A 57,671-nucleotide genomic window follows, 5' to 3' on the forward strand; every position below is an offset into this window, starting at 1 on the left:
ATCCTGCGCGATGAACCGGCTACTCTGGCTTTGTTTGATGCCTGGAAGCAGAGCCATCCCGAGTTGCTGAATAATCAGGAAGCGGTACTCGATTTTATTTTTACGCATTGCGAGCGCTACAGAGAACCAGAATGGCGTTGTTATCCGGTGTTGCGCTTAATCTAATGTCGGTAACTTTTGCTTACATTTAAGATGAAACCGAATAGAATGTTTTCTTGGAAGTAATGTCATCAACTTTTACCTGAGAAACACTATGTCAAAACTGTTGGACTATCTGAATTATCTGGATCAAAACGCTGACGCACGTGAAGCGTTTGCAGCCAACCCTGTCGCTGCAATGGATAGTTTTGGTCTGAGTGAGGAAGAAAAAAATGCGCTGATTTCAGGCGATAAATCGAAGGTGGCCAATTTAATTGGGATTGACGAGGCGGACTTGCCGAAGCTTCAGTCTCTTGAGACCACTCACTGATTTGTTAAGAGCGTGCGCTTAATGACGATAAAGAATCCATGAGGCTTTTATTGTTATGCGCGTTGCTGCTCATCGTTATTCTGCCTCGGGAGGTGGATGCTGCAACAGATGCGAAAAATGATGTACTTTTTCAAAAAGTACGCCAGACTTTAAGCACTTCTCCCGATGCATCACTCAAAATACTAGACGAACTGGCGTCGCAGCAGACTACGTTTTCTACTGAACAAAAAAATAAATTTCTGCTTTTGCGTGCATCGGCGCTCGGTTTTCTTGGAAAACACCGCGAGCGTGTGCAATTTGTTCGGTCTGTTATCCAAGATATTTCTGATATCGACTATCGAGCCCGATTTTTATATCAACTATCGGATGGCTACATCAATTTGGGCGAATATGAAAATGCACTGAGTTATATGAATCAGAGCATAGTATTGCTCCCCAGTCTGAAAAACAAAAATGCCAAGATTGATGTTTTGCAATCAGCAATTGCTATTCTGAATTCATTGCGGGCGTATGACGAATCGATGATGTATGCGTTACGCTTGTCAGAACTGGATCGCGAAGAAAGTCCAGGTTTGGCGACCTGTCTAGGAATCGGTGATCAGATTGAAATCAGTTTTTTAAAGGGCAATCGTCAAAAAGCTAATGAACTGTTGAATAGTGCTATCAAGTCTTGTGATGAACAACAGTTTTTTATTATGTCTCTTTTGATTAAAACCATTGCCAATATTGATGTGATTGAATCCGGTAATTATGCTCTGGGTATCAAAGCCGGAATACCTTTGCTTGAAGAGTTAAAAAAAAATAGTCAGAGTTCTGATTACTTGATACAGCTGGAAACGGCACTTGCCAAAGCTTATCTAAAAACGGGAAACACACAGCAGGCTGAGTTATACGGTTTACACGCATATGCCCGGGCAAAAAAAGAAAATGTTGTTTTGTTGTTGGAAAAAGCCAGTGAAATCATGGTGGATATTAAGCGATCACAGGGGCAGTATTTCTCAGCGCTGGAGTATGCAGATACGGCGTTTGCTTTAAAAAATAAGCTGCTTGATCAACAGTTGCAGAAAAACCTGGCCTACCAGCGTGTTAAGTTCGAGATTCAGGATAAAGCCAATCAAATGGTTTTACTCGAACAAAAGAACAAAATTCTCGATGTTGAAAAAAAATTAGAGAAGAAGAGCAATCAGAATTTATTGCTGATCATCGCCTTGGTGCTGTGTTTTATTTGTGTGCTGGGCGTCTGGTTGTGGAAAGTTATCAGGCAGAAAAATATTTTCCAACGCCATGCAGAACTGGATGGGCTGACGCAGATCAGCAATCGTTCACACTTCATGAGTTCAGCAGAAGTCGGGGTTAAGCATCGTACTGCAGCGGTCAGCCTGATCCTGTTCGATATGGATTTTTTCAAAAATGTGAATGACAGTTTTGGCCACCCAACTGGTGACTGGGTATTGAAAAATGTGAGTCAGGCTGTTGCCGGTGTATTGCGTAAAGGTGATGTTTTTGGGCGTATTGGCGGCGAGGAGTTTGCTATTTTTTTGCCAGCGGCGGAACAGGAAATCGGTTTGCAACTTGCAGAACGTTGTCGGCATGCCATTACTATGATTGATGCCGAATCCCGTGGTATCCGTTGCCCTTTAAGTGCAAGCTTTGGCCTCGCGACAATGACGATGAACACTAGCGGCATTACTAATTTTCAGGAACTGATGCAAGCGGCTGATAAAGCGCTGTATCAATCCAAAGCAGATGGACGTAATCGCGTTTCCGTATTTTCATAGAATTCAATGTCAAATAAAAAAGCAGGAAAATTAGTTTGTGTCGGCACTGGTATGCGTATGGCGGGACAATTGACGCCGTTGGCAAAAAGCTATATCGAGTCATTTGACGTGGTGATCGCTGCCGTTCCTAACATGTTCACCCGCAAATGGTTGCAAGGTGTGGCGAAAGAGTATGTCTGTTTATTAGATCACTACGACGATACGAAAGTCGATGGCAAGACCCGGCGGGATACGTATCGTCGCATGGCTGACACGATCCTGCATGAAGTCAGGCAGGGTAAAAGAGTATGCGCGGCATTTTATGGGCATCCCGGTATTTTCGCCTGCATCTCACACATGGCAATTGCTGATGCGCGACAGGATGGCTTTGAAGCGCATATGGAGCCGGGAATTTCCGCGCTGGATTGTCTGGTCGCCGATCTGGGAATCGACCCCGGTACTTTCGGTATGCAGTCGATGGAAGCCACCCAATTCATGATTTATCAGCGCCAGATCGATCCGACCGCTTTGCTGGTTTTGTGGCAGATCGGTATTGCAGGTGATCTGACACTCAAACGTTTTGAGACAGAGCCAGCGCATTTGCAGATCATTGTGAATAAGCTCATGAAAACATATTCACCTGATCATGAGGTAATTTTGTATGAGGCTGTTACCCACCCGCTTGAGCAGACACGGGCGGATAAAATTCGTCTCTGTGAACTGCCGCAAGCGGCGCTGAAGCAGATCACCACACTGGTGATTCCCGCCGCAGACAAGATGCAAATTGATCAGGATGTCGTCGATCAGTTGCGAGCCTTGTCAGACACCATACTTGCCTGAGCTTTACCTGTATAGGTATTTATTGAATTAAAAAAAGCAGCACAAAGAAATTGCGCTGCTTTTTTGTTCTCCAGTTTTCAGTTTGTCTGCGCAGGCTGGCATGATATGAGTGGAACGGCGTTGACGAATATTGCGGCAACGTGAGCTGATCTGTCCTGAGTTGTTTATTTTGTCGACTGCCGTAAAGGATTCAGCAGTTCCCGCAGATTATTATGGTCAATCTCATACATCAGCTCCAATAATCGGCCTATCTCTCCTTTGGGAAAACCTTCACGCGCAAACCAGCCCAGATAATGCCCCGGCAAATCGGCGATGTATCTGCCTTCATATTTGCCGTAAGGCATTTTTAGTGTCAGCAATCGCTGCAAATCATCTGCTTGCATGGGTTTTTCAAATGGAAGCTTAGTTATCGGCATTCGACTTACTTATTTCTTTACCCGCCTGATCCGGCGCGGCTGATTGTTCAGCCGGCGGTGCCTTTACAGAAGCACTTTCTTTTTTTTCTGCATCGGGATCATTCGGCATTTGTACACTATCGAGATAGCGTTCAACCAGATCAAAAAACTGGTTGTAAAACTGCCCGGTTGGTATCGTTTCGCTGGCGACTTTAACGAGCGCATCATCCGTTGTGCCAAATGGTAAAGAGACGGAGCCGATAGCACTGACGCCGATACTGGCAGAGGTGTTGCTCTTTTTCAGTGAGTAACGATCGCGTACCGCATTCGCGAATATGGTGGTGCTGTTGCTGCCCAGACTGTTGGCGACACAGACGACATTAAACTCGATTTCCGCATGGACTTCGGCATCGTGCTGATATTTGCGGCGACCTTTCAGGATGGAAGGTTTCCAGTCGCTGATAACATATCCCTGGCTCAGCAATGCGCGTCGCGCTGCTTCGCAGGCGGATTGCTCCGTACCGGGAAAACTGCGCGTAAATACACCGCTGGCACCAAATTCCTCATGTTGTTGGGAGGGCGATTTGGTAGTGGAACAGGCACTGACCAGACTCAAAGAAAGTGCGACTGACAAGTACAAAAATAAACGGCGCATTTTTAATCTAAACTTCATGTGAGCAGAGGCTGGTTTTACTATGATCTATCCTCAAGCGAGCGCCTCTTTTGCTGCTTCTTCCGGACTTAAACCATCAAAAAATAAATCGGTGAACCACTCGATTTGTTCTTCTATATGATCCTGTGCCTGCGCGATGGTCGCCCCGCCGGCAACTAAAAAACCTTCAACTTCTGTGCACCATGCGATCAGCGCTTCGGTTTCCGGATCAAGCTCATTCTTTTTTGCCATGGTAATTTCCTTAATTCAGACTGCATTTTAACTGCTTGGCAGAATGAACGTTGTTACAAGACTGTTACCAAATCATGTCGTAACGTATCAGTCCGGTTGTTGCAACGTGTCAGAGCGGTTTTTCGATGACGTGCTCAGTTATTTTGTCATTAGAAACTGCCAGCAAACTGGTAGCGTTTCCCCGGGTGCCACATAGTCACAACGGTTGCGATTTTTCCCTTTGAGCGGGTCTTTCTGTGCAATACCAGACAAGTATCCTTAACGGCAATCTGCAGCATCGCGGCGATCTGTTTTGGCGGCATCATCGCTTCTATCCGGTAATCAACGCCTTGCAGCGGTGCTACTGCGACCAGATACTCATTCGGTGTCATGCTGCTGAAATCCTGTTGCAGATAGTCGGGTGTGACACTGGAATTGACCCAGCGGTCTTCTACCTGAATCGCGACATTATCTTCAAAGTGAACGATGACTGAGTGAAACAGACGATGCCCCGGTTTGACCATAAATTCTTGCGAAAGTTGCTCACTTGCAGGATGCTCCGCCAGCAGATGTAATTCACTTCTATGCACGTGCCCACGCGAACGGATTTCTTCGGCAATGCTTTTGATTTCCACCAGCGTTGCCTGGTATTTTTGTTGTGCAACGTAGGTGCCTGAACCTTGAATCCTGTGCAGAATCTGTTCGCTGGTCAGCTCGCGCACTGCGCGGTTGACCGTCATGCGCGAGACGTTGAATTGTTCTGCCAGCATCGCTTCAGATGGGATTGCATCGCCTTCTTTCCAGGTACCGGACTGAATCTCTTTCAGTAAATAATTTTTGATCGTCTGGAAAACGGGGGCATTAACTTGTACTTTTGGCACGGGATTCCTGCTGAAATAGTTGCGCTATTGTCTCACTAAAAATCCGCTTGCAAAAGTTGTATATACAACTTAAACTCAAAAAAAGCTGCTCTGAAGGGAACGTCAATATTCAGCGCTACCGGCCATCAAAATGCCCGGCTACATTTTCCCCGTAACACCTGAGATCAGGAGACACCGTATGTCCGATATTCTTCAAAACGATCCACGCTGGGATGCTAGCCGTGTTATTCACGCACCGCATGGTGCCGAGAAGGTTTGTAAAACCTGGGTGGCCGAGGCGGCCTATCGCATGATACAAAATAATCTGGATCCGGCCGTTGCTGAAAATCCTAAGCATCTGGTGGTGTATGGCGGTATAGGCCGCGCGGCGCGTAACTGGGAGTGCTATGACCAGATTCTGGCTTCGCTCAAGGCGCTCGAAGCCAATGAAACCCTGTTGATACAGTCAGGCAAACCGGTAGGTGTATTCCAGACGCATGAAGATGCGCCACGCGTACTGATCGCGAATTCCAATCTGGTGCCGAAATGGGCCAACTGGGAACACTTTAATGAACTCGACCGCAAAGGCTTGTTCATGTATGGTCAGATGACCGCAGGCAGCTGGATTTACATCGGCACTCAGGGCATCGTGCAGGGGACTTATGAAACCTTCGCCGAAGCCGGACGCCAGCATTACAACGGCGACTGGGGTGGACGCTGGATACTGACTGCCGGCCTCGGTGGCATGGGCGGTGCGCAGCCATTGGCGGCCAGCTTTGCCGGTGCGGTGTCGCTGAATATCGAATGCCAGCAAAGCAGTATCGACTTCCGTCTGCGTACCCGTTATGTCGATAAACAAGCGAAAGACCTGGACGATGCGCTGGCACTGATACAGCAGCATTGCGAACGTAAAGAAGCGGTTTCTATCGCCTTGCTCGGCAATGCCGCTGAAATCCTGCCTGAGCTGGTCAAGCGCGCCAAAGCGGGCGGCATGAAACCCGATCTGGTGACCGATCAGACCTCGGCACATGATCTGATCAATGGCTATCTGCCTGTAGGCTGGAGCGTGCAGCAGTGGAAGGCTGCCCAGCACGATTCGACACAACATGCAAAGCTGACTGCGGATGCGGCTCAGGCGTGTGCGGTGCATGTACAGGCGATGCTGGACTTCCATGCGATGGGCATTCCTACTGTTGACTATGGCAATAATATCCGTCAGGTTGCATTCGATACCGGCGTAAAAAATGCCTTCGATTTCCCCGGTTTCGTACCGGCCTATATCCGTCCGCTGTTCTGCGACGGCAAAGGTCCATTCCGCTGGGTGGCTTTGTCGGGTGATCCGGAAGATATCCGGAAAACCGATGCCAAAATCAAGGAATTATTCCCACACAACAAAGGCGTGCATAAATGGCTGGACATGGCGGGTGAACGTATCGCGTTTCAGGGCTTACCTGCACGTATTTGCTGGCTGGGTCTGGGCGAGCGTCATATCGCCGGGCTGGCCTTTAATGACATGGTCAAAAACGGCGAACTCAAAGCACCGGTCGTGATCGGTCGCGATCATCTCGATACCGGTTCGGTCGCCAGCCCGAATCGCGAAACAGAAGGCATGCGGGATGGTACCGATGCCGTCTCTGACTGGCCTTTGTTGAATGCCTTGCTGAATACCGCCGGTGGCGCCAGCTGGGTTTCTTTGCATCATGGCGGCGGCGTTGGTATGGGTTATTCCCAGCATTCCGGTATGGTGATTGTGGCCGATGGGACAGATGCCGCCGCTAAGCGTCTGGCGCGCGTACTGGTCAACGATTGCGGTTCAGGTGTGATGCGTCATGCCGATGCGGGCTACGAACAAGCCGTCGCCTGCGCCAAGCGCGAAGGCTTGAACTTGCCGATGATTAAATAAGCAGATCGTCTGAATTGACAAGAAAATGCCCGCGTATTACGGGCTTCCTGGCGCAAAAGTGCCTGAAGAGGCGCGCAGGCATTGAGACACCTTATTAGAAAGCAAAAAAATGAGTAAGCATCTTGAGATACATCCTGGCGAATTCACGCTGTCAGATTTGCGCCGCATCTGGATCAGTCCGGCACCATTAAAACTGGTCGCGTCTGCTTACCCGGCGATACACGCATCGTCAGAAATGATACAAAAGATCGTTGCCAAAGGCGATGCGGCTTACGGTATCAATACCGGCTTCGGCAAGCTGGCGAAAACCCGCATTCCGGATGATCAGCTTGAGCTCTTGCAACGCAATCTGATTTTGTCGCACTCCGTGGGCTCAGGCGAATTCATTGCCGATGAGGTCGTGCGACTGATTCTGGCGATGAAAATCGCCAGCCTGGCTCGTGGGGTATCCGGTATCCGAGCAGTGGTGATCGATACCATGATCGCGATGCTCAACGCTGGCATTATGCCAACCATCCCAGTCAAAGGCTCGGTCGGTGCCTCCGGCGATCTGGCGCCGTTATCGCACATGACACTGGCGCTGCTGGGCGAAGGTGATGTGCGCGTCAACGGTACACTGATACCGGCAAAACAGGCGCTGGCGAATGCTGGCATCACGCCTGTCGTCCTCGCCGCGAAAGAAGGCCTGGCATTGATCAATGGTACGCAGGTATCAACGGCGCTCGCTTTGCATGGCTTATTCATGGCGGAGCGTTTGTTGGAAGCGGCCACGATTACCGGCGCTTTATCGGTCGATGCCGCCAAAGGCAGTGACGCACCGTTTGATCCTCGCATACACAGCAGTCGTGGTCAGCCGGGGCAGATGGCAACGGCAGAAATTTATCGTAAGCTTCTGGTCGGTAGCGAAATCCGTCAATCCCATCTGGTCAACGATGAGCGCGTACAAGACCCATATTGCCTGCGCTGCCAGCCTCAGGTTATGGGTGCCTGCCTCGATATCATCAATAACGCAGCGCGCACTTTGCTGATCGAAGCGAATGCCGTCACCGATAATCCGCTGGTGTTTGTCGACACCGGCGAAGTCATTTCCGGGGGGAATTTTCACGCTGAGCCAGTCGCTTTTGCGGCGGATACGCTGGCACTCGCAATTGCCGAGATCGGTGCGATTTCCGAGCGCCGCATCGCCTTGCTGATTGATGCTTCGTTATCTGGTTTGCCGCCATTTCTGGTGCCATCGTCGGGCCTGAATTCCGGCTTCATGATCGCGCATGTGACAGCGGCAGCACTCGCTTCCGAAAACAAATCGCACGCGCATCCGTCCAGTGTGGATTCGATTCCGACCTCGGCCAATCAGGAAGATCATGTCAGTATGGCGACCTATGGCGCCCGTCGCCTGCATGAAATGGCACAAAATACAGCGACCATCGTCGGGATTGAATTGCTGGCGGCGGCGCAGGGCGTGGATTTCCATGCGCCACTGATGACCTCGCCTATGCTGGCGCAGGTGCATCAGACTTTGCGGAATAAGGTTGAGTTCTATGATAAAGACCGTTTCTTCGCACCCGATATCGAGGCCGCAAAAGAGTTGGTGGTCTCCGGCCGCATCAGTGCGGAATGCCAGCATCTGTATCAGCATTTATATCTGGCTTGACGGTGTATGTTGATGCGGCGTTGGTCGGTGAACGAATATCAGACGATGCCCTGGAAAAATGGCGGCGGCAGCACGACTGAGCTGGCGATTTTTCCGGCTGGCGCCAGTCTGGATAATTTCATCTGGCGCCTGAGTACGGCGCAGGTAGCGGTTGATGGACCGTTTTCCAGTTTCCCCGGCATAGACAGAACGCTTGCCGTGTTGCCTGGCGCAGGTTTGATTTTGCATACGAAGGCAGAGCAGGGAACTACACCATCGGGTGCGGTGCATCTGACGCAAGACAGTGCGCCGTATTGCTTTGCAGGTGAGCTTGCGGTAACGGCTGAATTATCAGCGGGCAGCGTGTCGGATCTGAACATGATGACGCGCCGCGATATCTGCACCCATACCATGCAAAAGCTATTGGCCGGACAACATCGCATCCATGCGCAAGACGCCCGGCAGATGCTGTTGTACTGCGTTGCCGGTGGCGCTCGTCTGACAACACCAGAAACAGCGGAGGAAGTATTTTGCAGCGGCGATCTTATGCTGTTGAATGAAGCCCATCCTGCATCAGGCATAGCACTGGAACTGACTGCCGATGAGGGCACAATCTTATATCTGATCACGCTGAGATTCTTTGATAAAGGACCGGACTGATGTTGCACTGGGATAGTTTGTGGACCAACATCCACCTCGCGACCATGACAGATGGTTATGGCGAGATTAATGATGCCGCGCTTGCTGTCCGTGACGGTAAGATCGTCTGGCTGGGTGAGCTCAATGGCTTACCCCCGAATTATTCGGTCACAACACAGCACGATGGCGCTGGCTGCTGGGTGACACCGGGGCTGACCGATTGTCATACGCATCTGGTGTATGCCGGTAACCGCAGCAATGAATTTGAAGCGCGTCTGAATGGCGTCAGTTATGAAACGATTGCCCGCCAAGGCGGCGGTATCCTTTCCACCGTCACGGCGACCAGAGCTGCGACGGAAGATGAGCTATTGCAAGCGACTCTGCCACGTCTGCGCGCGTTGCTTAGTGAAGGTCTGACGATGCTGGAAATCAAGTCAGGCTATGGTCTCGATTTGCCCAGCGAAGCGCGGCTGCTGCGTGTTGCGCGGCGCATAGGACGTGAGTTTCCGGTGCGCGTCAAGACAACTTTTCTGGGAGCGCACGCTTTGCCACCGGAATATGCCGGTCGGCCAGATGATTACATCACGCTGGTGTGCGAGCACATGCTGCCAGCACTGGTGGCGGAAGAATTAGTCGATGCGGTCGATGTCTTTTGCGAAAAAATCGGTTTTACGCCGGCACAGACTGAGCGCGTATTTATGGCCGCGCAAGCACTTGGTTTGCCGGTGAAGCTGCATGCAGAGCAATTATCAGATCAGGGTGGGGCGGCGTTAACTGCCCGTTATCGCGGCTTATCGGCGGATCATCTGGAATATCTGTCGGACACAGGGATCGCCGCGATGGCTGCCAGCGGCACGGTGGCCGTGTTATTACCCGGTGCTTTTTATTTTTTACGTGAAATGCAAATGCCACCGGTGCAGGCCTTACGTGCTGCCGGTGTGAAGATCGCATTGGCGACCGATTGCAATCCCGGCACATCGCCACTGACCTCACTGTTACTGACAATGAACATGGGTTGCACCCTGTTTCGTTTGACGCCGCTGGAAGCCCTGCAGGGCGTGACTTGCCATGCCGCACAGGCATTAGGGATGAGCAGCATCAGCGGAACATTAGAAGTCGGCAAGATGGCCGATTTTATTTTGTGGAAGATACAGCGACCGGCAGATCTGGCTTATCACATTGGCGCGAATCTGCTCTGGAGCAGGGTTTTCGGCGGGCGACCAGAAGACCGGCGCGGTTTTTTCCCATGAAGCGTATGAGCCGGAAACAAAGGCTTGCCGCTGTTGCACCTGACTGACACTTGTCAACATTAAGCCCTGCGCGGGTCGGCGCTTGTTCACGGTTTGTTTAATCTGTACGCGCATTCCGTTCGAATGCGTATCGATAGCATTTGAACGAACTCTGGTAATCTTTTGACACATTATTTAACCCGCGCAGCCCGGGTTTTCCCCGCTTTGACGTTTAGCGAGACGTATAATGCTGGAAAAATAATATTCAATTGAAAAATGAGGCGTTTCAGCGATTTTTGCTTCATTTTTATCTACACGCAGAGGCTCACAGTGGCATTACCGGTTACTTCTTTTTCGACCCGTTTTCAACGTTGGAGAACGGGGCGCTGGCTTGCCGGGGGACTGGTGCTAGCCGTGCTGCTGATGTTGCTCAGCTATTTATTTCTGCCGGTGTTTGTAAAACGCATGGCGATAGAGCAGGTGCAACAACAAACTGGCCGCAAACTGGACATCGGCGAGGTCAGCTTTTCTCCATTTTCACTTGCCCTGACGGCGACGAATGTGCGTCTCTATGAAGCCGATCAGAATACGTCGGCTTTAGCGGTGCAAGAGCTGAGAGTCAATCTGTCAATGACATCCTTGTTTCATCGCGCACTGGTACTCGATGAGTTTTATCTGACTGCGCCGGATGTACATCTGGTACGTTACAGTGCGGCTCAGCATAGTCGCTATAACGTCAGCGACGTGCTGGATAAAATTGCAGCAGCTCCCAAAAGTGACGCGCCGCTGCGTTTTTCTGTTGCCAACATACAGATCAGCAAAGGTACTATCGTCTTTGATGACCAGGTCTTCGGTAAGCAATTTAAACTGACAGACTTGCAGGTAGGCTTACCTTTCATTTCCAATTTCCCGAAACAGATAGACAGCTTTGTCGAGCCCCGATTATCTGCCCACATCAACGGTGCGGATTTTTCTTTGCAGGCGCGCGCCAAGCCATTTTCTGAAACTCGTGAAAGCACGCTGGCGATCGATTTCGACCAATTAGATCTGGCGCAACTGATTCCTTATGTACCAGTCGCCTTGCCGGTGCAGGTAAGCAGCGCCAGACTGAGCAGCAAGCTCAATCTGACTTTCAGCCAGAAAAAGCAGATGGAAGTTTTTCTGTCCGGTGATGTGCATTTGCATGATGTTTTCCTGAAAGATAAACAAAGTCAGCCTTTGCTGAAGCTGGAAGGTTTGCAGGCGCAGATTCGTCAGATGAATCTGATGACAGCGGCGACAGAGTTGCAACAATTGAACCTGAGCGCACCACAGGTATGGCTGGATTTTGATGCGCAGCATGGCCTGAACTGGGCGAATCTGCAAGCTGCACCCGTTGGTAAATCAGGGACGGCAACGACTGCAGCAGCCGGAAAAACATCCGCAGTCACACCAGTAGCGACGGCGGCAACAGCGACAGCGACCCCGGCACCTTTGCCACTCGTGCAGGTACACGATCTGCTGGTCGCGAATGGACAGATACACTTTTCTGATGCCGTGCATGCCAGACCAGAACAAAAACTGGAATTGCAAAACATCAGCCTGCGTGCGCAGCAGTTATCGACCGCGAAAGACGTCAAGCCAGCGCAACTGAAACTGAGTCTGGAAACAAAAGCCGATGAAAAAATCGGGTTTGACGGGCAATTGCAGATTTTTTCCTCTACGCTGAATGGCAAGCTTGCCATCAGCGATGTGGCGCTCGCTAATTATCAGGCTTTTCTGAATCCGTTTTTGAAGGCGAATCTGAGTGGAAAATTGGATGCGGAATCCGGCGTCAGTCTGAAGGCTGGCGAATTTCAGCTTAGTGATTTATCGCTCAGACTGCGTGATCTGCTGCTGAAAGGGAATGCCAGTGACGGTAGTATTGCGCTCAAATCTTTTTCGCTGAACAAAACATTACTAGACTCCGCGAACCGCGCGATACAGATGGGAACCGCTGAATTTGATGGTTTGCGGGCCGATATCCGGCGCGATAAATCGGCGGCGATGCTGATGCAGAGCTGGTTGCCCGAGTCAGTTTCCTCTGCGACCAAAGGCAACGTCGTCAGAACTGCCAACGCTGAACTGCCACCTGCCAAGAGCACAGCAGTTGCGCCGTGGAAAATCAGCCTGAATCAATTTGGTCTGAAAAATAGTGAAATCGATTTTCTCGATCAGTCGGTCACACCGGAAGTGAAATTAAACCTGAACAGCATCAGCCTGAATCTGGGGCAACTCAGTAGCGATTTCTCTAAAGACGTCAGCTTCCGTCTGCAATCGAAACTGAACCGGCGTTCTAAGCTGAATCTGGATGGCAGTAGTTCCGCCGGTATGAAAAAAGTAAACGTGAATGTGGATACAGAAAGTTTGCCGATTGCGCGACTATCTTCGTATTTTTCACAATTTCTGAATGTGCAGATTGTTAAAGGTGGCGGCACTGCCAAGGGCAAGCTGGTACTGACAAATATTCTGGAAGCCGACCGTCAGTTTGATTACGACGGCATGCTGAGCCTGAATAATTTTCAGATATTTGAAAATGGCACAGAGGAGGATTTTCTGGACTGGAAAGCGATTTCAGCGGAAGGCATTCACGCGAACGTAGGAAAAACCAAACAACTGATTGATGTTAAAAAACTGAGCCTGAATGATTTTTTTGCGCGTCTGGTGTTGTCTGACAAGGCGCGCTTGAATTTACAGAATATCCTGGTGAGCCAAACCGCGAAGGATGTACCTGCGAACGCAGTGCCGACGTCGAAAGAGATGACGCCGAAAACCACTGCAGGCCTTGCTGGTAGCACCACCGTAACGCAGAAAGTGCCGGTCACCGGTACGCCATCCTCCGTCGTTATGCGCATAGGGCAAACCGTCATCACCGGTGGCAACGTAAACTTTACGGACAATTTCATACAGCCGAATTACCATGCAAACCTGACTGGCATCAGCGGTAGCATAGGCACGATTTCATCCGACAACCCACAAGTGGCGACGGTGGAACTGAATGGTAAAGTGGATGATGACGCACCGCTGCTGATTTCAGGCAGCATGAATCCATTATCAACGCCGGTATTTCTGGATATTAAAGGCAGTGCGAACGGGATCGAGCTGACCAAGCTGACGCCGTATGCGGCTAAATATGCGGGTTACGTGATTGAAAAAGGTAAATTGTCGGCTCAGGCAAGTTACAAAATAGAGAACCAGCAATTGACGGCGGAGAACGAGGTCAGGCTGGATCAACTGACGTTTGGTGAGCGGGTGGACAGCCCGAGTGCGACCAAATTACCAGTGATGCTGGCAGTGGCGCTGTTGCGTGACAATCAAGGCCGGATAACGATTAATTTACCGATCTCTGGCTCATTAGCCGACCCGCAGTTTTCTGTCAGCAGCATTATTTTTAAAGTGTTTGTGAACATCATTACCAAGGCGGTGACGTCACCGTTTGCCTTACTGGGATCGATGTTTGGTGGTGGTGAAGAGCTGGCTTATCTTGAATTCAATCCCGGCAGTGCAGTTCTGACGCCGGCGGCAACTGAAAAACTCGACAACCTGGCAAAAGCATTGAAAGAACGCACCAGTCTGCATCTGGATATTACAGGCCGTGTGGACGTCAAAAGCGATACTGAGGGCGTACGTCATGAAATGCTGGAAAATCGTTTGCGTGAAGCTAAATGGCGTGAACTTGGACGGAAAAATCGCGGTATCAAAGCGGAGTCGCTGACATTGACGGCAGACGAACGACATAAATTTCTGCAATCCTTATACGATGCTGCAAAATTCAATAAGCCACGGAATGTGCTGGGGTTGGCTAAAACACTGCCAGACGCAGAGGCGGAACAATTGTTATTGCAAAGTCTGACGGTGGATACCGATGATTTACGGGACTTGGCACAAAGACGCGCAGATACTGTGCGCGATTATCTCGAAGATGTGGCGCTGGTGAGTCGCGAACGTATGTTCCTGATCGCCCCCAAACTGAATGCGGACGGCATCAAAGATAAGGGCGCTCCTAACCGTGTCGATTTTTCATTGAAGTAATCTGATATCTGATTTCAGGCACAGATTTTTATAACAACGATGATGCTGCCATTAAAGTCCTGCAGAACCGGATATTGTTCTTTGCTGACGGATTGTTTTGAGCATCATCTTGATTTATGCTGATCCGACGGGCGTAACAATTTTGTTTAAGGAGTGAGAATGACATCTGCAAACCTGGTCAACATTTTGTATGTTGAGGACGACTCCGATATACAGACGGTGGCGCAGATTGCCCTTGAAGTTGTTGGCGGCTTTGTTCTGAAGACCTGCAGCTCAGGCAGTCAGGCACTGTCAGAGGTAAAAGCGGGTTTTGTACCGGATTTGCTGTTGCTCGATGTCATGATGCCCAATATGGATGGACCAACGACATTGGCAGAATTACGTCAATTACCTGTGACGGCGACGACGCCGGTGGTTTTTATGACGGCGAAAGTGCAGACATCAGAATTGGAACTGTATTATTCCTTAGGTGCCATCGGCGTGATCGCTAAACCTTTTGATCCTATGGAATTGTCCGCACAGGTCGCTAAACTCTGGCAGGAAAGAAAATAGATGTCAGAAAAAATGGATAACCTGCAAGAAAAACTGCGTAAGTTGGAAGCGCTTTTTTTGCAGAAATTACCCTCCCGGTTTGACGAGATCACTGGTGCATTAGGGCAGTATTTGCACAACCCGCAGGACAAAGAGTCACTAACGGCTTTGCATCGTCATCTGCATACGATGGCCGGTTCCGCAGGCACTTTCGGCTTTGAAGAGTTGGGTGTGCAGGCGCGGGTGTTTGAGTCGCGTCTGAAGCCATTATTAAGCGGCACAGAGTGGAGTCAGACTGAGCTGGACGATTACGCCCGTGATATTCGCGATTACTTTGCTGCCGCACTCAATAATCTCAACAAGGAACATGCGCCGGGTGATATCGCATCTGCAGACGCGAGCGAAACGGCTTCGTCCGATAATCAGTCGCGGCTGATTTATCTGGTCAATCAGGATTGTCGGCAAAATCAGGAAATTACGACCCAACTTGAGCATTTTGGTTACGAGACCGTCAGCGTGGAACAGTCGAAAAATCTGGCTCTGGCGGTGGCGCGACGACGCCCGGATGTGATTGTGATCGATATGGGGTCTGCCGAAGATGGCACTGGCGGGGTCGAAGAAATAAAAAAAGTAGAACAACTGCAACGCTTGCGTATTCCAACGATTTTTATTTCGAAGTCGAGTAGTTTTGATTCTCGCCTGATGGCGGTGCACGCCAAGGGCGATGGCTACTTTACTAAGCCAGTCGATGTCGTCGAACTGACTGAAAGAATCGATACCATCTTGCAGCGTGATGAGACGAAAGGTTACCGGATACTGATTGTCGATGATGATGTGGTGACGGCGAATTATTACGGTGCGATTTTGCGCAATGCCGGCATGATCGTGCAATTGCTGAATGAGCCAACCCGGATATTGTCTGTCATGACAGATTTCCGCCCTGAGCTGTTGCTGCTCGATGTCTACATGCCATTGTGTAGCGGCATTGAATTGTCGCATCTGATTCGTCAGGACAATTCGTACGTGGACGTGCCCATCGTATTTTTATCCAGCGAGGCTGACCCACAGAAACAGCTGGAAGCCGTGCGTGCTGGTGCGGATGATTTCATTACCAAACCGGTGACACCGGATTATCTGATCTCATCTCTGGCAACGCGTGCCGAGCGCTATCGTTCTTTGCGTGCGCTGATTATGCGCGATGGTCTGACTGGCTTGTATAACCATACTGCGATCAAAGAACATCTTGCCGCCGAGATTTTGCAGGCGCATCGCAATGCGACGCCGCTGGCATTGGCGATGATTGATCTCGATTATTTCAAGCAGGTGAACGACCAGCATGGGCACGCTGCCGGCGACCATGTATTACGTATGTTGGCGCGTTTGTTGCGCCAGCGTCTGCGCCGTACCGATATCGTCGGGCGTTATGGTGGTGAAGAGTTTGCTGTTATTTTTCCACATACCGATGCGAGTACCGCACGCCGGGTGCTGGATCAGGTCCGCATCGCGTTTGCGAAAATTCTTCAGCATTCAGAAAACAGGGAGTTTTCTTCAACGTTTTCTGCCGGGATTGCCGATCTGGAGTTATCTGGCGATGTCGATACCTTGTTTGATGCGGCCGATGCGGCGATGTATGTTTCCAAACAAAGCGGACGCAATTGCATTACGATCGCCTGAGGTCTGAGGTTTGTTCTATAGCTGCCAGTCTTGCTAAGGAAAACGACTTCTTAAAATAAAAAAGCCTGAACATCGTTAAGGCTTTTTTTATCGGTATCAGCTTAGCTTAGCTCAGACTTAACTTAGCCCAGCTTTTGCAAGCTGCTGGCCTTGATTTTCGCTTCCAGCGGCTTGCCTTTGCGGGCGCGTTTGTTGATATGAACAGACAGGGCATTGGCGCTCAGATTCACTTCCTGCACTTTGCCGCCACGTCCAGTTCCCGTTACCCTGACACCTTTCTGGCTGATCGCCTGTGCCGCGAGCAAGGCTTCTTTGTCTTCGAGTTCCATCAGAATAACGCCGCGTCCGCCGCTCGACAATTGCTTGATTTCATTCAGACCGAAGACCAGCAAACGGCCATTTTCAGACAAGCAGGCAATTGCGCTGGCATCTTCGTTGATGACTGCTGGCGGCAGCGGCAAATCGTTTTCTTCCAGCGTCATAAAGGCTTTGCCAGCCTTCATACGACCAACCATGTCACCCACTTTCGCGGTGAAGCCATAACCGGCATCCGATGCCAGTAATAAACCGGTGTCATTGCTACCTGCAAAGTAATGCAGAATCTTGGTACCGGCTGCGAGATCAATCAACGTTGTAATTGGCACACCATCGCCACGCGCGCCGGGCAGGGCGGCAACGGGGACAGAATAGACTCTGCCATTTGAGCCGAACACCAGTAAATGATCAACCGTGCGGCATTCAAACGTGCCATACAGACTGTCACCTGCCTTGAACGTGAACTGGCTGGCTTCATGTCCGTGACCAGTGCGGGCGCGCACCCAGCCTTTATCGGAGATGACAACCGTGACCGGCTCATCGACCACTTTTTGTTCTACCGATGCGCGTACCGCTTCTTCTATCAGCGTGCGGCGCGCATCGCCAAATTGCTTCGCATCGGCTTCGATTTCTTTAATCAGCGTTTTCTTCATCGACGCAGGATTGTCGAGCAAATCATGCAAGCCCGCTTTTTCTTTACGCAGCTCTGCCAATTCCTGCTGAATTTTAATTGCTTCCAGCCTTGCTAACTGACGCAAGCGAATTTCCAGGATATCTTCTGCCTGCCGGTCGGATAAGCGGAAAGCCTGTATCAGCGCGGGTTTCGGCTCATCCGACTCGCGGATGATGCGGATCACTTCATCGATATTCAGTAAAACTGCTTCGCGACCTTCGAGAATATGGATGCGGTCATCGACTTTTTTCAGGCGGAATTGGGTGCGACGTGTGACCGTCGTGAAACGGAATGCAATCCACTCGCTGATGATATCGAGCAAGCCTTTCTGGCGTGGGCGACCATCGCCACCGATCATCACCAGATTGATTGATGCCGAACTTTCCAGCGAGGTATGGGCGAGCAACATTTGCATGAACTCGGCCTGATCCTGATTTTTCGATTTCGGTTCCAGCACCAGACGCACAGGCGCATCTTTGCCGGATTCATCACGCACAGTATCGAGTACCGACAAGATCACTTGCTTTAACGCGACCTGTTCTGGCGACAGCGTTTTTTTACCGGTTTTGATTTTCGGATTGGTCAGTTCTTCGATTTCTTCCAATACCTTTTGCGACGACACGCCCGGCGGTAATTCGGTCACCACCGCTTGCCACTGACCGCGCGCCATGTCTTCTATCTTCCAGCGGGCGCGCACTTTCATGCTGCCGCGACCACTCGCATACATCTCCGCAATCGCGGATGCTGGTGTGATGATTTGTCCGCCGCCGGGGAAATCCGGGCCGGGAATATATTCCATCAGCTCGGCTTGTTTCATGGCCGGGTTACGGATCAGCGCGACGGCGGCTTTGGCTACTTCGGTCAGATTATGTGAAGGAATCTCCGTCGCCAGACCGACCGCGATACCGGATGCGCCATTCAGCAACACCATAGGCAAACGTGCTGGCAGCAGCTTCGGTTCTTCGGTGGTGCCGTCATAATTCTGCTGGAAATCGACGGTGCCCTGATCGATTTCATCCATCAGCAATTTAGCAATCGGCGTCAGGCGCGCTTCGGTGTATCGCATTGCCGCCGCGCCATCGCCATCGCGTGAACCAAAGTTACCTTGTCCATCGATCAGCGGATAACGCAGCGAAAAATCCTGCGCCATCCGTACCAGCGCGTCATACACAGACTGATCGCCATGCGGATGCAGCTTACCGAGCACATCACCGACCACCGCAGCCGATTTACGCGGTTTGGCCGACGAATTCAGACCGAGTTCGTTCATCGCAAACAGGATGCGACGCTGCACCGGTTTCTGACCATCGCAGACGTCCGGCAAGGCGCGTCCTTTGACGACGGAAATTGCGTAATCAAGATAAGCACGTTCGGCGAAACTCGCCAGCGTCAGTGCTTCGCCATCGCCTGGCGGCGGTGTCTGTTCAAATAAATTAGCTTGTTCGCTCATAGTTTTTTATTCTTTGTTGCATCCGGCAAAATGCCACTTTGTTTGCCGATATTCGTAATTTTTGGGGAGTATGTCTGAAAATACACCTTATGTCCGCATATTCATTGGGGTGTTTACATATACTGGGGGGAGTATTTTCAGACCTTAAAAAGCATTTCAGCGCCTTAAATATCGGCCTCGACAGCATTACCGTGTTCTTCTATCCAGGCACGACGGGCCGCAGCTTCGCCTTTTCCCATCAGCATGTTGAAGCGCCCCTCGGAAAAATCCTGATCGAATTCACCGAGGCTGACCGGCAGCAAGCGGCGGGTGTCTGGATTCATCGTGGTTTCCCATAATTGTTCTGCATTCATTTCGCCCAGACCTTTGAAGCGGGAAATATTCCATGCGCCGTCCTTGACGCCTTCCTTGCGTAACTTGTCTTCTATCGACGTCAGTTCGGCACTGTCCAGCGCATAGATTTTTTGTGCCTGTTTTTTGCCACGTGCCGGAGCATCAACGCGGAACAGCGGCGGACGCGCAACGCAGATATGGCCGCGGGCAATCAGTTGGGGGAAATGTTTGAAAAACAGTGTCAGCAACAGCACCTGAATGTGTGAACCATCGACGTCCGCATCAGACAAAATACAGATCTTGCCGTAACGCAGATTCGAGAGATCGACATTATCGTTAGCTCCATGCGGATCGACGCCGATGGCGACCGAAATATCGTGAATTTCATTATTCGCAAACAGGCGATCACGTTCCGATTCCCAGGTGTTCAGCACCTTGCCGCGTAAAGGCAGAATCGCCTGAAATTCTTTGTCGCGTCCCATTTTTGCTGAGCCACCGGCGGAATCACCTTCGACTAAAAATAATTCATTGCGGGTAATGTCGCTGGATTCGCAGTCCGTCAGTTTGCCCGGTAAAACGGCAACGCCAGAGGATTTTTTCTTTTCCACTTTTTGCGCAGAACGCAAGCGTGATTGCGCTTGTTTGATCACCAGTTCAGCGAGTTTTTTACCGTAATCCACGTGCGAGTTGAGCCACAATTCCAGCGGTGGTTTGGTGAATGAAGACACCAGCCGCACCGCATCACGCGAATTCAGGCGCTCTTTAATCTGCCCCTGAAATTGCGGGTCCAGCACTTTAGCTGACAACACAAATGAGACGCGCGCAAACACATCTTCCGGCAGCAGCTTGACGCCTTTCGGTAGCAGCGAATGCATTTCGGCAAAGCTCTTGACCGCGCCGAATAAACCTTCGCGCAGACCGGATTCATGTGTGCCACCAGCTGGCGTCGGAATCAGATTCACATACGATTCACGGACCACATTGCCTTCTTCGGTCCAGGCCACGACCCACGATGCGCCTTCGCCTTCGGCAAAACCTTCGGTGTCCGCGCTGGCGAATTGCTCGCCTTCAAACAGCGGAATCAGCGGCTCGCCATGCGAATACTGAGCCAGCGCTTCGGTCAGATAACCACGCAAGCCCTGATCGTATTGCCAGGTTTGCGATTCGCCGGTTTTGGCATTGCTCAGTGTGACTTTCACGCCTGGCAGCAAGACCGCTTTTGAGCGCAGCAAACGCTGTAACTCACCTTGCGGTATATTCGCGGAATCGAAATATTTTGCATCGGGCCAGATACTGACGCGGGTGCCGCTCTTTTTATCGCCGCGAGGAATAGGCTGGCTGCGCAGTGGTTCTATCACGTCGCCATCAGCAAAGGTCAGCTGATGCAAGCCAGCTTCACGCCAGACGGTAATTTCCAGGCGTTTGGATAGCGCGTTTGTGACAGAGACACCAACGCCGTGCAGACCACCGGAAAACGCATAGGCTCCGCCGGAACCTTTGTCGAATTTGCCGCCGGCGTGCAAACGTGTGAATACAATTTCGACCGTGGGAACACCTTCGTCCGGATGCAGTCCAACCGGAATACCGCGGCCGTCATCTTCAACGCTGACGCTGCCGTCGGTGTTCAGCGTGACTTGTATATGTTTGCAATGACCGCCCAAAGCTTCATCGGACGCATTGTCGATGACTTCCTGGATAATGTGCAGCGGGTTTTCGGTGCGGGTATACATGCCCGGTCTTTGTTTAACCGGTTCCAGCCCTTTGAGGACGCGGATGGATGATTCGCTATAGTCGGACGGAGTCGTATTTTTTTTAGTGGCCATGCAAATAGAAATCTGTTGTTTTGGTTAAAGTGCAATAATATTTTGCAATTTTTAAATACGGAATACATGATTTTAGATGTATTCTTGCATACGTTTTGGCAGCTATTGTAGCTGTAATAGGTAGATGGATAAACGATGTCAATAAAAACTCCAACGATCGCGATCCGACTGCTTGGATTTTCCGCCAAAGAGGAAGAAACTTTTTCTGCAGTACTCGCGGTAGCACGCGAGACCGGTTACAGCTATACGTGTCTGAGGACGGGGTGCGTCCAGGATCCGGACATGTATATCGTCAATGCCAGCAACATCAAAGCGATTGCAACACTGTCTGATCTTAATCCCGGCGATGCGATGCCGGTGTTGTTAATTGGTAAAACCGATATTGATTTACCTTATCAGGTGATGCCAAAGCCTATCCGCTGGCGCAATATTTTCGGCATTCTTGATGAGCTGATCAATAAACGTGAACTGTTACTACATACTTTAGCTGCGCACACCATCAATTTAACCGTGCATGAGCGGCGCGCCCATAAACGCATAGATTTTGATCTTACCGATCCACAGGTGTATCAAAAAATGCGTGATACGCCGATGGCGAGGGGCGGCATTCTGGTCGTTGATAAGGACACGCAATTCCGTGAATACGTGGCGGCCATTATGGATCATTACGGCATTACTGTTACGCTGGCGGCCGATGAGCGCAGCGCCCTGATGCTGGATCGGAACAACCAGCATGCACTGACCTTAATCAACACGTCTACCCCTGATGTCGATCCTTATCACCTGTGTGACGGGCTGAAAAAACAAAATCACGGTTTAAAGACTTCCGTGATTTTTTTAATCGATCAATCTTTTGATTACAAACTCGGGTTGGCGGAGCGGGTGCGTTGCGACGGTTTTCTGGTAAAACCATTGTCCCGTCGTGTTCTACTTAGTACGATCAGAAAATACTTACACTTATTTAAATAAGCCCGGCGCTTACTTGCTGAGTAATCGCATTCCCCGTTCCAGTCCTTCTATGGTGACCGGAAACATGCGGTTGCTCATGACCTGACGAATAACCGAAATAGACTGCCGGTATTGCCACAAGCCTTCCGGTTCGGGATTGAGCCAGATATATTTGGGAAATGTCGTTGCAAAACGTTGTAGCCAGACAGCACCAGCTTCTTCGTTGTTGTATTCGACTGAGCCGCCCGGTTGCAGAATTTCATACGGACTCATGGTGGCATCGCCAACGAAGATGAGCTTGGTATCCGGCGGATATTTGCGCAAAACATCCCAGGTCGGAAATTTTTCCGCATGACGGCGACGGTTATTTTTCCAAAGGTAGTCGTACACGCAATTATGAAAATAGAAGAATTCCATATTTTTGAATTCGGTTTTTGCTGCTGAAAATAATTCTTCAGTTTGCTGTATGTGATCATCCATCGTGCCACCGACATCCAGTAACATGAGCACTTTGATATTGTTTTTACGCTCGGGTTGCATCTTGATATCAAGATAACCGGCATTGTTGGCGGTTGCTTTGATGGTGGCGTCCAGCGCCAGTTCTTCCTCTGCACCCTGACGGGCGAATTTACGCAAGCGGCGCAGCGCGACTTTGATGTTGCGTGTGCCAAGTTCACGTTCAGCGTCGTAATCTTTGAACGCGCGCTCTTCCCATACTTTGACCGCGCTGCGATTGCCCCCCTTGCCGCCGATGCGTATTCCCTCGGGATTCGTGCCGCCATTACCGAAAGGAGAGGTGCCACCCGTGCCTATCCATTTACTGCCGCCTTCATGCCGTTCTTTTTGTTCGTTCAGCAGCTCTTTAAGTCTGTCCATGAGTTTGTCGTAGCCAAACTTTTCGATCGCCGCTTTTTGCTCGTCGCTCAGTTCGCGTTGCAGTCGCTTGGTCAGCCAATCGAGAGGGATGTCAGGGCGTTGCTCAAAGATCGTGTCTATCCCCTTGAAATACATGCCGAACGCTTTATCGAATTTGTCGTAATGCGCTTCATCCTTCACCATGATCGTACGCGACAGGAAATAAAAATCGTCGAGTGACATGTTGATCAGACCTTTATCCAATGCTTCAAGCAGCATCAGAAATTCTTTGATCGAGACAGGAATTTTGGCGTCTTTTAACGTAAAGAAAAAATCAATCAGCACTTGTTTATCTCTCAGTATTTATTTTGCATATATTGCAAATTCTTTTTTAAGCCCGGCCATTCATTTTGCAGAATGCTATACACAACCGTATCACGGATACGTCCGTCGGGTAATATCATGTGATTGCGCAAAACCCCGTCACGTTTGGCACCAAGCCGCTCGATCGCAGCTTGCGAACGTCGGTTAAACCAGTCGGTACGGAATTCTACCGCGATGCAGTTCAGCACTTCAAATGCATGGGTCAGCAGTAATAATTTACATTCCGTGTTGATTGCCGAGCGTTGCACCGATTGCGAATACCAGGTGTAACCGATCTCTAGGCGCTGGTGTTGGTGATCTATATTGCAAAAGCGGGTAGATCCTACAATTTTGCCTCCTGATTTCTCGCGGACGACAAACGGAATTGCCTTTTGCTGGGACTGCATGGCGAGCGCTGTATCAAGCCACTGTTGTGTTTGTTCCGGCGCGGGTACCGAAGTAAAGAATAGTTTCCACAGTTCACCATCGGCAGCCGCATTGCGGATATCCGCAATATGTGCCTGCTCTAAAGGCTCCAGACTGACGCTTGTTCCCTGCAAATGTAGTGGCTGACATTCCATATTGATTCCTCGCGGTAGTTATTTTTTAAGACTGTTGCACAAAAAGTCTGTGAATATCAGTAACAATAATGAAAAAATGGGTGAGTGAAGATGGTTTCACGGGTTATAATCTTCTATTCACTCAAAACAACAGCAATGCTTGCTAACGAAAATAAAAGCCGTTATACTGCAAAGCTGTATAGAATTTTGCGGCGTGGCATTTAATCAAATGTTTTGACCTCGTCGCTTTGACCACGTTTAGGAAATCTCATGGCAAATACCGCACAAGCACGCAAACGTGCTCGTCAAGCAGTAAAACAAAACGCACACAATTCCAGCCAACGCTCGACTCTGCGTACAGCAATCAAAGCTGTTCGTAAAGCAATCGAAGCTGGTGATAAAGCTGCTGCTGCAACAATTTTTCAAGCTTCCGTATCGACTATCGATCGCATCGCTGACAAGAAAATTATTCACAAAAACAAGGCTGCCCGTCATAAAAGCCGCCTGGCTTCCGCTCTGAAAGCTTTAGCTTAATAGCTATTCTGCCTGCAGATAAGTGCAGGCAATTTCAGATGTAAAAAAACCGCATTTTTTGCGGTTTTTTGTTTTCTTCTTCGGAATTCATCGGATACACAGGTTTGTTGGGTATCTGATGCGAAATTGCTTAGCGCAGTGGCAGGCCTTCAATTTTGCTGCCTGGTTTAATATTTTTTTGTTTGAACCAACCCTGATTCATTTCCAGTGCGTAGCGCACCGTCTTTTTCGCACAGTGAGAGTCGGTCGTTTCTGGCTGCATATCTTCAATGTTAACGATTTTCCCTTCGCCGTCGATAAATGCGACAGACAATGGGATCAGTGTGTTTTTCATCCACATACAAACGCCGGCCGGAGCGCCAAAATCAAATACCATGCCTTCGTTGATCCCCATTTTGGTTCTCAACATCAGGCCCTGTTCCCGATCAGCATCACTGGCAGCCACTTCTGCTTGAATGACGTAAATGCCAGCAGAGAGTTGTTTGACAGGCAGTTTTCTTTCAGCATGAGCAAGAGGCATCAGCACGCTGAGCAGAACAATACTTGCCGCTTTCAGTTTGATATTCGGGAAAAGGTTCATCATGGTTGGAATCAGGTTGAAAAAAAATAACAACAGGTATGCTACCGCAAATAAAAAAGGCAGGAATACATCCTGCCTTTTTTATTTTGCGATCAGGTAATTAATTTGCAGTAATTACTTTGTCGCAGATGCGGATGCTGCGGCTTCAGCAGCAGCTTTTTTCGCTTTCTTCGTTTTTTTAATTTTTTTAGCTGGTTTAGCAACTTCAGCCGAAGCGGAAGCAGATGCCGGAGTGGAAGCTGCCGGTGCAGGTGCTTGTGCGAAAGCGGCTGAAGCAAACAGACCAGCAATCAGAGTGGCGATCAATTTTTTCATGTTAACTTCCTTTGCGTGAGTAATTTGGGAGGGTGATTCAATAGGAATCATCTGGATAACGCACTCAAACCCAGATAAGTTGACATGATATTGCAGCACATAGGGGAAATCGCAATTAATTGTGCTGCAAGGCAATAAAACAACTCAAACGCCCACTTCTTGCCATTCTCCTGGCAATAAGGGATGTGTTTCTAATGAGAATCCTCCAATTGCAGTACGTATCAAGCGCAAAGTGGGAAGCCCGACTGCTGCCGTCATTCTTCGAACCTGGCGGTTTTTTCCTTCCGACAGAATAATGCACAGCCAACTGGTTGGAATATTGCTCCGGTGCCGAATTGGCGGTGTTCTTTCCCATAACCACTCAGGTGTTTGTACGTGCATGACAGTGCATGCCTGAGTCACAAAATCCCCCAGATCTAAAGGATTGCGCAAACGCTCCAGCGTTTCTTTATCAGGTATGCCTTCTACTTGCACCAGATAGGTTTTCGCTTGTTTGTGATCGGGATGACTGATGCGATTCTGAAGTTTGCCGTCATCTGTCAGTAAAATTAAGCCCTCGCTATCTGCATCAAGACGTCCCGCCGGGTATATATTAGGGATGTGCAAATAGTCCGCCAGAGTTGGTCTGTCCGGATGAGCGGAAAACTGGCACATGACGTTGAATGGTTTGTTAAATAGGATGAGTTTCATGGCAATATGGTAACCGCAATTTTGTAAACAGATGGCATCCAGTAAAATACTAGTGCATAATACGAAATGAAGGTCTTGTGTCTTATAGAAGAGTTAATAGCGATATTGACCGCTATGTTAGCAAGCAAGGCATATTACGAGAAAAGCGTGACCCGCTTGATCGCCTAACTACGGAGAAAACGATGTATCAACATATTAAAGTACCTGCTGAAGGTAAAAAAATTACCGTCAATGCTGACTTTTCATTGAATGTTCCTGATAATCCTATCATCCCTTTTATCGAAGGCGATGGTACTGGTGTTGATATCAGCCCGGTCATGATCAAAGTCGTTGATGCGGCCGTAGCAAAAGCCTACGCAGGCAAGCGCAAAATCAGCTGGATGGAAATCTATGCTGGTGAAAAATCCACGAAAGTATATGGCCCAGATGTCTGGTTGCCAGAAGAAACACTGAAAGTATTGAAAGACTACGTAGTTTCTATTAAAGGTCCATTGACAACGCCAGTTGGCGGCGGCATTCGCTCCCTGAACGTGGCTCTGCGTCAGGAACTTGATCTGTATGTCTGCCTGCGTCCTGTGCGTTATTTCAAAGGCGTACCATCCCCTGTACGTGAACCAGAAAAAACAGACATGGTGATCTTCCGTGAAAACTCAGAAGACATCTATGCCGGTATCGAATTCGCGCAAGGTTCCGATCAGGTTAAAAAACTGATTAAGTTCCTGCAAGACGAAATGGGCGTGAAAAAAATCCGCTTCCCTGAAACTTCAGGCATTGGTATCAAACCAGTTTCTATCGAAGGTACTGAGCGTCTGGTTCGCAAAGCGATTCAATACGCGATCGACAATGACAAGCCATCTGTGACTATCGTCCACAAGGGCAACATCATGAAGTACACCGAAGGCGGCTTCCGTGACTGGGCTTATGCATTGGCGCAAAAAGAATTCGGCGCAGAACTGATCGATGGCGGCCCATGGTGCAAATTCAAAAATCCAAAAACAGGTAAAGAAATTACTGTTAAGGATTCGATTGCAGATGCATTCCTGCAGCAAATTTTGTTGCGTCCGAATGAGTACAGCGTTATTGCTACATTGAACCTGAACGGCGACTATATTTCTGATGCGTTGGCGGCTCAGGTTGGTGGTATTGGTATTGCTCCAGGCGCTAACTTGTCTGATTCAGTTGCTATGTTCGAGGCAACACACGGTACAGCACCTAAATACGCTGGTAAAGATTATGTGAACCCAGGTTCATTGATTTTGTCGGCTGAAATGATGTTGCGTCACATGGGCTGGACAGAAGCTGCTGATTTGTTGATTTCTTCAACAGAAAAAGCAATTACGGTGAAAAAAGTCACTTATGACTTTGCCCGTCTGATGGAAGGTGCGACTCAAGTATCTTGCTCAGGTTTCGGTGACGTTATGATTGAGAACATGTAATTCACATGTGACTGTTTCGAGCAGAGTCTTAAAAAAGCCAGCGTCAGCTGGCTTTTTTTATATTTGTGTTACTGGTTGATGTTACTTAGAGCGTAGCGGATGAGATCTGCCTGACCTTCAATATTCAGCTTGCGCTTGATATTGAGTCTGTGGGTTTCGACCGTCCTGACACTTAAACCTAAATCCAGAGCAATATGTTTGTTCGATTTACCTGTCGCAATGCTGTTCAGAACACACTGTTCCCGCTGAGTCAGTATCTGTGTTGCGTTGTTCGTATTGTTTTGCTTGAGGCCTGAGCTGAAATACACCCCGCCAGCCCTCACGGTTTCTATCGCGTTGATAATATCTTCTGCGGGTGCGTCCTTCAGCACGTACGCGCGAGCACCTGCTTGTATCGCCTGACTCACATACTCGGCCTTATCGTGCATAGAGAGCATGATGATCGCGATCTGTGGGTAATCCTGTGTGAATTTTGCGGTCAGATTGATGCCATTGGTACCGCCCAGATTAATGTCCATCAAAATCAGATCGGTTGCGTGAAGCGCCACCATTTTGAGCGCATCTGCTGCGTTACCAGCCTCGCCAACGATGTGAAAATGGGAAATGGTTTCCAGCCTGGCCCTTAATCCATCTCTGACCAGAGGGTGGTCGTCGACTAATAGCAGATTGATTGTCTTTTTATCTGTCATCATATTTCTCCATTCGGAATTTTTGCTATCACACTGGTGCCGCCTGCGCCTGAGAGTATATCCAGACTACCATTCACAGTGGCCATGCGCTCGTGCATATTACTGAGTCCTATTCCGCGTTTGGGGTGATTCTCTATGCCCTGAATATCGAAGCCGGTTCCGTCGTCTTCGACTGTCAAGGTGATGATTTCTCCAGCCTCAACGAGTTGTATATCCACATGGCTGACGTTGTGGGCATGTTTATGGATATTGGTCAGCGCTTCCTGCGCAATCCTGAACAGAACTGTATTACTGATTTCTGACAATTTGCTGAAATTTCCTGTTGCCGTGACTCGTACCGGTAAGCCGCAGGCATTTTCAAATTCGCCGGCAAGATGTTCAAATGCTGCGACTAAGCCGAGATCATCCAGCATGGCAGGGCGCAGATCATGTGAAATTCTGCGTACTTCATTGAGCGCTTCATTGAGTTGTTGTGTTGCGCGGTGAAACGGCAATCTGCTTGTCTCCTGCGCTTTTTGGGTGTTATCCAGCTTTGCCAGACCAGACTCTATCTGCAGCTTAATCGAGACCAGTAACTGACTTAATCCATCGTGTAAGTCACGTGATAAGCGGGCACGCTCATCCTCCTGAGAGCGAACGACACTCCTTGCCAGAACTTTCAGTTTGGCTTCGGCGATTCTGGATTCGCTGATATTCAACACCAAGCCCGACAGCGCAATCAATAGCGCACAAACCAGAGCGATGACGGCGATCCATATTAAGGTGCCACGTATATTCTTTTCTACCTGTACATCAATTTTATTCAGCGCTGCATCGACATCGTCGAGATAAATGCCGGTGCCAAGCATCCAACCCCAGCGATCAAGCAGAATGACGTAACCGAGTTTTGGCGCAATCTGACCGCTGGACGGTTTTTCCCACAAATAGCGTACCGCGCCACCACCGGCTTTGGCTTTGTTGATCAGATTCTGAATCGTAAAATTTCCTTCCGGATCCTTCAGGTGCCACAAATTTTGTCCCATCAGCTCTGGTTGCCGTGGGTGCATCAGATTATTGCCGTTCATGTCGTAAACGTAAAAATAGCCATCGTCACCAAAATCTAAGGTGGATAGCATCTTCTTGGCATTTTCCTGATTTTGAACTATGTCCTTACCATTGTTGTAAAAATGCTGAATTGCTGCATTTCCCAGGCTGACATAGTGCTTCAGCTCCGCCTCCTTACTTGCCAGATACGCTTGCTCGACCGTGTTTCGCTGTTGCTTTGCCAAATTTGTTGCCTGATAGAAAACTGCCGCAGAAATACCTGCAAGCGAAAGCAAAAGAGGGATGATGGCCAGCAATATAAATTTATAGCGAAGTTTCATTTCGTCGTTGCGTCTTATGGAATGGGCGGTCTGCTATCTTGTCTTTATACAGTTATTCCAGAAAAATAAAAAACCCCGCAAAAGCGGGGTTTTTCAGAAAGTCCTAAATCCGGAAATTAAGGATTTTGGATGTTAGAAGCTTGCTTGCCTTTAGGGCCTTGCGTGACTTCGAACGCTACTTTTTGACCTTCTTTCAGTGTCTTAAAGCCGTTCATTTGGATTGCGGAAAAGTGGGCGAACAAATCCTCACCACCGTCGTCCGGAGTGATAAAGCCGAAGCCTTTGGAATCATTGAACCACTTGACGGTACCTGTTGCCATAATGCGTCTTTCAAATAAAAACTAATCACACGAGCCGTAAAAGCAAGAAACCTGGCGATATGCCAGCCCCCCCTAAACTTGCCCACTTCATATTGACTAATTACTACTAATGCAGTCAATAAATGTCATTCTTGGCGGAAAAAAAACTAAAGTCAAGAAACTTTTATTTACTTGTATCCTATTGTTGTATTTTTAAGTAATGTCAGCAAATTCCTTTATACATTTAAGTGAAATGTCTGCTTTTCACTTAAAACTTGATCTGTGAGAAATGATCACCATCTGTGAGTTTGTCCGAAAGCAGGTAACATCTGTTCAGAGCAGAAATAAGGTAGTTTTACCTGTTTATTATTTGCCTTTGGAACGAATCAACGTACTAGAATAGACGCATGGGAAACAAGCAAGAAAACGGTACGATACTGGAGCGGCAGACACAACAGCTCAAACCGCCTTCAATGTATCAGGTAATATTATTGAACGACGACTATACCCCTATGGAATTTGTGGTGGCGGTCGTTCAGGAATACTTTCATAAAGACCGCGAGACTGCGATGCAGATCATGCTCAAAGTACATAGAGACGGTAAAGGAATTTGTGGCGTATATTCGAAAGATATTGCACTGACTAAAGTGGAACTCGTTTTGACACACGCTCGTAAGGCAGGACACCCCCTGCAATGTGTGATGGAGGAAGTATGATTGCGCAAGAATTAGAAGTCAGTTTGCATATGGCCTTTGTTGAGGCCAGACAAGCTCGTTATGAGTTCATCACAGTCGAGCATTTATTGCTGGCTCTGCTGGATAATCCTTCGGCAGCCGAGGTGATGCGCGCATGCGCGGTCAATATCGATGACTTACGCAAAACCCTGAGTAACTTCATCACTGATAACACGCCGACCGTGCCCGGCACGACAGAGGTTGATACGCAGCCGACTCTGGGTTTCCAGCGTGTGATTCAACGTGCGATCATGCATGTGCAGTCGTCGTCAAATGGCAAAAAAGAAGTCACTGGTGCGAATGTGCTGGTTGCTATTTTTGGCGAGAAAGACTCGCATGCCGTCTATTACCTGCATCAGCAAGGTGTCACCCGTCTGGATGTCGTGAATTTTATTTCTCATGGCGTCCGTAAAGATAATCTGAACGAGCCGCAAAAATCTCCTGAAGGTGGTGATGAGGGGCAGGCAGATGCGCAGGCGAAAGAAAATCCACTGGATCAGTTCACCCAAAATCTGAATAAGTCGGCAGCGGATGGCAAGATTGATCCCTTGATCGGGCGCGACAGTGAAGTCGAACGCGTGATTCAGATTCTGTGCCGTCGTCGTAAAAACAACCCCTTACTGGTCGGTGAGGCGGGTGTCGGAAAAACAGCGATTGCCGAAGGCCTGGCGTTACGTATCGTCAAATCAGAAGTACCGGATATCTTACAAAATGCAGTGGTGTATTCACTCGATATGGGCGCATTACTGGCCGGCACGAAGTATCGCGGTGATTTTGAGCAGCGTCTCAAGGGGGTGCTTAAACAGTTGAAAGAGACACCGAACGGTATTTTATTTATCGATGAGATTCATACCATCATCGGTGCCGGTTCGGCATCGGGTGGAACGCTGGACGCATCCAATCTGTTGAAACCGGCTTTGTCGAGCGGTCAACTGAAGTGCATCGGTGCGACAACCTACACCGAGTATCGCGGTGTATTTGAAAAAGATCATGCACTGTCACGCCGCTTCCAGAAAATTGATGTGAATGAGCCGACGGTTGAGCAAACTGTGCAGATTCTGCGCGGCCTGAAATCGAAGTTTGAAGAACATCACAATGTGAAGTATTCAGCATCGGCATTGACAACGGCAGCGGAATTGTCTGCCCGCTTTATCAATGACCGCCATTTGCCGGATAAGGCGATTGATGTGATTGATGAGGCCGGTGCCGCGCAACGCATTCTGCCAAAATCGAAACAAAAGAAAACGATAGGCAAAGCGGATATTGAGGAAATTATTTCCAAGATAGCCCGCATTCCGCCGCAAACTGTCAATCAGGATGACCGCAGCAAATTGCAGACCATCGATCGCGATCTGAAAAACGTTGTGTTTGGTCAGGAACCTGCGATTGAAGCGCTGGCTTCCGCAATCAAAATGGCTCGTGCCGGTTTGGGTAAAACAGACAAACCTATCGGTTCCTTCCTGTTTTCAGGTCCCACCGGTGTTGGTAAAACTGAGGTCGCGAAACAGCTTGCCTTCACTTTAGGTATAGAACTGATTCGTTTCGACATGTCGGAATACATGGAGCGTCATGCGGTCAGTCGTTTGATCGGTGCGCCGCCGGGGTATGTCGGTTTTGATCAGGGCGGCTTGCTGACGGAGGCGATTAACAAGAAGCCGCATGCAGTGTTGCTGCTGGATGAGATAGAAAAAGCGCACCCTGATGTCTTCAATATTCTGTTGCAAGTCATGGATCATGGCACGCTGACGGATAACAATGGTCGTAAAGCGGATTTCCGTAACGTGATCATTATCATGACCACGAATGCCGGTGCCGAGAGCTTGCAGAAACGCTCGATTGGCTTTAATGACAGTCGTGAAGCCGGTGATGAAATGGCGGATATCAAGCGCATGTTCACGCCAGAATTCCGCAATCGTCTCGACTCGATCATCAGTTTCCGTGCCTTGGACGAAGAAATTATTCTGCGCGTGGTTGATAAGTTCCTGATGCAACTGGAAGAACAATTGCATGAGAAAAAAGTGGAAGCGACTTTCACTGATCGCTTGCGTAAATTCCTCGCGAAGAAAGGTTTTGATCCGTTGATGGGTGCCCGCCCTATGGCTCGCCTGATCCAGGACATGATCCGCAAAGCACTGGCCGATGAGTTGTTGTTTGGTCGTCTGGTGTCTGGCGGGCGCGTCGTGGTCGATCTCGATGATAAGGATCAGATTACACTGGACTTCAGCGAAGGTGATGCGACGCCGCCAGAGGCTTCGCAGGAAATCGTTGAAGTGGAATAAATAAAAAAGTGCACAGCGATCGTACTGATCGCTGTGTGTATAACTGATGTGCGGTGTTCACACTCGGGAGATCATAATGGGTAGTTTTGTCGTACCGTTGTATGTGCTGGATTACACAACCAAAACGATTAATGCTGTATTGTCGCCAGCTGCACTGGAAGGAAAAGAAGTAGAGGTCGATGTATATGACCGGCGCGACGCAGGGAAAAAATATACGGCAATCGGTCGCCGGATTAAAGGTGAAGATGACACATTTCTGATCTGTGTCACTTTGGATTCCGGGCCACATGAAGACTCTTGGAATTACACCTTACTGCGCGAATCCGCAGGACGTAGCCGCAAAATGAAAAAATAAAAACCGGAGCTTGCTCCGGTTTTTATTTGCTCTGCCGCCGAGGGCAGGGATGCTGTTGATGTTGTTTACACGTTCAAAGCTTCGTATTTACCCATTTATATACTCCCGGGAGTATATTTCAGAGCCCTTATTTTCTGCGGGGATAAAGGCGAAAATATAAAAAACAGGGGGGAGTATATTTATTTCTGGCGTCCTGTTGCTTAATGTTTGCCGGTACTGCCAAAACCGCCGTCACCGCGTTCGCTGCCGCCAAACTCTTCCACGATGTTAAATCCGACCTGAACCACAGGAACGATAATTAATTGCGCCAGCCTATCCATAGGATTCAACGTGAACGCACTGTGTCCACGATTCCAGGTCGAGATCATCAGCTGACCTTGGTAATCAGAGTCGATCAATCCCACCAGATTTCCCAGTACGATGCCATTTTTATGGCCCATGCCGCTGCGTGGCAGAATCATTGCGGCATAAGCCGGGTCCGCGATATGGATCGCCAGCCCGGTCGGAATCAATACTGTTTCACCCGGTTGTATCGTGACAGACTCGTCCAGACAGGCGCGTAAGTCCAGTCCTGCGCTGCCCGGTGTGCCATAACTCGGCAGCAAGTCTTTCATGCGGGGATCAAGAATTTTGAGATCGATATTTTTCATAAAAACTCAGAAAAAGAAAATGTAAGTGAGGCGAACAGTTTGTTTAATTAATGCGGCAAGCGTCGCGCGATTTCAGCCAACAATTGAATTGCCAGCGTTTGCTTGTCTGCTCGTGGCAGCGCGGTGTGACCGTGCTCGTCGAATAAGACGAGTTCATTGTCGTCTTTGCCGAACGTGTGGTGACCGATGTTGCCCACCAACAGCGGTATATTTTTCTTGATACGTTTTGCGGCACCGTGTTCCAGCAGATTTTCTGACTCCGCTGCAAAGCCGACGCAGTAAGGCGCGCCGGGCATCGCGGCAACGGTGGCCAGAATGTCCGGGTTTTGCGCAAACACCAGTTGCGGCGTGTCATCGTGCTGCGTTTTTTTCAGTTTGTGCTCACTTGCATTGGCAACGCGCCAATCGGCCACGGCCGCGACGGCAACAAAAATATCCTGCTTGTTTTGTGCGAGGCTTTTCAGCACGGCATCATGCATTTGCAGCGCGGTCTGTACGTGGATGCGGCGTACGCCATGCGGCGCTTCGAGAGCGGTCGGGCCTGATATCAAGGTCACATGTGCACCGGCTTCCCAGGCAGCAAGCGCAATCGCGTAACCCATTTTTCCTGAAGATAAATTGGTGATGCCGCGCACCGGGTCGATAGGTTCGAAGGTTGGGCCTGCGGTGATAAGCAGGTGCTTACCAGCCAGTATTTTCGGCTGGAATGCTGCGATGATTTCCGTGAGTAATTGCTCAGGCTCCAGCATGCGTCCCATGCCCGTCTCGCCACAAGCCTGGTCGCCTGCAGCGGGCCCCAGAACCTGTATGCCGTCCTCTTCAATCTGAGCGACGTTACGTTGTGTCGCCACGTTTTGCCACATCTCGACATTCATTGCCGGGGCGATCAGTAAAGGAACGTGACGAGGCCGGGCGATGCACAGCGTGGACAGCAAATCGTCACATGCGCCATGCGCGAGTTTGAACATGAAATCGGTGCTGCAGGGGGCAATGATGATCGCGTCGGCGTCGCGCGTCAGATCAATATGCGGCATATTGTTATGAATGCGCGCATCCCACTGATCGGTAAATACGGTATTGCCTGACAAGGCTTGCATCGTCACTGGTGTGATGAACTGGGTTGCGGCCTGCGTCATCACCACTTGTACGTGAGCACCTGCTTTACCTAATGCCCGCGTTAATTCAGCGACCTTGTAGCAGGCAACACCACCGGTCATACCCAGCACAATTTTTTTTCCAGCCAGTCGCAGACTCATGTTCAGCACTCCTTATTTTTTGACGCGACGCAATTCATCCAGAATGAACAGTGCTGCGCCGACCACAATCGCGCTATCGGCAATATTGAAAGCTGGGAAGTGATAAATCTCCTGGTAATGGAAATCCAGAAAATCAATTACATGACCATACAACAGGCGGTCAATTACATTTCCCAGCGCACCGCCCATAATCATCGCCAGTGCAGCACAAAACAGTTTTTGCGTTGCATGACGCTTCAGAAGATAGGTAATGTACGCCGCTGCAATCAGCCCTATCGCGGTAAAGAAATAGCGCTGCCAACCAGATTCCGCAGCCAGAAAGCTGAATGCCGCGCCTTTGTTATACACCAGCGTCAGATTAAAAAACGAGGTAATGCTCAGCGATTCAGCATAGGCGAATAATTTGGTGATGGTGATTTTACTGACCTGATCAAACAGAATAATGATCGTCGCCAGACCCAGCCAGGGTATCAGGGAGGAACTTGAAGTAGCTGAGCCAGCAGAGAAATTCGAGCGTTTTTTGGTAGCCATGGATAGTCTGAAAAGAAGAGAATGGGCGTAACCTTACCTGAAAGCAGGCGATGTCAGAAAATTAAAGCAGTTTCATTTGCCGACTTACGCAATATCGCCATCATGCCTCGCCGGAACAATTTTGCGTCTGTCCTTCATTTAAACAAGACGGGCAGATGATGTTCTGCTCCACCTTGTTTATCTGTATTGAAAATTACGCGAAACGACGCGTTTCACCCGCACCAAACAAATTGCTGACGCAGCGGCCACACAAGCCTGTGTGCTCGGTATGGCTGCCAACGTCTGCACGATAATGCCAGCAGCGCTCGCATTTTTCATATTTGGACGGTGTCACGACGACGGCTTCTTCCGCCTCTGTCGCGACTTGCTCAACTGTGGCAGCAGAGGTGATCAGCGTAAATTTCAAATCGTCTGCCAGACTGCTCAGCACCGCAAATTTGTCTCCTGCAGCTTTGATTGCGACTTCTGCTTGCAGTGATGAGCCGATTGCACCAGATACACGTACTTCTTCCAGTTGTTTGGTCACATCCGTACGCACTGCACGCAAGGTATTGAATTTGCCGAGCAAGGTTGCAGCATCGGCGATTTCCGGTAACTGGTAATAGGTTTGTGTGAAGATGGTTTCGTCGCTGTCTTTGTAGGCATCGGCTGCGGCAAAGAATTGCCATGCTTCTTCTGCAGTGAACGACAGCATCGGTGCCATCAGACGCAGCAACGATTGCGTGATATGCCAGATTGCTGTTTGTGCCGAACGACGCGCATGCGAGGTCGTACCGCTGGTGTACAGACGATCTTTCAGAATATCGAGGTAGAAACCACCGAGATCTTCTGAGCAGAAAGACTGCAATTTGCTGACCACAGGGTGGAATTCAAACGCATCAAAATGCGCCAGGATATCTTTCTGCAACGCTGCCATATTGGCGATTGCGTAGCGGTCGATTTCCAGCAGGTCATTGATCGCGACCGCATCTTTTGCCGCATCAAAATCCGACGTATTCGCCAGCAAGAAGCGCAAGGTGTTGCGGATGCGGCGATAAGCTTCCGTCACACGTTTCAGGATTTCGTCAGAAATCGACAGTTCACCGGAATAATCAGACGACGCGACCCACAGGCGCAGGATGTCTGCGCCGAGTGTGTCGGATATTTTTTGCGGCGCTAAGGTATTGCCCAAAGATTTGGACATTTTTTTACCTTCGCCATCGACAGTAAAACCATGTGTCAGCAAGGCTTTGTAAGGCGCACGTCCATCCAGCATGGATGCAGTCAACAGCGAGGAGTGGAACCAGCCGCGATGCTGATCAGAGCCTTCGAGGTACAGGTCAGCAGGGAACTGTAGTTGTTGTTTGTGTGAACCACGTAAGACAGTCTGATGTGTTACGCCGGAATCAAACCAGACATCCAGCGTGTCGCGGTTTTTCACGTACATATCTGCTTCATCGCCAAGCAAATCCGCGACTTCGATTTTTTGCCAGGCTTCGATACCTTCTTTTTCCATGCGCAGAGCGATCTGTTCCAGCAATTCTGGCGTGCGTGGATGCAACTGGCCGGTTTCCTTATGCAGGAAGAACGCCATCGGTACGCCCCATTGACGCTGACGTGACAAGGTCCAGTCAGGGCGGTTGGCGATCATGCCATGCAAACGTGCCTTACCCCACGCGGGGAAGAATGCTGTTTCATCGATGGCTTTCAATGCAGTCTGACGCAGACTGTCGCCACCCGCTGTGGGCGTATTGTCCATGCTGGCAAACCACTGGGAAGTGGCACGATAGATGATCGGCGTTTTATGACGCCAGCAATGCATGTAGCTATGGTCAAACATTTTCAGCGAGAACAATGTACCCGCTTCTTTCAGTTTTTCGCAGATAGGCTTGGACGCTTCCCAGATTGTCATACCAGCGAAGAAAGGCAGGCTGGACGCGAATCTGCCATCACCCATGACAGGGGCGATGATGTCGTCGTCTTTCATGCCATGCGCTTTGCATGACTGGAAATCTTCTATACCGTAGGCTGGTGCAGAGTGAACCACGCCGGTACCGGTTTCGGTACTGACGTAATCACCCAGATAGACCGGAGAGAAACGGTCATAGCCCGCATCCATTGCCGCCAGCGGATGTTTAAATTTAATTTCGGATAAATCTGCACCCAGACAGGTGGCGATGATTTCGCCAGTCAGTCCGTAGTTAGTCAGGCAGGCTTCGACCAGGTCTTTTGCCAGTATCAGCAGGATGTCTTCACCGTCGCGCTGGGTCTTGACCAGTGCGTAAGTGATTTCAGGATGCATGTTCAATGCCTGATTCGACGGGATGGTCCACGGCGTTGTGGTCCAGATCACGCAATAGCCTTTATCCAGTGGCAGCTTATCCAGTTTGAAGGCCGCAGCCAGTTTGTTGTGTTCCGCAAACGGGAAACCGACATCGATGGATGGATCGCGTTTGTTTTCGTATTCGACTTCAGCTTCAGCCAGTGCAGAGCCGCAGTCAAAACACCAGTTGACTGGCTTCAGGCCGCGATAGACATAGCCTTTTTCCAGTAATTTGCCGAGTGCACGCAATTCATCGGCTTCATTGCCGAATGCCATAGTCTTGTAGGGATTATCCCATTCACCCAGAACGCCCAGACGGATAAAGCCGGCTTTTTGTTTTTCTATCTGTTCATTCGCATACGCGCGCGCTTTGGCATGCACTTCGGCCACTGGCAGGTTTTTGCCAAACAGCTTTTCGACCTGAATTTCAATCGGCATACCGTGGCAATCCCAGCCAGGTACATACGGTGCATCAAAGCCAGCCATAGTGCGGGCTTTGATGATCATGTCTTTCAATATCTTGTTGACAGCATGACCCAGATGGATATCGCCATTGGCGTATGGTGGGCCGTCATGCAGGATGAATTTTGGACGACCGGCAGCAGCCTTGCGCACACGTTCATAAATTTTTTTGTCCTGCCATTCCTTGACCCATTTAGGTTCGCGTTTGGCGAGGTCGCCACGCATAGGGAAGGCGGTTTCGGTCATGTTGACCGGATATTTATTGGCAGATTTAGCCGCTTTGTTTTCAGACATGATGAATTTTCTTGTAAAGAGAGAGGAAGAAGAAAAGCCGTACGGTGTTTCTTCAAATTCGGTCAGTAGCGTTACTGGCGGGGATGCGTGTCGTTACTCCGAAATAAGAACGCGCCTGATCGGCGTCACGCTGAATCGCGGCTGTCAGTGTTTCCAGATCGCTATATTTCTCTTCGTCACGCAGTTTCTGTAAAAACTCGATCTGTACGATGTTGCCGTAAGCATTGCCGCTGTAGTCGAACACATGCGTTTCCAACAGCACGCGACCACTATCATCCACGGTAGGGCGCACGCCCAGACTGGCGACGGCAGGCAGCGGCTGAGCGGCGAGGCCATGTACCTGCACAATAAAAATACCGGTCAGGGCAGGGCGATGATGCGCGATGCGTAAATTCAGCGTCGGAAAACCAATCGTACGACCCAGTTTTTGCCCGTGTATCACATGACCAGAAATACGGTAAGGGTGGCCAAGCAATGCCTGGGCTTCGTCAAAGTCACCTTGCACTAACGCGGCGCGAACGGCCGAGGAGGAGATTCTGACGCCTTTATTTTGCACCGAAGCTAAAGTCACGACCTCAAAGCCGTGGACTTTACCAGCAGCTTCCAGCATTGCGATACTGCCGGCGCGTTTGGCACCGAAGCAGAAATCTTCACCCACCATCAGCCATTTCACATGCAAACCTTCGACCAGCACTTTTTCTATAAAGTCCTGCGGCGACAGAGAGGCAAAATGGGCATTGAAATGTTCGACGATCACGCGATCGACATTGGCGTTTTGCAGCGAAGTCAGGTTGTCACGCAGATTGGCAATTCGTGCCGGTGCTTTCGATAAATCGCCAGCCAGTTTGGCAAAGAATGCACGGGGATGTGGTTCAAACGTCATCACTGCAGCCTCGATACCGAGACGATCAGCGGCGTCGCGCAGGTGGGCGAGCAAAGTCTGATGACCAAGATGCACCCCATCAAAGTTGCCTATCGCCAATGCACAAGCGGCACGGGAGGCTGCATTCGGAAGTCCGCGAAATACCTTCATTGTGTCCAGAAAACGGCTGCAAAGCGGTAGATTATAAATGCTTTCGCTCATAGCAGCCGTGTAAAACGCGAATTCCGGATGGATTCAGTGCGTTTCTGCGCGCTTTCTTTGCATTCATCGCACATATTTGCCGCATTGGCACGGTCGTTTTTCGTTTGTGCTGAGAGTTATTGCTACTTCCTGCCAGCGCAGGTGAAGGAATCAAGCGCAATCTGATGCGTGATGATTGCCTGATTTGCACGCCCGCAAATGTCGTCTGCCTGTTGCTGCCGACCAGTATGTTCGAGCGCGGAGATTAAATGGCGGATATTGTCTGCGAATCGCTGTAGGCTGATTGTAATGAATTCGTCGCCGGTGTCGGGATGCTTTTGCGCGACTCTCATCGAACCCAGATACACGTCTAATGCCAGCTCATACTTTTTCTGATAATCGTCCAGATAGCTGGCGCAGATGATCCATTTTTTTGCTTGGACCAGTTGCTCCCAAATCAGGTCGTGAACGCTGGCCGCCAGAGCCGGGTGGCTCTCGTGAATCCGGCAAAACGTGTCGAGTGCCGCGTCAGATTTTTCGATGTAACGACAAATCGCGAGGTAATCGTGGAAATCAGAAGCAATGCCCGTCGCCATGAACTGCTGCAGGCTTTGCTCGCAATACTGTTCCAATTTCAGTTGTGCTGGCGGATAGTTTTTCCCCAGATCAGCCCACCCACTCAGACAAAACGAAAGCCTGACAGCACTGAGTGCAGGATTTTCCTCCAGCGCATGCTCAAAAAACTGCAGATATTTCTCTAACGCTAACGTCGGTTCTTGTCTTGCAACGGCTGCTTGTGCATCTTTCAGCCATTGTACTGCTTGCGATGGAGGTGTGGGCATGACTGTTTTTCAGTGAGTTATCTTAGTGATGGTGTGACCAGGTGACGTCGTTTGAACTTAGGTAGGACTCGACCGCCTCTTTATTACCTGTCGCGTGCTTCATGACTTCGCCGCAGGTGCAGATGCCCTGATAGGGTTGTATGTGCGAGCAGGCAGAAACTTTCTGCAAAAATACCTGAACAGATTTACTGCATTTTTTACATTTGAAAGTCAGGATGCGGGCTGGTTTATTCATGATGGTGAGTTGGTGTGCGGAAGAAAATTAAGTTAAGTATGATGCTGTGAATGACTGATGGTGAATTCCCGATGTGTGATGGCGATGTCACGGTTTATTTTAATTTCAGACGCCACAACGAAGTCACTTCTTTTACCCGCGCCGCATGCAAGGGGTCGCTGCTGTCGGTGGATTTAGGATGGCGTGGCTTGATATCCATTTTGCCTGCGACAACGAGACCGGCGGCGGTTATCCAGTCCCATAGTTCAGTCTGCGTGCGTAAGCCCAGATGTTCGGCAAAATCCGACATGATCAGCCAGGCTTCGCCGCTGGCTTCCAGATGGTCGGCAACACCGGCCAGAAAGCCACGCAACATGCTGCTTTCCTGATCATAGATGGCATGCTCGATAGCGGAATTCGGACGTGCTGGCAACCATGGCGGGTTACAGACGATCAGCGGTGCTTTACCGGCGGGAAATAAATCAGTCTGCTGCAATTCGACTTGCGTTGTTAATCCAAGCCGTTCGAGATTGTCGCTGGCGCAACGCAAGGCGCGCGGGTCGAGGTCGGTTGCGACAATTTTTCTGATGCCACGTTTTGCCAGCAGCGCCGAGACGACGCCAGTACCGGTGCCGATATCGAATGCCAGTTCGGTCGAGGGCAAAGGCGCTTTTGCCAGCAGATCGAGGTATTCACCGCGCACGGGGGAAAACACGCCGTAATGCGGATGGATTTTTGCGCCCAGTGCCGCAATGTCCACGCCATTTTTACGCCATTCATGGGCGCCGATGATGCCTAGCAATTCACGTAATGAGGTGACAAATGCGGTGTCAGATGCGCCATAGGCTTCAGTGCAGGCAGTAACAACATCTGGCGCGCGGCGCAGGGGAATACGGTAATCCGCCTCGAATGGAATCAATACCATCGCCAGCACCCGCGCGCGCTGGGATTGAGCCTGACGGTGTAAATGGAAGGCGTCGGCGGCAGTCGCTGCCACTTTCGTTTTTTTAGCAGCGGGTTTCTTGTCGATGCGACGGGCGAGCGCCTGTAATAATTGTTTGGCATTCTGAAAATCGCCGCGCCACAACAAGGCGGTTCCTTCGCACGCCAGCTTGTAGGCGACTTCTGTGCTCATGCGGTCATCGGCGATCTGTACCCGCTTTGGTGGCGGTGTGCCATTCTCAGCATGCCAGCGACAACTGCGTACTTCGTCGTTTTCTGTCCATTGCAATTGTGGAGAAGGTAAATTCATGCTGAGCCTGTTATTTTTTGAATAGTGATGTTGCGCGCTGGGTCGCGTGCCGGGGCGCGATTGTACCTGAGCCGGCAGTGTAGCAAACAAAGTGTCGCCTTCAGTGTATTCTCGTCAACAACGTAAGAGTGATGCGACCGCACGGAAGCTGGATACGGCGATACTGTCGGTAGTTTTTATTGGGGGGGAGTATATTTTAAAGGCCCCTATTTTAATGGGACAATCAGCCTGTTTTTAAAGATACTCCCTCCCAGTATATGGAAATAGAAATAAGGAGATTGCAGGCAGCCTTGCGAAGCATTTGGCATGTCCAATGTGAATCTATACCGGAGGCTGTATTGACATAGCAAAAGAAAGAATAGAAAAAGCCGCTGCCGCCATCTCGACGGCAGCGGCTTTTTTTATGTAATGAATGCTATTTTTTAATGTCCGACGATGCTTGCGCCGGGGACGATAAACTGACCGTATCACCAGTCGGTAAGCCTTGTGATTGCCAGCGATCAAATTCTGCGCGAACAGCTTTTAAAGTCTGCTGACTGATGTCTGGCAGGCTGCCGCCAAGGATATCGGCGGCTTCCTTGAAGCCCTTTTCTACAGCATCGCGAATTTTCTGCAATTTCGCCGGGTCGCCACCGATGGCGGCTTTGGCAAAGGTCAGAATGCGCTCTGCGGTTTTTTGTGCACTGAACTCACCGCCGTCGGCAATCGCTGCCTGCGCCGCCTTGATGTCGTCGGCCGACGCAGTGATTTTTTGTTCGCCGCTGACAACTTTGGATAATTGCAAACCTTGCTGCTGCACTGCAGATTTAATTAAATCCGTGATTTGTTGCGCCTTGCGATTGGCTTCTTCGACTGCAGCGGCAACATCCGAGCTTGAGGATGTCTTGGTTCTCGGATCTGCATAGACTGGCGAGTCTTTTGCGGCGGAACTGGAATCGAGGCTGACTTTGTCGCTCGCGACAGCATTGCTGGCATTCTCGCCATTACTATCTGCTCGTTTGACGGTCGTTGATGGTTTTGCAGATACTGTCGGCGTACTTGTGTTGACGCCCGATACACTCAGATCCATTTTGCGCTCCTCAGAATAAGTTCAGAGACGAATACCTCTGTCTTTGCTTAACGACAGAAAACGCCGTTTCTATAACTTTCTTGTGACTTATTTTTAAGCAACTTTGTGCTGTGTCAACGTGGATCGTCTCCGTATTACCTCTTGCGCATGGAAGCTCTCGTTTCCCCGATTGCTAAGGCGTTTGTTGTAACCAGATGATTGAGGCTCGCCAAAACTAGTCCTGGATCAAGGAAGTGTCTTGCCGGACAGGGTAAGATGAAACTAAGGCATTGAAACGGTGGCGACGATGGCAAAAAAGTTTCCTGTGCAACCCAAGAATCCTGAGCGTATCTGCTGGGGTTGTGATGAATACTGCCCGGCCGACGCTATGCGTTGTGGAAATGGTGCCGATCGCACTGCACATCCTGCTGAATTATTTGGCGACGACTGGCAGGCGTGGGAACCGAAGGTGGTGATCGAGATTGTTCCTGCGGACAAGATCGATAACGCCGATGCCACTGTGAACACCGATATCCACACTCGCGTTTAACAATAACAATAACAATAGCAATAAAAATAGCACTAGCTGGTATTGCTCACATTTTTGAGGTTACATTCCGCCCCATGCTGCATTGATCGCCGCGATGGCCGCCAGACCGGCAGTTTCTGTGCGTAGAATTCGTGGTCCCATTGACAATGCGATTACACCTTGTCTGGTCGCCATGTCTTCTTCCTCTTCAGTAAATCCACCCTCAGGACCTATCAGTAAGCTGACCGCCTGCGGAGCGCGATGTTTTGTCCATTCGGCCAGCGATTGATCGGCGCGCGGCGAAAGCATGATCCGTTGATGTATATCCTGTTGCCCCAGCCATTTTCCCAGATCCAGCGGTGCCGAAAGATGCGCAAGTCGATTACGACCGGATTGCTCGGCAGCGGCGACGATGATGCCTTCCCAGTGACTGAGTTTTTTTTCTGCCCGTTCTGCCGACAAGCGCACGACGCAGCGTTGTGAAGCGAGCGGTTGAATCGACGAGATTCCTAACTCCATCGCTTTTTCTATGATCCAATCCATCTTGCTGCCTTCCGGTAACGCTTGCGCCAGCGTCAGGCTGTAAGGCAGTTCAACTTCTTCGGGTAAAAATACTTTCAGTTCTGCGCTTGCCCTTTTCTTCGTGATATCGACGATGCTGGCAACATAGCAGCCGCCCTCGCCGTTAAACAGTTGTATGGTGTCTCCGGTTTGCAGACGTAAAACAAAAACATGATGTGCTACCGTTTCCGGCAAATCGATAACAGCACCAACGGTAAGCGGAACAGGGCAGAAAAAACGTGGCATAAAAGAATGGCTGGAACGGAGCAAAAGAGGATTATAAATCAGGGACGCACGCAATCCATCTCTCTTAAGTCATCGAACTCAGATGCGAGCTATCCATAAGTTCTGCAGGTAATGTAAAAGTCGCAATTGTATTGTGTGACGCCGTGCTCTGGTAAAATAACGGGCTTTGCAGAGCCTTGAATGTCGTTTATTCAAAGACGCTCGCTAACACCCGTTTCCTCATCTATACCTTCTATCGCCATGATTTCATCTCTCCAGCCAGCAATAATCACTAAGATGGCAAGCGCAATTCGTGCCTTGTCTATGGATGCAGTACAAAAAGCTAATTCCGGTCATCCGGGTGCGCCTATGGGCATGGCAGATATTGCTGTGGCATTGTGGAAAGGCCACTACCGTCATAATCCATCGAATCCGCAATGGATTAACCGCGACCGTTTTGTGCTCTCGAATGGACATGGTTCGATGCTGCATTACTCCTTGCTGCATCTGACAGGCTACGACCTGTCTATGGATGAAATTAAAAATTTCCGTCAGCTGCATTCGAAAACAGCAGGACACCCGGAGGTGCATGTCACGCCAGGCGTGGAAACCACTACCGGCCCGTTGGGACAAGGCATTACCAACGCAGTCGGTATGGCGCTGGCTGAAAAATTATTGGCAGCCGAATTCAATCAGGATGGATTGCCCGTGATTGATCACTACACCTATGTGTTCATGGGCGATGGCTGCCTGATGGAAGGTATCTCTCACGAAGCATGCTCGCTGGCCGGTACGTTGCAACTGAATAAATTAATTGCTTTCTGGGATGACAACGGCATTTCAATTGATGGCCACGTAGAAGGCTGGTTCACTGACGACACGCCTAAGCGTTTTGAAGCGTATGGCTGGAACGTCATCCGCGCCGTTGATGGTCACGATGCAAAAGCGGTGGATGCTGCGATTGCAGCTGCAAAAACATCGGCCAAACCAACGCTGATCTGCTGCAAAACCGTGATCGGTAAAGGCTCGCCTAACATGGAAGGCACGCACAATGTGCACGGTGCAGCGTTGGGCGATAAAGAAATTGCTGCCGTACGCGCTCATATCGGCTGGGAATATGCACCGTTTGAGATTCCTGCAGATGTGTATGCCGCTTGGGATGCGAAAGCAGACGGCGCCAAAGCTGAAGCTGACTGGAATGCACAATTCACTGCTTACACCGCACAATTCCCGCAAAAAGCAGCTGAACTGACACGCCGTATGAAGGGTGATTTGCCAGCGAATTTTGATGAGGTCGTGGCAAATGCCATCGCCGCCTGCGTCGAGAAAAAAGAAAATATCGCTACCCGCAAAGCCAGCCAGAACGCGATTCAGTCATTTGCACCATCGCTGCCAGAATTCCTCGGCGGCTCTGCCGATTTGACCGGTTCTAACCTGACTAACTGGAAAGAATGCGTCGCGGTACGTGGTAATCAGGCCGGTAATCATATCAATTACGGTGTGCGCGAATTCGGTATGAGCGCGATCATGAACGGTATCGCTTTGCATGGCGGTTATATTCCTTTCGGCGCGACTTTCCTGACTTTCTCTGATTACAGCCGCAATGCGATCCGCATGGCAGCGCTGATGAAAATCCGTACGCTGTTTGTGTTCACGCATGATTCTATCGGTCTCGGTGAAGATGGTCCTACCCATCAATCGGTTGAGCACGTTTCCAGTATGCGTTTGATCCCGAATCTGGATAACTGGCGTCCGTGCGATACCGTGGAATCTGCTGCGGCCTGGGCGCATGCGGTTAAACGTAACGACGGCCCATCGACCTTGATTTTCTCGCGTCAGAATTTGCCATATCAGGAACGTACGGCACAGCAGATCGCTGACATTCAGCGTGGTGGCTATGTTCTGCAAGATGCAGCAGATGCGAAAGCGGTGCTGATCGCAACCGGTTCTGAAATCGAGCTGGCCGTTAAATCCGCAGCCGCATTGGCAGAACAGGGTATCGCAGTGCGCGTGGTGTCCATTCCATCGACAGATGTATTTGATCGTCAGGATGCTGCGTACAAAACTGCGGTGTTGGGTAAGGGTTTGCCACGTATTGCGATTGAAGCTGGCGTAACTGACTTCTGGTACAAATATGTTGGTCTGGAAGGTGCTGTCGTCGGTATCGACACGTTTGGCGAATCCGCTCCGGCAGGTGTCTTGTTTAAGTATTTTGGCTTTACAGTTGAAAATGTGGTCGCCAAGGTCAAGGCGACGCTGGCTTGAGTACGATGACAGATTTAGTTGACAGCACTGTGAGCCTTATCAAAGAAGTCAGTCTGCGTCGTGCTACTGTGGCGGACGCAGAAGCAATCGCCGCCGTGCGTGTGGAAAGCTGGCAAACCACCTACCGCGGCATGATTCCGGATACGTATCTGGATCAGATGCGTATTGAGGATAGTTTCCTGCATTGGAAGCAGATACTGGAGGCCTTGCCTGCTGCAGGTGACCGCGTGTGCGTGTACGTTGCTGAAAGCGAAGGACACATTATCGGCTTTGCTTCGGGCATGTTGTTGCCAGAACCGAAGTTGGGAATGCGCGCAGAATTGACCGCAATTTATCTGCGTCCGGCGTGGCAGCGTTCTGGCATTGGTCGTCGTCTGCTGCAAAAGGTCGCCCGTACATTGCAAGCGCAGGGCGCTGATAATTTGCTGGTCTGGGTGATTTCAGGAAATGCCATTGCCCGCAATTTTTACGAAGATCTGGGTGCTACTTTACTGCATGAACAGGCATTTACCTGGGATGGCATCGATTTGAAAGAAGTCGGTTACGGCTGGCGCGATTTATCGGTGCTGATGGCATCGGTGCATGCGATGCCGACATCGAGTGCAGTACACTGAGATTTTTGCAAAATAGTTTGATTTTTATTGTTCTTTTATTGTTGTTTAGTCCTTTGGAGATAAAACCATGACGATTCGCGTCGCAATCAACGGCTATGGCCGTATCGGCCGCAACATCCTTCGCGCTCACTATGAAGGTGGTAAGTTCAAGAACGAGATCCAGATCGTCGCGATCAACGACCTCGGTAATGCAGAATCCAATGCTCACCTGACACGCTATGACACAGCCCACGGCAAGTTCCCAGGCACCGTCGTGGTTGAAGGCGACTCCATGATCGTCAATGGCGACAAGATCAAAGTATTTGCAGAGCGCAATCCGGCGAACATTCCTTGGGGTGAGCTGAATGTTGACGTCGTGCTGGAATGCACCGGTTTCTTCACAACCAAAGAAAAAGCATCTGCCCATCTGGCTGGCGGCGCAAAGAAAGTCATCATTTCCGCACCTGGAGGTAAAGATGTTGATGCAACCGTTGTTTATGGCGTGAACCATGGCGTGTTGAAATCCACAGACACTGTGATCTCTAACGCTTCTTGCACGACGAATTGCCTGGCACCACTGGCAAAACCATTGAACGACGCGATCGGTATCGAAAGCGGTTTGATGACAACCATCCATGCTTACACCAATGACCAGGTGCTGACAGACGTGATGCATGAAGATCTGCGTCGTGCACGTTCTGCAACGATGAGCATGATTCCAACCAAAACAGGTGCAGCCGCTGCAGTTGGTTTGGTATTGCCAGAGTTGAACGGTAAATTGGATGGTTACGCAATGCGCGTTCCAACCATCAACGTTTCTGTGGTTGATCTGACTTTCATCGCAAAACGCGATACGACAGTTGAAGAAATCAACAAAGTATTGAAAGACGCATCCGAAGGCGCCTTGAAAGGCATCCTGGACTACAACAAAGCACCGTTGGTGTCGGTTGACTTCAACCACAACCCTGCTTCTTCCACCTACGACGAAACATTGACGAAAGTGAATGGCGGCCGTTTGGTAAAAGTATCCAGCTGGTATGACAACGAGTGGGGCTTCTCCAACCGTATGCTCGACACGACTGTTGCACTGATGAGCGCAAAATAACTCCGCGTTTTGATTTCAAAAAATACCCCGAACTTTCGGGGTATTTTTTTGTCCAACGAATTCAGAATACTTGAATTTGTCAAAGTTCAATGCAAGATGAAAGGAGCAGTCTTGTGTAACTACTGCCTACTCTGTAGAAATGCGACACATCACAGCAATCATTACATAACAGGAGCCGTATGATGAAATTGAAGAAACTGTTTTCACAGAATAAAGGCTTTATCGTTTTCATGTTAGGGATGGCGCTGGTACGTGGTGCTCTTGCTGATTATTACCTTGTGCCGTCAAGCTCCATGTATCCGACCCTGCTTGAGGGCGACAGAGTGATTTGTGATCGCATCGCTTACGATATCAAGTTGCCTTTAACGGATGTCATTCTCAAGCATGTGTCTGATCCCCAGCGTGGTGATGTCGTGACTTTTTCATCCCCGGAAGATGGTACCCGGCTGGTGAAGCGCCTGATCGCAATCCCGGGCGATGTGGTTGAAATGCGTGATGAGCATTTACTCATTAACGGTCAGGCAGCCAATTATGAGCCGACAAAACTTGCAACGGCCGATCACCTGACTCCGCAACGCGAATATAGCGGGCTGCAGCAAGTATATAAAGAGCAGCTTGGCAGCCTCAATCATCACATCATTGTGATGCCTGAACGCGCATCTATGCGTAACTTTGGCCCGGTTCGCGTGCCTGATGGCGAGTACCTGATGCTTGGCGATAATCGTGATAACAGCAAAGATTCGCGTTACATCGGCTTTGTAAAACGTGAACTGATTACCGGCCAGGTGAAGCGTTTAATGTTTTCTCTGAATGGCGATGATTATTACTTGCCTCGTATCGAGCGATTTGGCGCAAAACTGTAGAAGAGGTCTGAAGCCTGGTATTGACTGTAATGCCAGATTTCCTGATTCACTGCTGACGTTGTGCATTGGCCGTTCTTTTAGAAATGTATATTTTTGTGAAAACAATCAAAAGTACGACAGATTTATTGCGCTGCACAGTGACTAATACTGGACTGCAAGCAACAACTCATTAATCATTTGAACGGTAAGGCAACATAATAACCATGCATCGGCATCAGGTCGGGCGTTATCAGGAGATAAGACATGAAATTAATGAGTAAGCTATTTTTGTTGGCCGTAATGGGCTTTTTTATGACCACAGCCATGGCAAAAGATGAGCGTGGCTCGACGGCGGAGGCGCAGGCCTTGGTCAAAAAAGGAATTGCCCATATTAAAAAGGTTGGAAAAGAAAAAGCGTTTGCCGATTTCAATGACGCATCCAACAAAGATTTCCACGACCGGGATCTGTATCTGTTTGTCTACGATATGAACGGCATCAGCCTGTCACATGGCGCTAATCCAAAGATGATAGGCAAAAATTTGCTGGATTTGAAGGTTGAGGGAAAACCGATTATCAAGGAAATGATTGCGGCTCTTAAAACGAAGAATGACGGCTGGATTGATTATCAGTGGCCGAATCCTGTAACCAAAGGCTTGGAAACAAAATCCAGTTATTTTGAAAAAAATGACGATTACTTTCTTGGATGCGGTGCGTATAAATAAGTCATAGAATCGGCGATTCTTCTGTTCGCCATCAATAAAAAAACAGCGCTGGATCAGCGCTGTTTTTTTATTCTATTGTTGTTCTTCAATGCTGATCTGACATTGCTCAGCGTGGTCCTTTATATCCCAGCGCAGCAGAAATCTGGTGCGCAGTTTCCATTAAATTGTTTTTCCAGTCTTCTTGCAAACGATCGGCTGGTGCTGAAATCGACAGACCAGCGATCATTTTTCCGCTGTCGTCGTGAATGCCAGCAGCCATGCAGCGCACACCCAATTCCAGTTCTTCGTTATCTTTGGCATAACCGGTTTGACGAACTTCAGCGAGTTCCTTTTCCAGTTTGGAAAGATCCGTAATGGAATTTTTATTGTGGCCAGATAGCCCGGTACGTGTTGCATAAGCCCGTATCGCTTTCGGCTCGTCCAGGGATAGAAATAATTTGCCGGTTGATGTCAGATGTAATGGCGCACGGCCGCCGATGGCTCTGACTACTTGCATGCCGGAGCGTTCAGAGAAAGCGCGGTCTATATAAACGATATCGTCTCCCTGACGGACAGAGAGATTGATAGTCTGATTAGTCTGTCGGTGCAGCGTGCGCATAAACTCAAGAGCGGTTTCACGCACGTTCAGATGGCTTTTGACGATATTGCCAAGTTCAAGCAAACGCATACCTAACTGGTAATAACCTGTATCGGCGCGATCAACGAAGCGCGTTTTGACCAGATCGTTCAAAATCCGGTGAGCGGTAGACGGATGCAAGCCCGTTTCAGATGCCAGCTCTTTCAAACTGACCGGATCTTGATAATGCGCAAGCGCATCAAGCAGAGAAACCATGCGTTCTATAACTTGTATGGAGGTTTTTTCTGAAGCTGGAGCGTCGTTTTTCATAATCTCGGTGGTGCAGTGCAATATTTAAGTTATACCACAATGTGAAAAAATCGTCATTGACTCGACAATGAAAAGACCAGCTGAGTCGCAAATTTAGTAAAAAACGATGCAAATTCGCTGCAAACGATATGGTTGGATTGTCGAAAAAATAATCTTTTGGGCTTGAGCAGGATCGCATGTTTATTTCAAACCATGCCGAAGAAAAGTGATTTTCGTCATCATTTTGAAATGGAGTGTGAAGCTTTGTCATGTAAAATCCGGCGGCAAGGTGCGAGCCGATATGGCTCCTCCGTTTTTTCTCACAAGGGATAACGATGTCAGATCAGGAACAACCGATCAGCGAGTTCAAAAGTAAAAGTGGTTTGCGACGCATTTTTTCGGCATTTTTTTATTCGATTGATGGTTTTCGTTCAGCCTGGATCAACGAGCACGCGTTCCGTCAGGAATTGGTACTGGTTATTGTCGGCGTCATTGTTGCGTTGAGTCTGCCAGTAACGGCAATTGAGAAATTGATGATGATTTCGGTGTTATTACTGATACTCGTTGTTGAATTATTGAATTCCGCCGTCGAAGCGGTGGTGGACAGGGTTTCCCTTGAGCGGCATACCTTGTCAAAAAATGCCAAGGATTTTGGCAGTGCAGCCGTATTACTGACATTTTTTATCGCAGTCGGTACCTGGGCTGTCATTTTAGTGAATCGCTTTTACCCATAAGAAAAACATGTTACCTACTATTTTAACGACGAACGACGCCACGCTTGCCAGCGCACTCAGCAATGCAATTAATAACAAAACCAAACCGTTGGGAAGTCTGGGGCGCCTAGAGCAACTGGCTTTACAAATAGGCTTGATACAGCAAACCACGACACCGGTTTTGCATGACCCGGCCATTATTGTGTTTGCCGCCGATCACGGAGTTGTTGCAGAGGGAATTTCAGCCTTTCCGCAAGATGTCACCTGGCAGATGGTCGAAAATTTTCTAAGCGGCGGCGCGGCAATCAATGTGTTTGCCAGACAAAATGATATTGCGCTGCAGATTGTCGATGCGGGCGTGAATCATGAGTTTGGTGAGAGAAATGGTTTGATTCACCGTAAAGTCGCCTCTGGTACACGTAATTTTGCGCAGCAGCCAGCGATGACACCGGAGCAATGTCAGCTGGCTATACAGAATGGGCGGGAACTGGTTGCAGCCTTATCCGGTAACGTGCTTGGCTTTGGCGAAATGGGTATCGGCAACACAACGGCCGCTGCGGCGTTGATGCATAAACTGACGGCGCTGCCGGTAGCCGATTGTGTGGGGGCGGGTACTGGATTATCCGCTGACGGCATACGGCATAAACAAAAGGTCATTGAAGCTGCTGTTGCACTGCATGCAGGTGTAAACGAACCTCTTGACGTCTTAGCTTGTTTTGGTGGTTTCGAAATTGCGACGATGGCCGGAGCCATGCTGGAAGCGGCTGCACGCCGTAAGGTCTTGCTAATCGATGGGTTCATTGTCAGCAGCGCTTTGCTCGTCGCGGCACGATTGCAACCGGATATTCTCGATTACTGTGTGTTTTCCCATCAATCTGACGAAAGTGGTCATGCTCGCTTACTGGGGGCACTGGAGGTTAATCCTGTACTGAAACTCGATCTGCGTTTAGGCGAGGGCACCGGTGCGGCACTGGTCTATCCTATGGTGCAGGCCGCGGTTAACTTCCTGAATCAGATGGCGACATTTGGTTCCGCGCAAGTCAGTGAAAAGAGTGCTGGCTGATGACGCTGTTAGGACAGCAAGTGCTGCATCAGTTGCGCTTGTTTTTTATTGCGCTGCAGTTTTTTACGCGCATTCCTATTCCGGGCTGGGTGGGCTTTGATCCTGCCTGGCTGCACCATGCTTCGCGTTATTTTCCTGCGGTCGGTTGGGTAGTCGGTGCGGTTGCGGCCAGTACCTATGCGATTGCATCGTTGTGGTGGCCAGCCGCTGTCGCAATCCTGATGTCCATGGTGGCAAGTATTTTATTGACAGGTGCATTTCACGAAGACGGGTTTGCCGACGTCTGCGATGGATTTGGTGGCGGGATGACGCCGGTACGGGTGCTGGAGATCATGAAAGACTCACGCATAGGCGCGTATGGTGCGATTGGCATGTGTCTGATGTTGTTGTGTAAATTTATCGTGCTGGTGAGCTTGCCGACAGTGCTGGTTTTACCTTCCTTGCTGTTGGCACATCCATTGTCGCGCTTATTTTCCTGCAGTCTGATCTGGCTGCTCAGTTACGCGAGACAGGAAGGGAAGGCGAAACCGCTGGCGCAACAGATGACGTCGAATGAGTTCGGTATCGCTTGTCTCACAGTCTTGTTGCCCGCAGGAGTTATCTTGCTGTGGCAACCTTTGATGATAGATCGTCTGTTACCTGCGCTGGTTTTAATGCTGCTGGCGAGTTTCTGGCTTGCACGCGTATTTTTCAAAAAAATCGGCGGATATACCGGCGATTGTCTGGGGGCAGTGCAACAACTGTCGGAACTCGCATTTTATCTTGGTGTACTGGCACGCGTTGTCAGTGCAAATCCTTAGCCTCGTGAGAATGTGGACGCGATGCTTTTGCATTTGATACGTCATACAAGACCCATCATCGCGCCTGGTATTTGTTACGGCCAGTCAGACGTTGCCGTTACTTCATCGGACTGCAGCTCTCTGGCTGCCAGGTTGAAACCATGCTGGCCAGCGCATATTCCCGTATATTCCAGTCCATTGCAGCGTTGTACACGGTTGGCAGACTTATTGCATCCGACACCGCTTATAGACCCTCGTATCATGGAGCTGAATTTCGGTCATTGGGAAATGCAGGCGTGGGAACAGATTTCCCGTTCAGAAGTTGATGCCTGGGCTGCTGATGTCGTTCATTATCGTCCCGGGCAACAGGAAAACCTTGTGCAGATGGCTGGGAGGGTGAGTGCGTTTCTGGGCGATTTACATGCGACAGCGGAGCCGGAGGCGGTAATAGTTTGCCACGCTGGCGTCATTAAAATGATTGCCGCGTGGGAGAATGCTCTTGGAAGTGTCGGCATCGCGCAACGGGCGGCGCAGAGTACGGATGAATTTTCATATGGTTGTTGCATTGATATTAATATTGTCATGTAGGATATGAAGGTTGGTTTTCCGTTCTGAGCTAAGTGCGGAAACCTATGGCGCGCTAACCGGTGACATTATTTTCATGATAGAACTCAGACGAGCCCCGCGTATCAATGTGAGCTGGCGTTGCGGCATCAGAATGCCGGATGGTCATTTGTTGTTGTGCCGGGCCGTGAATATTTCCGGTGAGGGCGTGTTAGTGCAGTGCCCTGAAAGTTTGCAACTCACACAAATCTACCCGATGATGATAGAAATCCCCGGTATCGCGAACAGCGATGACATTTTCCGAGTTGCATGCAAAGGATCTGTCCGGCATATCATTTTGAGTGGTGATCACTATCATGCCGGTATGCATCTGACAAATATGTCCGATTTGCATTCAGAGCTGGTCAATGCCTGGATTTCCAGAGCGAATAAGTTCGCTTCTTGATAAGATTATCTTGTTGTTGTCGTCATGTTGTTTTCACCCCCATCCTTGCCCGACTTGTCATCTGCCGATAGAATGACGGAGTTTTGGTGCTCGCGGACATGTTCATGTCTGCAGTTAAACGGGAAACACGATGTAATTCCGGAAATATCCAGAGATCTGCGTGCGCAATCGGCACGATAAAAGACAGATCACCGGATTTCACGATGAAAAGCAAGAGTGTGCTGCCCCCGCAACGGTGTACAAGTTGCTGTATTTCTTTCTGTAGATTGATACAGCCAGCCATTTTCCAATACCACTGTGCGTTGATGCATGGGAAGGTCAGATGGTGATATTTGTCAGCCCGGATACCGGCCAGAATAAGTGAAGTGATACGGCAGGCATTTTCTGCGACGGCATACGCTGTGCAGAAATATTTGACGTTCGCTTTGTTGAATACAGCCTACGGGGACGTTGGCTGTATGCCTCGCTTATTTTCTACATCATGAACTCTGTATTCAAACCTCTTGCCCTCGGTCTTGCCGTGGCTGCCGCATTTCCTGCATCGTCTGCGTTTGCCCAATCGATTTCTGTTTCTACCGCATCCAGCGTAATTATTACCGCGGGTCGTCAGCCGCAGGCCGCGATCGATGTTCTCGCCGACAATGTCGTGATCACTGCTGAGCAAATTCAACAATCAGGCGCGGCATCCGTCGTCGATCTGCTGCAACAACAACGCGGCATAGAAATCAGTCGCAATGGCGGTCCTGGTAATAATTCTTCTGTATTTATGCGTGGTGGTAACAACACGCAAAATCTGGTGTTGATCGACGGTGTCCGTGTTGGTTCTTCAACTACCGGCGGTGCGACCTGGGCGACAATTCCGCTAAGTCAGATCGACCATATTGAAATCGTTTATGGCCCTTTGTCCAGCCTGTATGGCGCGGATGCCATGAGTGGCGTGATCCATATTTTTACTAAGAAAACGCCGGGTGTGTTGAATACGACAGCTTCGCTTGGTGCCGGCAGTTACGGTACGCGTAAAGTACAGGCCGGAGTTTCCGGATCTGTCAGCAGTAATCTGAGCCTGGCGCTGAATGTCGCGCATGACGAAGATGAAGGATTTTCTGCAACCAAGACAGGTAACCCCGATAAAGACGGCTACAAACTTGACAGTGTCAGTCTGCGTGCCGACTACGAGGTCAGCAAAGACCTGGAGTTCGGTGCCAAGTTTTTACAAAGTCGTTTGAATGCCCAGTTTGATTCAGGAGCTAAGAACGATTACAGCGTACAAAACTTAGAAACCATTTCTGCTTTTGGTAAGGGACGCATTAACGATATCTGGACTGCCTCTTTGCAGTTTGCACAATCAACCGACAGAACCTTTACTGATGCCTCTTATGGCAAGAGCCAGATCGATACGGTGCAGAATCTGATCACTTTTCAGAACGATATTCGTATCGGTAAAGACGTACTGCAACTGTTGGCGGAACGCCGTGAAGAAACGGTGGATACCACGACTGCCGGACTCAACGGTGATCGCAAAACCGATTCTCTGGCAGCATCCTATGTCCTGAAACATCAGGCCCATCTCGCGAGTGCAAGCGTGCGCTATGACCGCAGCTCGGTCTATGGTTCTCACACCACGGGCAGTGTTGCTTATGGCTATAAGCTGAATGACTCGTGGCGTGTGAATGCCAGTTATGGCAGCAGCTTCCGTGCGCCGACGTTTAACGAGTTGTATTACCCGGGTTATGGCGTTGCCTCGAATAAGCCCGAGCAAGCAAAAAATGCCGAAGCAGGCATTTATTATGAGCTTGGCGATACGCAACTCAGCGCTGTTTATTATCAGAACAAGGCGACAGACTTGCTCGTCAGCACTAATACCTGCCCTGTGGATGTAAAAGGTCATCCTTACGGTTGTGCTTACAACGTGAATAAAGCCACGATGTCTGGTCTGACTGTGGGGGCGAACACTCGTCTGGGTGACTGGAATCTGCGTGCTTCCGTCGATATTCAAGACCCGAAAGACGATACATCTGGTTTGCGCCTTGCCCGTCGCTCCAAAAAGCATGGTTCGCTGGCAGCAGAATACACCATAGCGAAAGCCAAAATCGGCGCAGAAACCGTCTTTTCCGGTAACCGTTTTGATGACGTCGCAAACACAAAAACTTTGGCTGGATATGGCTTGCTGAATATTTACGGCACGTATGAGGTTGTGAAAAATCTGACGGTGATTGGCCGCTGGAATAATGCGCTGAACAAAGACTACGAGCTCGCGAAAAATTACGCAACTGCAGGATCGAGTGTCTTTGTCGGATTGAATTACGGCTTTAAATAATCAAAGCAAAAATTGAATCATGCATTAAAGCGGTATTCAACATGAAGAAGAATCTGTGTCCCAATGCGGGCACAGATTTTTTCTTCATACAGTTTTTTATATTGATCGGGCTGTACATGCGCAACAAGTTTCTTTTTTTCAGCTCGCCGCCGACGCAGGATGGCTTAATGCCTGCAAGCCGGGCGAAGCGACATGCCAGTCTGATATTTGGTTTTCTGCTGCTTTTCACCTTCGCCAGCATTGTATTTGCTGGCCTTACAGGTTCTGTCGCGCTGAGTTTTTCCGAGCTGGCCGATGCGGCTGCGGAATTGATGCGCGGCCCCGCCAATTCTCTTGCCGCGAGTTTGCTTGAATTGCGACTTTCGCGTGCATTCACAGGATTCATCACCGGTGCCACGCTTGCCTTGTCCGGCGTCATGATGCAGGCCTTGTTGCGTAATCCCCTCGCAGACCCTTATGTACTGGGCATTTCCGGCGGAGCATCTGTCGGCGCGCTGGCCACAATCTTATTCTATGGCGCGTTCTGGATGGTTGATCTGGCTGCGTTCGGCGGGGCGCTTGCGGTTGCCTTGCTCTTATTCGGCCTCGCCTACCGTGATTTCCGTGGCAGTGGCAGCAGCGATGGCAGCGCGCCCGTGTTATTGCTGACCGGCGTGATAGTCGCGTCCGGTTGCGGTGCATTGATTACCTTGATGTTGTCGGTAGCACCCGAT

General features: G+C 49.7%; 55 protein-coding genes and 1 riboswitch (2 of these 56 only partly in view). Of the genes, 30 read left to right on the forward strand and 25 right to left on the reverse strand.

All coding sequences use genetic code 11. From position 1 onward, the window contains the following. The 4 genes from H8K38_RS02735 to H8K38_RS02750 form a co-directional block, all read left to right on the forward strand. A protein-coding gene (locus H8K38_RS02735) for a M14 family zinc carboxypeptidase (protein ID WP_186883228.1) crosses the window boundary here: on the forward strand, nt 1-165 show its final stretch. Its footprint begins 1,542 nt before the window's first position; 165 of the gene's 1,707 nt are visible here — the last part of the coding sequence; its start codon lies beyond the left edge, outside the window; its stop codon occupies nt 163-165. Nucleotides 166-253: 88 nt separating this feature from the next. After that, on the forward strand, nt 254-469 hold the full coding sequence (locus tag H8K38_RS02740) for a hypothetical protein (RefSeq protein ID WP_186883229.1): 216 nt from the start codon (nt 254-256) through the stop codon (nt 467-469). 410 nt (nt 470-879) lie between these two features. After that, complete coding sequence (locus tag H8K38_RS02745) at nt 880-2,247, forward strand: GGDEF domain-containing protein (protein ID WP_186883230.1); 1,368 nt, start codon at nt 880-882, stop codon at nt 2,245-2,247. Nucleotides 2,248-2,253: 6 nt separating this feature from the next. Then, nucleotides 2,254-3,066, forward strand: a complete 813-nt coding sequence (locus H8K38_RS02750; RefSeq protein ID WP_186883231.1) for an SAM-dependent methyltransferase — start codon at nt 2,254-2,256, stop codon at nt 3,064-3,066. Between the two features lie 164 nt (nt 3,067-3,230). Here H8K38_RS02750 and H8K38_RS02755 read toward each other — a convergent pair whose 3' ends face one another. The 4 genes from H8K38_RS02755 to hutC all read right to left on the reverse strand — a co-directional run bounded on the left by H8K38_RS02755 (nt 3,231) and on the right by hutC (nt 5,225). After that, entirely contained in the window at nt 3,231-3,449 is a 219-nt protein-coding gene (locus H8K38_RS02755; protein WP_186883232.1) for a DUF3820 family protein, read from the reverse strand. A gap of 19 nt (nt 3,450-3,468) precedes the next feature. Beyond that, nucleotides 3,469-4,116 carry a DUF2242 domain-containing protein gene (locus tag H8K38_RS02760; RefSeq protein ID WP_186883233.1) on the reverse strand — a complete coding sequence of 216 codons (648 nt, stop codon included), beginning with the start codon at nt 4,114-4,116 and terminating at the stop codon, nt 3,469-3,471. Nucleotides 4,117-4,167: 51 nt separating this feature from the next. Next, nucleotides 4,168-4,365 carry a hypothetical protein gene (locus H8K38_RS02765; RefSeq protein WP_186883234.1) on the reverse strand — a complete coding sequence of 66 codons (198 nt, stop codon included), beginning with the start codon at nt 4,363-4,365 and terminating at the stop codon, nt 4,168-4,170. Nucleotides 4,366-4,514: 149 nt separating this feature from the next. Continuing rightward, nucleotides 4,515-5,225, reverse strand: a complete 711-nt coding sequence (gene hutC / locus H8K38_RS02770) for a histidine utilization repressor (RefSeq protein WP_186883235.1) — start codon at nt 5,223-5,225, stop codon at nt 4,515-4,517. A 178-nt stretch (nt 5,226-5,403) separates the two neighbouring features. On the opposite strand from hutC, the gene hutU reads away from it, so the two are divergent. From hutU to H8K38_RS02805, 7 genes are all read left to right on the forward strand, one after another. Beyond that, on the forward strand, nt 5,404-7,107 hold the full coding sequence (hutU, locus tag H8K38_RS02775; protein ID WP_186883236.1) for a urocanate hydratase: 1,704 nt from the start codon (nt 5,404-5,406) through the stop codon (nt 7,105-7,107). A gap of 109 nt (nt 7,108-7,216) precedes the next feature. Continuing rightward, nucleotides 7,217-8,758, forward strand: coding sequence for a histidine ammonia-lyase (gene hutH, locus H8K38_RS02780; protein WP_186883237.1), 1,542 nt, complete (start codon nt 7,217-7,219; stop codon nt 8,756-8,758). A 12-nt stretch (nt 8,759-8,770) separates the two neighbouring features. Next, nucleotides 8,771-9,397: a HutD family protein gene (locus H8K38_RS02785; RefSeq protein WP_186883238.1), complete on the forward strand. Its 627-nt coding sequence runs from the start codon at nt 8,771-8,773 to the stop codon at nt 9,395-9,397. After that, entirely contained in the window at nt 9,397-10,626 is a 1,230-nt protein-coding gene (hutI, locus tag H8K38_RS02790) for an imidazolonepropionase (protein ID WP_186883239.1), read from the forward strand. Before H8K38_RS02785 ends, hutI begins: the two co-directional genes overlap by 1 nt. A 309-nt stretch (nt 10,627-10,935) precedes the next feature. Beyond that, on the forward strand, nt 10,936-14,655 hold the full coding sequence (locus H8K38_RS02795) for a DUF748 domain-containing protein (protein WP_186883240.1): 3,720 nt from the start codon (nt 10,936-10,938) through the stop codon (nt 14,653-14,655). A gap of 159 nt (nt 14,656-14,814) precedes the next feature. Next, a complete protein-coding gene (locus H8K38_RS02800) occupies nt 14,815-15,207 on the forward strand; it encodes a response regulator (protein ID WP_186883241.1) in 393 nt (130 codons plus the stop codon). Further along, a complete protein-coding gene (locus tag H8K38_RS02805) occupies nt 15,208-16,860 on the forward strand; it encodes a diguanylate cyclase (RefSeq protein ID WP_186883242.1) in 1,653 nt (550 codons plus the stop codon). A gap of 122 nt (nt 16,861-16,982) precedes the next feature. On the opposite strand, the gene parC is transcribed toward H8K38_RS02805, so the two are convergent. Next, nucleotides 16,983-19,298: a DNA topoisomerase IV subunit A gene (gene parC / locus H8K38_RS02810; RefSeq protein ID WP_186883243.1), complete on the reverse strand. Its 2,316-nt coding sequence runs from the start codon at nt 19,296-19,298 to the stop codon at nt 16,983-16,985. Nucleotides 19,299-19,462: 164 nt separating this feature from the next. Continuing rightward, complete coding sequence (locus tag H8K38_RS02815) at nt 19,463-21,454, reverse strand: DNA topoisomerase IV subunit B (protein ID WP_186883244.1); 1,992 nt, start codon at nt 21,452-21,454, stop codon at nt 19,463-19,465. A gap of 135 nt (nt 21,455-21,589) precedes the next feature. On the opposite strand from H8K38_RS02815, the gene H8K38_RS02820 reads away from it, so the two are divergent. Next, a complete protein-coding gene (locus tag H8K38_RS02820; protein ID WP_186883245.1) occupies nt 21,590-22,423 on the forward strand; it encodes a PleD family two-component system response regulator in 834 nt (277 codons plus the stop codon). Nucleotides 22,424-22,432: 9 nt separating this feature from the next. Here H8K38_RS02820 and H8K38_RS02825 read toward each other — a convergent pair whose 3' ends face one another. Beyond that, nucleotides 22,433-23,602, reverse strand: a complete 1,170-nt coding sequence (locus tag H8K38_RS02825; protein WP_186883246.1) for a VWA domain-containing protein — start codon at nt 23,600-23,602, stop codon at nt 22,433-22,435. A gap of 11 nt (nt 23,603-23,613) precedes the next feature. Further along, complete coding sequence (locus H8K38_RS02830) at nt 23,614-24,201, reverse strand: GNAT family N-acetyltransferase (RefSeq protein WP_186883247.1); 588 nt, start codon at nt 24,199-24,201, stop codon at nt 23,614-23,616. Nucleotides 24,202-24,450: 249 nt separating this feature from the next. Here H8K38_RS02830 and rpsT point away from each other — a divergent pair, with 249 nt between their 5' ends. Continuing rightward, nucleotides 24,451-24,714 (forward strand): 30S ribosomal protein S20, encoded by a 264-nt coding sequence (rpsT, locus tag H8K38_RS02835; RefSeq protein ID WP_186883248.1) that lies wholly within the window; start codon nt 24,451-24,453, stop codon nt 24,712-24,714. A 130-nt stretch (nt 24,715-24,844) separates the two neighbouring features. Here the strand turns inward: rpsT and H8K38_RS02840 are convergent, their stop codons facing one another. From H8K38_RS02840 to H8K38_RS02850, 3 genes are all read right to left on the reverse strand, one after another. Continuing rightward, nucleotides 24,845-25,234: a DUF192 domain-containing protein gene (locus tag H8K38_RS02840; protein WP_223826993.1), complete on the reverse strand. Its 390-nt coding sequence runs from the start codon at nt 25,232-25,234 to the stop codon at nt 24,845-24,847. 174 nt (nt 25,235-25,408) lie between these two features. Beyond that, entirely contained in the window at nt 25,409-25,609 is a 201-nt protein-coding gene (locus tag H8K38_RS02845; RefSeq protein WP_186883250.1) for a hypothetical protein, read from the reverse strand. 144 nt (nt 25,610-25,753) lie between these two features. Beyond that, nucleotides 25,754-26,299, reverse strand: a complete 546-nt coding sequence (locus H8K38_RS02850) for a pseudouridine synthase (protein WP_186883251.1) — start codon at nt 26,297-26,299, stop codon at nt 25,754-25,756. Between the two features lie 182 nt (nt 26,300-26,481). Here H8K38_RS02850 and icd point away from each other — a divergent pair, with 182 nt between their 5' ends. After that, nucleotides 26,482-27,735: an NADP-dependent isocitrate dehydrogenase gene (gene icd, locus H8K38_RS02855; RefSeq protein ID WP_186883252.1), complete on the forward strand. Its 1,254-nt coding sequence runs from the start codon at nt 26,482-26,484 to the stop codon at nt 27,733-27,735. A gap of 68 nt (nt 27,736-27,803) precedes the next feature. Here the strand turns inward: icd and H8K38_RS02860 are convergent, their stop codons facing one another. The 3 genes from H8K38_RS02860 to H8K38_RS02870 all read right to left on the reverse strand — a co-directional run bounded on the left by H8K38_RS02860 (nt 27,804) and on the right by H8K38_RS02870 (nt 30,108). Beyond that, nucleotides 27,804-28,424 (reverse strand): response regulator transcription factor, encoded by a 621-nt coding sequence (locus H8K38_RS02860; RefSeq protein WP_186883362.1) that lies wholly within the window; start codon nt 28,422-28,424, stop codon nt 27,804-27,806. Continuing rightward, the gene (locus H8K38_RS02865) at nt 28,424-29,788 is read right to left on the reverse strand and encodes a cache domain-containing protein (RefSeq protein WP_186883253.1); all 1,365 of its coding nucleotides are present in this window, start codon (nt 29,786-29,788) and stop codon (nt 28,424-28,426) included. The genes H8K38_RS02860 and H8K38_RS02865 overlap by 1 nt, the downstream gene beginning before the upstream one ends. A gap of 116 nt (nt 29,789-29,904) precedes the next feature. After that, nucleotides 29,905-30,108: a cold-shock protein gene (locus H8K38_RS02870; RefSeq protein WP_186883254.1), complete on the reverse strand. Its 204-nt coding sequence runs from the start codon at nt 30,106-30,108 to the stop codon at nt 29,905-29,907. 386 nt (nt 30,109-30,494) lie between these two features. On the opposite strand from H8K38_RS02870, the gene clpS reads away from it, so the two are divergent. The 3 genes from clpS (at nt 30,495) to H8K38_RS02885 (ending at nt 33,455) form a co-directional block, all read left to right on the forward strand. Beyond that, the gene (gene clpS / locus H8K38_RS02875) at nt 30,495-30,803 is read left to right on the forward strand and encodes an ATP-dependent Clp protease adapter ClpS (RefSeq protein WP_186883255.1); all 309 of its coding nucleotides are present in this window, start codon (nt 30,495-30,497) and stop codon (nt 30,801-30,803) included. Further along, nucleotides 30,800-33,100 carry an ATP-dependent Clp protease ATP-binding subunit ClpA gene (gene clpA, locus H8K38_RS02880; protein WP_186883256.1) on the forward strand — a complete coding sequence of 767 codons (2,301 nt, stop codon included), beginning with the start codon at nt 30,800-30,802 and terminating at the stop codon, nt 33,098-33,100. The genes clpS and clpA overlap by 4 nt, the downstream gene beginning before the upstream one ends. 76 nt (nt 33,101-33,176) lie before the next feature. Further along, complete coding sequence (locus H8K38_RS02885; RefSeq protein WP_186883257.1) at nt 33,177-33,455, forward strand: hypothetical protein; 279 nt, start codon at nt 33,177-33,179, stop codon at nt 33,453-33,455. A gap of 200 nt (nt 33,456-33,655) precedes the next feature. Here the strand turns inward: H8K38_RS02885 and dut are convergent, their stop codons facing one another. The 9 genes from dut to H8K38_RS02925 form a co-directional block, all read right to left on the reverse strand. Beyond that, nucleotides 33,656-34,105: a dUTP diphosphatase gene (gene dut, locus H8K38_RS02890; protein ID WP_186883258.1), complete on the reverse strand. Its 450-nt coding sequence runs from the start codon at nt 34,103-34,105 to the stop codon at nt 33,656-33,658. Between the two features lie 47 nt (nt 34,106-34,152). Then, on the reverse strand, nt 34,153-35,355 hold the full coding sequence (gene coaBC / locus H8K38_RS02895) for a bifunctional phosphopantothenoylcysteine decarboxylase/phosphopantothenate--cysteine ligase CoaBC (RefSeq protein ID WP_186883363.1): 1,203 nt from the start codon (nt 35,353-35,355) through the stop codon (nt 34,153-34,155). An 18-nt stretch (nt 35,356-35,373) separates the two neighbouring features. Then, nucleotides 35,374-35,892 (reverse strand): signal peptidase II, encoded by a 519-nt coding sequence (gene lspA, locus H8K38_RS02900; protein ID WP_186883259.1) that lies wholly within the window; start codon nt 35,890-35,892, stop codon nt 35,374-35,376. A 193-nt stretch (nt 35,893-36,085) separates the two neighbouring features. Further along, nucleotides 36,086-38,950 (reverse strand): isoleucine--tRNA ligase, encoded by a 2,865-nt coding sequence (gene ileS / locus H8K38_RS02905; RefSeq protein WP_186883260.1) that lies wholly within the window; start codon nt 38,948-38,950, stop codon nt 36,086-36,088. A 52-nt stretch (nt 38,951-39,002) separates the two neighbouring features. Continuing rightward, nucleotides 39,003-39,983 (reverse strand): bifunctional riboflavin kinase/FAD synthetase, encoded by a 981-nt coding sequence (locus H8K38_RS02910; RefSeq protein ID WP_186883261.1) that lies wholly within the window; start codon nt 39,981-39,983, stop codon nt 39,003-39,005. A gap of 173 nt (nt 39,984-40,156) precedes the next feature. Beyond that, nucleotides 40,157-40,855, reverse strand: a complete 699-nt coding sequence (locus tag H8K38_RS02915) for a hypothetical protein (protein ID WP_186883262.1) — start codon at nt 40,853-40,855, stop codon at nt 40,157-40,159. A 22-nt stretch (nt 40,856-40,877) separates the two neighbouring features. Further along, nucleotides 40,878-41,090: a hypothetical protein gene (locus H8K38_RS18335; protein WP_230407680.1), complete on the reverse strand. Its 213-nt coding sequence runs from the start codon at nt 41,088-41,090 to the stop codon at nt 40,878-40,880. A 94-nt stretch (nt 41,091-41,184) separates the two neighbouring features. Beyond that, nucleotides 41,185-42,321, reverse strand: coding sequence for a class I SAM-dependent methyltransferase (locus H8K38_RS02920; protein ID WP_186883263.1), 1,137 nt, complete (start codon nt 42,319-42,321; stop codon nt 41,185-41,187). A 415-nt stretch (nt 42,322-42,736) separates the two neighbouring features. Further along, entirely contained in the window at nt 42,737-43,390 is a 654-nt protein-coding gene (locus H8K38_RS02925; RefSeq protein ID WP_255422798.1) for a DUF5610 domain-containing protein, read from the reverse strand. A gap of 286 nt (nt 43,391-43,676) precedes the next feature. Here H8K38_RS02925 and H8K38_RS02930 point away from each other — a divergent pair, with 286 nt between their 5' ends. Beyond that, on the forward strand, nt 43,677-43,919 hold the full coding sequence (locus H8K38_RS02930) for a DUF3079 domain-containing protein (RefSeq protein WP_186883264.1): 243 nt from the start codon (nt 43,677-43,679) through the stop codon (nt 43,917-43,919). A 60-nt stretch (nt 43,920-43,979) separates the two neighbouring features. On the opposite strand, the gene H8K38_RS02935 is transcribed toward H8K38_RS02930, so the two are convergent. Then, a complete protein-coding gene (locus H8K38_RS02935) occupies nt 43,980-44,705 on the reverse strand; it encodes a 16S rRNA (uracil(1498)-N(3))-methyltransferase (RefSeq protein WP_186883265.1) in 726 nt (241 codons plus the stop codon). 180 nt (nt 44,706-44,885) lie between these two features. Here H8K38_RS02935 and tkt point away from each other — a divergent pair, with 180 nt between their 5' ends. From tkt to H8K38_RS02960, 5 genes are all read left to right on the forward strand, one after another. Next, the gene (gene tkt, locus H8K38_RS02940) at nt 44,886-46,949 is read left to right on the forward strand and encodes a transketolase (protein ID WP_255422799.1); all 2,064 of its coding nucleotides are present in this window, start codon (nt 44,886-44,888) and stop codon (nt 46,947-46,949) included. A 5-nt stretch (nt 46,950-46,954) separates the two neighbouring features. Further along, nucleotides 46,955-47,563 (forward strand): GNAT family N-acetyltransferase, encoded by a 609-nt coding sequence (locus H8K38_RS02945; RefSeq protein WP_186883267.1) that lies wholly within the window; start codon nt 46,955-46,957, stop codon nt 47,561-47,563. 67 nt (nt 47,564-47,630) lie between these two features. Beyond that, nucleotides 47,631-48,647 carry a type I glyceraldehyde-3-phosphate dehydrogenase gene (gap, locus tag H8K38_RS02950; RefSeq protein WP_186883268.1) on the forward strand — a complete coding sequence of 339 codons (1,017 nt, stop codon included), beginning with the start codon at nt 47,631-47,633 and terminating at the stop codon, nt 48,645-48,647. Nucleotides 48,648-48,826: 179 nt separating this feature from the next. Then, entirely contained in the window at nt 48,827-49,510 is a 684-nt protein-coding gene (lepB, locus tag H8K38_RS02955) for a signal peptidase I (protein ID WP_186883269.1), read from the forward strand. 243 nt (nt 49,511-49,753) lie between these two features. Continuing rightward, complete coding sequence (locus H8K38_RS02960) at nt 49,754-50,212, forward strand: cache domain-containing protein (protein ID WP_186883270.1); 459 nt, start codon at nt 49,754-49,756, stop codon at nt 50,210-50,212. 106 nt (nt 50,213-50,318) lie between these two features. Here H8K38_RS02960 and H8K38_RS02965 read toward each other — a convergent pair whose 3' ends face one another. Then, nucleotides 50,319-51,098, reverse strand: a complete 780-nt coding sequence (locus H8K38_RS02965) for an IclR family transcriptional regulator (RefSeq protein ID WP_186883271.1) — start codon at nt 51,096-51,098, stop codon at nt 50,319-50,321. 314 nt (nt 51,099-51,412) lie between these two features. Here H8K38_RS02965 and H8K38_RS02970 point away from each other — a divergent pair, with 314 nt between their 5' ends. From H8K38_RS02970 to H8K38_RS03000, 7 genes are all read left to right on the forward strand, one after another. Next, complete coding sequence (locus H8K38_RS02970) at nt 51,413-51,811, forward strand: diacylglycerol kinase (protein ID WP_186883272.1); 399 nt, start codon at nt 51,413-51,415, stop codon at nt 51,809-51,811. Nucleotides 51,812-51,818: 7 nt separating this feature from the next. Continuing rightward, on the forward strand, nt 51,819-52,853 hold the full coding sequence (gene cobT, locus H8K38_RS02975) for a nicotinate-nucleotide--dimethylbenzimidazole phosphoribosyltransferase (RefSeq protein ID WP_186883273.1): 1,035 nt from the start codon (nt 51,819-51,821) through the stop codon (nt 52,851-52,853). Further along, nucleotides 52,853-53,653, forward strand: a complete 801-nt coding sequence (locus H8K38_RS02980; protein WP_186883274.1) for an adenosylcobinamide-GDP ribazoletransferase — start codon at nt 52,853-52,855, stop codon at nt 53,651-53,653. The genes cobT and H8K38_RS02980 overlap by 1 nt, the downstream gene beginning before the upstream one ends. A 21-nt stretch (nt 53,654-53,674) precedes the next feature. After that, entirely contained in the window at nt 53,675-54,220 is a 546-nt protein-coding gene (locus tag H8K38_RS02985) for a histidine phosphatase family protein (protein WP_186883275.1), read from the forward strand. A gap of 10 nt (nt 54,221-54,230) precedes the next feature. Further along, nucleotides 54,231-54,641 (forward strand): PilZ domain-containing protein, encoded by a 411-nt coding sequence (locus H8K38_RS02990; RefSeq protein WP_186883276.1) that lies wholly within the window; start codon nt 54,231-54,233, stop codon nt 54,639-54,641. A 67-nt stretch (nt 54,642-54,708) separates the two neighbouring features. Beyond that, a riboswitch (cobalamin riboswitch) is annotated at nt 54,709-55,012 on the forward strand. Between the two features lie 110 nt (nt 55,013-55,122). Then, nucleotides 55,123-56,958, forward strand: a complete 1,836-nt coding sequence (locus H8K38_RS02995) for a TonB-dependent receptor domain-containing protein (protein ID WP_186883277.1) — start codon at nt 55,123-55,125, stop codon at nt 56,956-56,958. Between the two features lie 167 nt (nt 56,959-57,125). Then, nucleotides 57,126-57,671, forward strand: the 5' portion of a protein-coding gene (locus H8K38_RS03000) for an iron ABC transporter permease (protein WP_186883278.1). 474 nt of this gene lie beyond the right edge of the window; the window shows 546 of its 1,020 coding nt (coding positions 1-546); it begins with the start codon at nt 57,126-57,128; its stop codon lies beyond the right edge, outside the window.

Origin of the sequence: Undibacterium sp. FT79W, from assembly GCF_014284215.1 — a bacterium.
Classification (GTDB): domain Bacteria; phylum Pseudomonadota; class Gammaproteobacteria; order Burkholderiales; family Burkholderiaceae_D; genus Undibacterium; species Undibacterium aquatile.

What these genes read in the sequence shown, in the direction of transcription:
- H8K38_RS02740 (WP_186883229.1), top strand. Translation starts at nt 254, where the DNA reads ATGTCAAAACTGTTGGACTATCTGAATTATCTGGATCAAAACGCTGAC.
- H8K38_RS02745 (WP_186883230.1), top strand. Translation starts at nt 880, where the DNA reads ATGAATCAGAGCATAGTATTGCTCCCCAGTCTGAAAAACAAAAATGCC.
- H8K38_RS02750 (WP_186883231.1), top strand. Translation starts at nt 2,254, where the DNA reads ATGTCAAATAAAAAAGCAGGAAAATTAGTTTGTGTCGGCACTGGTATG.
- H8K38_RS02755 (WP_186883232.1), bottom strand. Translation starts at nt 3,449, where the DNA reads ATGCAAGCAGATGATTTGCAGCGATTGCTGACACTAAAAATGCCTTAC.
- H8K38_RS02760 (WP_186883233.1), bottom strand. Translation starts at nt 4,116, where the DNA reads ATGCGCCGTTTATTTTTGTACTTGTCAGTCGCACTTTCTTTGAGTCTG.
- H8K38_RS02765 (WP_186883234.1), bottom strand. Translation starts at nt 4,365, where the DNA reads ATGGCAAAAAAGAATGAGCTTGATCCGGAAACCGAAGCGCTGATCGCA.
- hutU (WP_186883236.1), top strand. Translation starts at nt 5,404, where the DNA reads ATGTCCGATATTCTTCAAAACGATCCACGCTGGGATGCTAGCCGTGTT.
- hutH (WP_186883237.1), top strand. Translation starts at nt 7,217, where the DNA reads ATGAGTAAGCATCTTGAGATACATCCTGGCGAATTCACGCTGTCAGAT.
- H8K38_RS02785 (WP_186883238.1), top strand. Translation starts at nt 8,771, where the DNA reads ATGCGGCGTTGGTCGGTGAACGAATATCAGACGATGCCCTGGAAAAAT.
- hutI (WP_186883239.1), top strand. Translation starts at nt 9,397, where the DNA reads ATGTTGCACTGGGATAGTTTGTGGACCAACATCCACCTCGCGACCATG.
- H8K38_RS02800 (WP_186883241.1), top strand. Translation starts at nt 14,815, where the DNA reads ATGACATCTGCAAACCTGGTCAACATTTTGTATGTTGAGGACGACTCC.
- H8K38_RS02805 (WP_186883242.1), top strand. Translation starts at nt 15,208, where the DNA reads ATGTCAGAAAAAATGGATAACCTGCAAGAAAAACTGCGTAAGTTGGAA.
- parC (WP_186883243.1), bottom strand. Translation starts at nt 19,298, where the DNA reads ATGAGCGAACAAGCTAATTTATTTGAACAGACACCGCCGCCAGGCGAT.
- H8K38_RS02815 (WP_186883244.1), bottom strand. Translation starts at nt 21,454, where the DNA reads ATGGCCACTAAAAAAAATACGACTCCGTCCGACTATAGCGAATCATCC.
- H8K38_RS02820 (WP_186883245.1), top strand. Translation starts at nt 21,590, where the DNA reads ATGTCAATAAAAACTCCAACGATCGCGATCCGACTGCTTGGATTTTCC.
- H8K38_RS02830 (WP_186883247.1), bottom strand. Translation starts at nt 24,201, where the DNA reads ATGGAATGTCAGCCACTACATTTGCAGGGAACAAGCGTCAGTCTGGAG.
- rpsT (WP_186883248.1), top strand. Translation starts at nt 24,451, where the DNA reads ATGGCAAATACCGCACAAGCACGCAAACGTGCTCGTCAAGCAGTAAAA.
- H8K38_RS02840 (WP_223826993.1), bottom strand. Translation starts at nt 25,234, where the DNA reads ATGCCTCTTGCTCATGCTGAAAGAAAACTGCCTGTCAAACAACTCTCT.
- H8K38_RS02845 (WP_186883250.1), bottom strand. Translation starts at nt 25,609, where the DNA reads ATGAAAAAATTGATCGCCACTCTGATTGCTGGTCTGTTTGCTTCAGCC.
- H8K38_RS02850 (WP_186883251.1), bottom strand. Translation starts at nt 26,299, where the DNA reads ATGAAACTCATCCTATTTAACAAACCATTCAACGTCATGTGCCAGTTT.
- icd (WP_186883252.1), top strand. Translation starts at nt 26,482, where the DNA reads ATGTATCAACATATTAAAGTACCTGCTGAAGGTAAAAAAATTACCGTC.
- H8K38_RS02860 (WP_186883362.1), bottom strand. Translation starts at nt 28,424, where the DNA reads ATGACAGATAAAAAGACAATCAATCTGCTATTAGTCGACGACCACCCT.
- H8K38_RS02865 (WP_186883253.1), bottom strand. Translation starts at nt 29,788, where the DNA reads ATGAAACTTCGCTATAAATTTATATTGCTGGCCATCATCCCTCTTTTG.
- H8K38_RS02870 (WP_186883254.1), bottom strand. Translation starts at nt 30,108, where the DNA reads ATGGCAACAGGTACCGTCAAGTGGTTCAATGATTCCAAAGGCTTCGGC.
- clpS (WP_186883255.1), top strand. Translation starts at nt 30,495, where the DNA reads ATGGGAAACAAGCAAGAAAACGGTACGATACTGGAGCGGCAGACACAA.
- clpA (WP_186883256.1), top strand. Translation starts at nt 30,800, where the DNA reads ATGATTGCGCAAGAATTAGAAGTCAGTTTGCATATGGCCTTTGTTGAG.
- H8K38_RS02885 (WP_186883257.1), top strand. Translation starts at nt 33,177, where the DNA reads ATGGGTAGTTTTGTCGTACCGTTGTATGTGCTGGATTACACAACCAAA.
- dut (WP_186883258.1), bottom strand. Translation starts at nt 34,105, where the DNA reads ATGAAAAATATCGATCTCAAAATTCTTGATCCCCGCATGAAAGACTTG.
- lspA (WP_186883259.1), bottom strand. Translation starts at nt 35,892, where the DNA reads ATGGCTACCAAAAAACGCTCGAATTTCTCTGCTGGCTCAGCTACTTCA.
- ileS (WP_186883260.1), bottom strand. Translation starts at nt 38,950, where the DNA reads ATGTCTGAAAACAAAGCGGCTAAATCTGCCAATAAATATCCGGTCAAC.
- H8K38_RS02910 (WP_186883261.1), bottom strand. Translation starts at nt 39,983, where the DNA reads ATGAAGGTATTTCGCGGACTTCCGAATGCAGCCTCCCGTGCCGCTTGT.
- H8K38_RS02915 (WP_186883262.1), bottom strand. Translation starts at nt 40,855, where the DNA reads ATGCCCACACCTCCATCGCAAGCAGTACAATGGCTGAAAGATGCACAA.
- H8K38_RS18335 (WP_230407680.1), bottom strand. Translation starts at nt 41,090, where the DNA reads ATGAATAAACCAGCCCGCATCCTGACTTTCAAATGTAAAAAATGCAGT.
- H8K38_RS02920 (WP_186883263.1), bottom strand. Translation starts at nt 42,321, where the DNA reads ATGAATTTACCTTCTCCACAATTGCAATGGACAGAAAACGACGAAGTA.
- H8K38_RS02925 (WP_255422798.1), bottom strand. Translation starts at nt 43,390, where the DNA reads ATGGATCTGAGTGTATCGGGCGTCAACACAAGTACGCCGACAGTATCT.
- H8K38_RS02930 (WP_186883264.1), top strand. Translation starts at nt 43,677, where the DNA reads ATGGCAAAAAAGTTTCCTGTGCAACCCAAGAATCCTGAGCGTATCTGC.
- H8K38_RS02935 (WP_186883265.1), bottom strand. Translation starts at nt 44,705, where the DNA reads ATGCCACGTTTTTTCTGCCCTGTTCCGCTTACCGTTGGTGCTGTTATC.
- tkt (WP_255422799.1), top strand. Translation starts at nt 44,886, where the DNA reads ATGTCGTTTATTCAAAGACGCTCGCTAACACCCGTTTCCTCATCTATA.
- H8K38_RS02945 (WP_186883267.1), top strand. Translation starts at nt 46,955, where the DNA reads ATGACAGATTTAGTTGACAGCACTGTGAGCCTTATCAAAGAAGTCAGT.
- gap (WP_186883268.1), top strand. Translation starts at nt 47,631, where the DNA reads ATGACGATTCGCGTCGCAATCAACGGCTATGGCCGTATCGGCCGCAAC.
- lepB (WP_186883269.1), top strand. Translation starts at nt 48,827, where the DNA reads ATGATGAAATTGAAGAAACTGTTTTCACAGAATAAAGGCTTTATCGTT.
- H8K38_RS02960 (WP_186883270.1), top strand. Translation starts at nt 49,754, where the DNA reads ATGAAATTAATGAGTAAGCTATTTTTGTTGGCCGTAATGGGCTTTTTT.
- H8K38_RS02965 (WP_186883271.1), bottom strand. Translation starts at nt 51,098, where the DNA reads ATGAAAAACGACGCTCCAGCTTCAGAAAAAACCTCCATACAAGTTATA.
- H8K38_RS02970 (WP_186883272.1), top strand. Translation starts at nt 51,413, where the DNA reads ATGTCAGATCAGGAACAACCGATCAGCGAGTTCAAAAGTAAAAGTGGT.
- cobT (WP_186883273.1), top strand. Translation starts at nt 51,819, where the DNA reads ATGTTACCTACTATTTTAACGACGAACGACGCCACGCTTGCCAGCGCA.
- H8K38_RS02980 (WP_186883274.1), top strand. Translation starts at nt 52,853, where the DNA reads ATGACGCTGTTAGGACAGCAAGTGCTGCATCAGTTGCGCTTGTTTTTT.
- H8K38_RS02985 (WP_186883275.1), top strand. Translation starts at nt 53,675, where the DNA reads ATGCTTTTGCATTTGATACGTCATACAAGACCCATCATCGCGCCTGGT.
- H8K38_RS02995 (WP_186883277.1), top strand. Translation starts at nt 55,123, where the DNA reads ATGAACTCTGTATTCAAACCTCTTGCCCTCGGTCTTGCCGTGGCTGCC.